Genomic DNA, 57,671 nt, shown 5'->3' with positions numbered 1-57,671 from the left:
CGGGAAGGAGTCCTAGCCCCCGTGCCGCCCCTTGGTTCCCTGAGTGCCCGTGATGTGCTGGACATCGGTCTGGTCACGTTTCTGGTGTATCAGGCCTACATGTTGGTGGTGGGCACGCGTGCCGTGAACGTGGTGCGCGGCATTCTGGTGTTCGCGGGCGTGTGGGTGGCGGCGCAACTGCTGGGCCTCACCACCCTCAGCTACCTGCTGGGGCGGGCGGGCACGGTGGGCTTGTTTGCCCTGATCGTGCTGTTTCAGCCGGAATTGCGCGGCGCACTGGAGCGGGTGGGGCGGCCACGTGGCCGGGAAGCCAGTGGCGGGGCGGCCCTGCAAGACCTCGCACGGGCGCTGGAACGCCTCGCAGAGCGCAAAACCGGGGCTTTGATCGCCATAGAACGCCGCACGCCGCTGGGTGAATACGCCGATACGGGCGTGCGGCTAGACGCGGTGGTCAGTGTGCCTTTTCTGGAAGCTCTATTTGCCCGCAACGCCCCCCTGCACGACGGCGGTGTGATCGTGCAGGGGTCGCGGGTGGTGGCGGCGGGCTGCCTGTTTCCGCTTCAGGCCGGAGACGGCACTTATCGGCGTTACGGTACGCGCCACCGGGCCGCCATCGGGCTGTCGGAACTGACCGACGCGGTGGTACTCATTGCCAGCGAGGAGCGCGGCAGCATGAGAATTGCGCTGGGGGGCCGACTGGGGCCAGACCTGAACGGCACCGAACTCCGCGAGCAATTGCGGGCGCTGGTGTACGACCAGCCCGATTCGCCGCCCAAGAACCGCAAGGGAGACACGCCGCCCGAACCGGAAGACATCTTGCCCCCGGAGCGGGCGTGAGCGGCAGCAGCGGGCATGACGGCGGCCTAGGGAGCGCGGCCCAGCGCTGGCTTAGGCCGCGCTACGTGTGGGGCCGGGTCGTTCACAACCTGTTGCCCAAAGTGCTGTCGTTGGTGGTGGCCCTGACGCTGTGGTTCGTGGCGACTGGGGATCGCCGCGCCAACGTGGAGCAGGGCTTCGATGTGCCCGTGACCGTGCGCGATACCACCGGGGGCCGCACCCGCCGTGCCACCAGTGACCTGAATCCCGGCACCGTGCGCGTGACGCTCTCTGGCCGCCCGGAGCGCCTGCGGGAATTGAGCGGCGAAACGATTGAAGCCGTAGTCGACGTGACGGGCGTGCCGGAAGGCAGTTTCAATCGCCCGGTTGCGGTGCAGGTGCCGGGTGGAACCACGCTGCGGCGGCAAGCGCCAGAGCGGGTGCAGGGCTTCGTGGATGCCCAATTGACCCGGACTTTGGCCGTGACGCTCAGCGTGGCTTCTCCGTCCGATACCAGCCTGCTGCGCTATGACGTGGCCCCCGCACAGGCCACCGTGAGCGGTGCGGGGCGCGTGGTCGCCACCGTGCGCCGCCTGATCACCAGCCCCGCGCCCCTGCTGCCCGGAGAAGCCAGCGAGGTGAACCTGATCGCTCTAGACGAACAGGGCGACCCGGTAGAGGGCGTGCAGACCAGCCCCGCCAGCGTGACCGTGCGCCGGATAGACACCGGGGAACTCCCCGTGAAAAGCCTGCGCGTAGTGCTGAACGATCCCCCGGCGGGCCTGCGCGTCACGGCGGTCAGCGTGCAGCCCAGCACCGTGCGCGTGGTGGCCGCCCCCGAACTGCTGGGCCGACTGCGCGAGGCGGCGGGAACCGTGACCTACCGCGTGGGCACCTACACCGCGCCCGTGACCCTGCGGATTCCGGCGGGCGCACAAGCCCTCGATGAAGTCAATGTGCGCCTGACGGTAGAGCGGGTGGCGGCAACTCCGGCAGCGGCAACTCCCGCAGCCCGTCCGCCTGCGAGTGGGACGGGTTCTGCGCCGTGAGTAGGCGGGTGTGAGGGGCTTGGTCTAAGGGTCAAGGGTCAAAACACAGCTCCCAGCCATTGCTTTTAGCCCTCCCCCCTTGCGGGACTGGAACAGCTTGAAGAGAGGGGCGCTGCACTAGCAGCGGGGTGGCCCGCAGAGCTGCGGAGCAGAGGAGGCAGTTCCGCACCGAACCCGCCCCAGCACCTTAGACCACCCGCCCCCAGACCGTCCATCTGACAGCCCTTCCAGCCAACAATCCCGCCCCAGATGGAATCGATTCCACATTTTACGTCAGCTTAGGTGCAAAGGCGTGACGTATACTCTGTTCTATGGTGTGGAGCCTTGTCCACATGCGCGCATGATTGCCGCACTGCCCCAACCGCGTCACCCCCTCGCCGATCTGGTTGGGTGGGAAGACCGCGTTCGCCTGATGGTGCGCCCCAAGCGTTACCAGCACGTCCTGCGCGTTGCAGAACTCGCCTGCCAGATCGCCTGTGCCAACGGCCTCGATGAATCGCGGGCCTACGCTGCGGGCATCCTGCACGACATAGCCCGTGACCTTCCCGACGCCGAACTCTTGCGCCTCGCGCCACCCGAACACCCTATAGACGCCGCGCACCCGCTGGCCCTGCATGGCCGCGCCGCCCGCACCTTGCTGGAACGCTGGGGCTACCGTGATCCGGTGGTGCTGGAGGCTGTCGAAGACCACACCACCGGGCCACGCGGCGGGAATCCGGTGTCGGCCTGCGTGTACGTGGCCGATGTCTCGGAACCCGGACGCGGCGTGAACGAGGACATCCGCGAATTGGCCCTGCACGATCTCGACGCCGCCCTGCACCGGGCCATCGCCTCCAAAGTCACCTACCTTCAGGGGCGGGGCATTCAGGTTCATCCGCGAACCTTGCAGGCCTATTACGCGCTGCCGCTGGTGCGGGTGGATCACGGCCATTCTGCCTGTGGCCATGCGGGTTCAGACGCCTCCGTTGCCGCTTCCCCGGCCCCCCGACTTTCCCTGCGCCGCAGCCGCCCCGCCTGATGAATACATCGTTGTGAATGCACACCAACGCTGTGTCTTATCGCTAACAGCTCCCCTCATGCCCGCTGGCTATGCTGTGGGGTGTGAGCCTGTTGCCGCCTGATTTTCCGTCTGATGGTTCTGCCAACCCCCGCCCACTGGCGCGTCTGCGGGCGTTGCAAGCTTTCGGGCTGTCTTTGGCGGCGTTGGCCCTGGGCGGTGTGGCCGTCCTCAGTTCTCCGGGGGCGTCTACTCCGGCCAGCGCACTGGTAGCGGGCAGCGCCCCGAATTTTACGTTGCTGGTGGCGGGCCGCGACATCGTGTACTGCTATTACCGCCAGCCCTGCAAGGATCAGGAGCAGCGCACGGGCATTATTCAGCCGCCCAACACCGACACTCTGATGCTGGTGAAGGTGGACGCCGGACGGGTCAGTGTGCTGAGCATTCCCCGCGACACCAACGTGGGCGAGTACGACTACCGGGGTTCGCCCGCTGCCCAGAAGGTGAACAGCCGCTACTGGTCAGGGGGGCCGGAAGGCCTGACCCGCGCCGTGGAGGAAATTACGGGCGAGCGCGTAGACGCCCACGTGATCGTGAGAACCGACTATGTGGCCCGCGTGATAGACGCGCTGGGCGGCCTAGACGTGACCGTGCCGAAGGGCGGCATAGAGTGGATAGATCAGGCGGCGGGCGTAAACCTGAAGCTGGATGCCGGAAACCACCATCTTGACGGAGAAACGGCGGTGCTGTTCCTGCGCGTCCGCAAAGGCTTTGGCGACGACTGGGGCCGCATAGACCACCAGAAGCAGGCGCTGACGCAACTGGCCTCGCGCCTGAAATCGGCCAAAGGGTTGGCGGCCCTGCCCACCATTCTGGGCGGCATCGGCAACGGCGTGGAAACCAACGCCGATCCCAACTTGCTGCCTACCCTGCTGCCGTATCTGCCCCAACTCAAGCTGACCTTCGCCACCCTACCCACCGACGAGATTCGCGGCTCTTTTAACTTGGCCGTGAACCGCGAAAGATTGGCCGAAGTGTGGGGCAACACTGCGCCGAGTTTGGCGACTGCAAGCACTGTGCGCCCAGTCAGCATCCGAATAGAGGACGCCAGCGGAGCCGCCCTTGGCCCCCGCTTGGCCCGTGCTTTGGCGGCGCTGGGCTACACCGAAATCACCACCGAAGCCGTGCCAGCCAGCCCCGAGGCCAGTCAGGTCTTTACGGGCAGCGACGTGCGGGCCGCCAGCGAATTGGCCGATACCTTGGGCCTTCCCCGCTTGCAAGGTGAGCGTTTCCCCGTAGAGGCTGGAGAAATCGGTATTCTGCTGGGAACGGACGCCCGCGAGACCCTCGCGGCACTGAATGCGTACCCGGATGGCACCGCTCCGGACGGCCCCGCCCAGACCACCCCCGATGCCACGACTGATCTGGAGGGAATGGATCAGAGCGGCGCAGGTCAGCCCGGAGTAAATTAGACCCAAGTCCATTAGCTCGGCCCGTGCCCCTTACGGCGGCACACAGCATCACGGAGAACCCCATGAATCCAGCATCACAGCACTCTGCACAGACCGTCCAGAACCAACTCCGCGCCATCGTGGACGCCGCCCGCGAACGCCGCGCCGAGGATGTCGTCGTCCTTGACCTGACCGACGTGTCTTCCACCCTCGAATACTTCATCATCTGCACCGCCAGCGCGGGCCTGCAACTGAACGCCATTCAGGAAAACGTGCGGCAGAAGGCGCAGGAATCCGGCCTGCCCCGCCCCAGCGTCGAAGGCCCCAGCGAGCGCTGGTTGCTGCTGGCCTTTGGCGGCGGCATCGTGGTTCACATCATGACCAAAGACGCCCGCGACTACTACGACCTAGAGGGCCTGTGGAGCGACGCCCGCAAGCTGGAATTTCTAGAGGCACCCCGAGACCCCGAAGCCAACATGACGGCCACCACGCAGGCCGAATCTGCTCAGGCCGAGTAACTCCTGATCTGAGCTTCATTCAATACTTCTGGCCCGTGCGCCTGCATTGTTCCCTGTTGGGGCGGTGCGGGTGCATGGGCTTTTTTGCCGTTGGCGCGGTCTAGGGTTTAAGAACAGGCAGCCGTGCGGATGGCTTCCGCGCCCCCGCGTGAACAGTTGATTTCGTCTGTTCGTTTGCTGCCCCGCCTTCCCCCATCCTCACAAGGTGTAGGGGAGTCTGTCGCTCTGCTTCAAAACTCACCTTCAGCACTCTACGCACGCTGTATTTATTAGCGTTTGCGGCCAAAGACTGAGGACACCGAGGGCGTCGGCGTGGGCGTGGCGGTTGTCTGGTATTCGCGCACGGCGGCGTGCAGCCATTCTGGGGTGCGGTTATCGAAGCTGGAGGCGGCCATCCATTCGGCGCTGTACAGTTCTGCGGGCTGAGGATTCAGGATACCGGAGCAGTATTCGGTGCCAAAAATCAGGTACAGGCGGGCGTCGGCTTGCCCATGTTCGGTGCCCCGTGCGGCGTGGCTGCCCACCAAGCGCAGGCCCGAAACCGAAATGCCCACCTGAGCCAGCAGTGCGCGGCGCAGGCCCATTTCGGCCACGCCGCTGCCCGCTTCGGCGTCAAGCACCAGGCCCGGCAGACCGTAATTTCCGCCCGGCAAAATGGGACGGCGCGGGCGCACCAGCAGGTACTGATTGCGCTGATGCACAAGGGCGAACACGCCCACCTGATAGGCGATAGGCCGGGCGCTTTCTGGGGGGGACGTGGTCACGACTTCTCCTGAAATGAGGGTGGGCAAACGGCACTGGGCCGCCAGACGAGCAACCCGCAGTTTAACGGCTCAGCTCCGGGGCACACTACACCCACCCCATTTTCGGTAAAGGGGGGCCACCACTCTATGTGCGTTCAAGTGTTCGGCCAGTTGCCAGAAGGCCGGGTCATGGGCCGGGTTCGTCCACGCGGGCGACTGCACCAGCAGCACGCCGCTCACCTCTGCCGGGTCGGGTAGGCCGTCTGTAGAGTGGGTCATGCGGCGCAGGGCGAGGCGGGGCAGCAGTGCAGGGGGCAGCGTTTCAGAAGACAGCAGGCCAGCAATTTCGGCGTGGGTGCGTTCCAGATCGAAGCCCTCGGCCACCGCCAAGGCCGTGTGCCACGCCGGATATAGGCAGGTATAGTTCCGAATCAGGCCCCCGCCAAGGCCAAGGCCCGCCCAGTTGCCGGGCCGCACCCGCGTACCGTCTCCGCTGCGGCTGGCAAGATCATGGTGAGAATCGATGTTCAGCACGTCTGGCACACTGCCAGTTCGAGCGGCGTGTTCTTCCAGCCAGCCCCAAGCATCGGCGTGAGACAACGTGACCCACGCTGGGCAGCCCGCGTAACGTTCCAGCGCCTCCCAGCCGGGATACAGCGGGAAATCGGCGTCCAACGGCGTCCAGTCTTGGGCCTCCGGATTGCGCCTCAGAGTGCGGGCCTGCCATGCCTCCTCCCGGTCTGCGGGCAAGTCGCGGGTACCCCAGATCGGCGCGTCGAACACCAAGTCGGCGCACCCGCTGTAGGCGTCCCAGTCGATGCTCAGCAGCATGGGTTGTGGTGGGCCTTGTCTAAGGGTCTAGGGTCTAAGGGTCTAGGAAAGAATTTCAACTCTGACCATCCGCCCCGAACTCCAGCACCCAACTGACGCTGGCGGGGTCGCGCACGAAGCCGAAACGGTCATTGATGGCGAGCATCGGCGCATTGTCACTGGCGTTGTCGGTACGGAGGAACACTTGGCCGTCTGTTTGGGCAGCCAAAGCCTGTGCCGCTGGGGTCTGTGTCGCTAGAGCCTGTGTCGCTAGGGTCTGTGCCACCCGCAGAATGTGCAGTTTCAGCAGCGTGGCGACGCCCTGCCCGCGCCAGTCCCGCGTCACGCCCGTCAGCCCAGTCAGCAGGTCAGGGCTACTCTCCGAGCGAAACAGGGTGGATTGGCCGATCCACTCGCCGCCGGGGGCCTGTGCGATCAGGTAGGCCCCCGGCAGGAGGCAGGAATCATTCAGCACAGCTTCGTCGAAGACTTCAAAGGTCAGCGGCGTGGCGGGTTCCGAACGCGGGACATCCTGCCGCACATCGGACATCAGGGCGTGCAGGCGGCGGGGCAGGTCGGGCGTGCCCGCTTCCCGCAACTCCGCGAGGCTACGAACGCGCACGCCCAGAGCCATCAACCGCGTCTCAGTGGCCAAAAACGGCCCTTCGTCAAATGGTGCTGCATCAAAGCTCTTGTCGGTCAGGTTCAGGGCGCTGGTGAAGTACCGCTTACCGGGCGTGAAGCCGCGCCGGGTCAGAAAATGAGGGGCGAGCGGGTGATCTTCGCGGGCCAGCGTGCGAACAGAAAGAGCATTCCAGCCGCGCAATGTTTCCTCTAGCTCCTGCCACAGCGCCGCGCCCACACCCTGCCCCTGCCAGTCGGGGCGCACCGCCAGTTCCAGCCCGAACCGCTGCGGGTGGTACATCCCCGGATTCTGAGACAACAGGCCCAAGCCCACTACCGCGCCGCCTTCAGCTTCGGCCACCAGCGCCGTATGTCGGTAGCCCCAAGTGGTCTGCTGCTCCGTCTGGTGCCGCAGTTCCGGGCCGCTGAAGGGGTCGTGCGGGTGGGCCAGCGTCCAGACCTCGGCGGCGGCGTCCCAGTCGGTATCCTGAATAGGTCGAACAGGCCAGCGGCTCATTCTTTGCCCTCACTCTGCGGCGCGAACCACTGCATCTCTATCCACGCGGGCTCCTTCACGAAGCCCAGCCGCTCGTTGATGTTCAGCATGGGGCGGTTAGTGCTGGCGTTGCCCGTCCAGATTTTTGCCGCGCCCCGCGCCCGCGCCTGCTCTATGGACTTCAGCTTCAGCGCCAACGCCAGCCCCAATCGGCGGTGGTTGCGGGCCGTTCCAGTCAGGCCAGTGGTCAGGCGGCTCTCGTCGGCGGGCTCCAACCAGAGTTCGGTCAGGGCCGCGATTTCTCCGGTGGGTTCGTGTACCGCCAACAGCACGGCTTCCGGCCAGAATTGCGGGTTGGTTTCCCGTTTGCGAAACTCGGATTCCACCACCGGGCTGGCTTCTCCGGTGCGCGGCACATCGGCGCGGGCCTGCACGAATCCGGCAAAATAGGCGGCCCACGCTGCGTCTGCGCCAAGTTCGGTACTCAGATCGGCCAGAGACACGGCGCGGTAGCCGGGGGCCAGTTGGGCAGCGTCGGCAAACGGCGCGGGATCGAAGGTTTGCACGTCCAGCACGTTATCGAAAAAGCGCATGGCTTCGGCAAAGCCCCAGTGCGCGAGGAAGGTGAGGCCGCGTGGCCGGTCTTCTTGCGTGCCCGCCAGAATCTCGCGTGCGCCGCGTTCCTGTAGGTGCGCCCACACCGCTTCGGCCAGCGCCCGCCCCACGCCTTGCCCCTCGGCTTCGGGCAGCACCGACAACTCGGCGTGGTAGCGGTGGGGATCGAACATGCCCGGCCACTGCACCGCCGACGCTGCACCCACCACACGCCCGCCCTCGTCTTCGGCCACGATGCGCCAAAAATGCGGCTTGACAGGATGCGCCTGTAACTCCTGATCATCGTGCTGAAGGGAGTCGGCACTGACCGTCTGCTTGGGCCACACGGCCTGCTGGAGTGCGGCCAGCGCCGGATAATCGGCGTCTGCAAAGTCCCGAATCTTCACGTTCTGGGCAGTGAGAAGGCTCATTGCCCCCCCTCTGCTTGCTCTGCCTCTGCCAAGTGCAGTTCGTAGCGCAGATGCGTCGGCCCGCGCACAAAGCCGAGCGCCTGATTCATGCCCAACATGGCAGCGTTCGGCGCGTCGTTGAAGGTGCGGATTTCGCCGCCGCCGCGTGCGTTCAGAGCTTGCATGGCCGCCACTTTCAGGGCCTTCGCCACGCCTTTACCCCGGTCTTCGCGCCGCACGCCCGTCATGCCGATCACGTAGAACCCAGACGGATTTTGCATCAGGGTGGAGTAGCCCACGTAACTTCCGGTCAGGGGATCGTTCAGGTCGGGGCGCACCGCCACAAACGACAGATCGGCGCTGAAGGTGGGGTCTTCCAGTTCCTGCGCCACCCATGCCTCAAAGGGCCGTTTGGTCAGCGCCGTGCCCATCGGCACATCCTGAAACAGCAGCCAGTCCAGTTCCCACAATTTGCGGTTGCGCTCTGGGTCGGCGGCCAGCGACGCCACCGAATGCAGCTCTATGCCGTGCGCGGCCACGCCGTCCATCAGTGGGCCAAAGCGCGATAAGTCAGTCTCGGCGGTTTGAATGCGGCTCTCGTACCGCTGCCACGTCTCCTGCCAACCGTGCGCGGCAAGGAGCGCCCGGCCCGCCTCGTGGTGCGGCCCGTCCGACAGCATGGTGCGAATTTCCCGCGCCTCACGCGCCTGCACTCGCCCGAGGAGTTCCCGGTACATCGCCCCGCCCACGCCCTGCCCGCGTGCCTCCGGGTGAACAGTCAGGTTGCCCCAGTAGCGCCATTCCTCGAAGGCAAAATCATCGTGCCCGACGCGCCCCACGCCCACCACGCGCCCGCCTTGCTCGGCCACCACGTCGGTGCGGAACAGGTTCGGGTCTTCGGCCTCGTCCCACGTTTGCAGCAGTTCGGGCGTCACGGGCCATTCTGGGCTGGCAGCGGTCAGCACCCACGCGGCGTCCACGTAGTCGTCAGGACTGCGGAACTCGCGCAGGCGGAAGGCGGGCGGAGCGGAATCATCAGGCACAGCAACGGTGGAATCGTTCATGGCCCTATGCTGACGGATCGGGGGCGCGGAGCGCATCGGCCAAGAAACGTAGGGGGCGGTGCGCCGGGGGTGGGGGGTGGAGCGTGGTTTGGCCTTTCTCACTTTCTACGATCCACGATCCAGACTCTATGCTGACCCGCATGACCCACGCTCCCGAAGCTACATCCCCCCGCCTGAAACTCCTGCTGATCTTGCCGCACCCCGACGATGAGGTGTACGGCGCGTCCGGCACGCTGATGACCTTGCTGGCTGAGGGCCACAACTGCGGCCTCGTGACCCTGACGCATGGGGAAGCCGGGCGGATGCTGGGACTGTGCAACACGCCAGAAGAACTCGCAGAACTGCGGGACGCGGAATTGCGGGCCTGTCTGGCCGTCATCGGGCTGACCACCACGCCCGGCAGCTCCTTCGAGCAGCACAATTTTCCCGACAAGTACCTGCAAGACCAGCCCATGGAGCCGATCATCGAGACGGCGCGTGAGGCCATGACGCGGCACCGCCCCGAAATCGTGCTGACTTTTCCGCCCAACGGCAGCAACGGCCACCCCGATCATGTGACCACCCACCGCGCCGTAAAAGCCGCGTGGGACGCCCTGCCGGAAGGAGAGCGCCCGCGACTGTGGTACTACGCCAGCGACACCGCCCCCGAAAACGAGGCCCTGCGTCCGGAGTGGCTGCCCGCCAACCTGCGCCGCGACGTGACGCCCTTCATTACGCGCAAGCTGCAAGCCATCGCCTGCCACCGCACACAGGCGCTGAGTACGGTGGATTTTATTCGCAAGTTTCCAGAGCGGATCGTGGAGGAAACGTTTTACGAAGTTGGAGTGTAAAGATTGAGTGTGGAACGTGGAGTGTGGGAACGACCAAACCACGTCCTACGATCCGCCGTCAGTCTTCCCACTCCGACACCGGCACAAACTCCACGCCTTCGCCCGTCGTGGCCGTCACGTTGTACCGCTTGTCGAACGTGACCAACAGTTCGCCCCGGTCAAAGTGCTTGGGCGACACGACAGCCTTGCGGAACAGGTAGGTGCCGTCGTCATTGATTCCAATGTGGGCACTTTTGGTGAAGCGGAATTCCACGATCTCGCCGTGCCGCTTGGTGCGTACCCGCACGCGGTAGGTGTGGGCGTCGTCCTGCTTCACATTGGGGTTCTTGCCGCCTGATTTTTTGCCGAACAGTCCGAACATGGGGGGTCTCCTGAGGGGTGGTGGGTCAGTCTAAGGGTCAAAGGGTCAAGGGTCTAAGGACAGCCTAAAAGACACCTAATGGGAGCTTTTTACTCCTCACCCTTGGCTTGCAAAGCTCCGCAGGAGAGGGGGGAGGCTGGGAGGAGGTGAGTGCGCAACGCGATTACTCCTCCCCCTCACACCTCCCGCAGCAGCCCTGTCAGGAGCGCCACGTGTAGGGGCCAGCGGTCTAGGCGCACATGCTCGTGGGCAGCGTGTGCGCCGTCGCCGGGTGCGCCGAGGCCGTCCAGCGTGGGCGAGAGCGGCGCGGTGAAATTGCCGTCGCTGCCGCCGCCTACCACTTCCTCCGTCAGTTGGAAGCCGAGGCCAGTGGCCAGAGCCTGCGCCCGTGCATACAGCGCCATTGTCTGCGGCCCGCGCTCGAAGGGGGGACGGTTCAGGCCGCCCGTCAGTTCCAGGCGAACGCGGGGATCGCCAGCCGTCAGGGCGTGCATGCCAGCCGTCACGCGCTCGCCTTCTGCCACGCTGCCCGCCCGCACGTCTACTTCCAACACGCAGCGAGCCGGAATCACGTTCACGGCGCTGCCGCCCCGGATCAGGCCTACACTGACGTTCGTTCCCGCGTCCGGGCGGGCCAGCGCGTGAATAGCCGGAATCAGGCGGGCGGCCTCAGCGACGGCGCTGGCCCCTTCCTCGGGTTTGTTTCCGGCGTGACTGGCAACGCCGTGCAGCGTGAGGACAAACGAGCCGACGCCTTTGCGCCCGGTCTTGAGGGCGTGCGAATCGGCTACGGGGGGTTCCACCACCAACACGGCGCGGGCCTGACGGGCGGCGGCCTCGATGTGGGCGCGGCTGCTGTGCGACCCGGTTTCTTCATCCGGCGTGATGAGGAGTTGCACGCCGCCCGCAGGCCAACCGCCCGAGGTGTGCAGGGCACGCAGGGCGTGAATGGCCGACACGATTCCGGCTTTCATGTCGTAGGTGCCGGGGCCGTACAAGCGGTCACCTTCGACCCGGAACGGCATGGTTTCTAGCGTCCCGTGCGGCCAAACTGTATCGGCGTGGGTCAGGATCAGGGCGGGCCGATCTTGCAAGCCGAACAAAAATGAGCGCGTGCCACCGGACAGATGCTCCACTTCTGCGCCCAGTGCGCGTGCCCAGCCTTCGACCACGTCCATCACGCGGGCTATGGCCTGTGCATTGCCGGACGGCGATTCTATTTCTACCAACTGATGCAAATCGGGCAGCAGGTGGGCCAGATCGGGTAAGGAGGCGGAAGCGGTCATGCGGTCATGCTAGCGCCACCGGGCAGGGAACACGCCGCCCACCTCGTATAAGGACAGGCGGCGCGTGAGCGGAAACGTCAGGTCAGCAGTTGCACTTGCTGGGGGTTGGCCCGCACGACGGCGCGGCCCCGCATGTACAGGTCGTTCAGGGCCTGAGCACCAAAAATCCGGGCGAGGCGCGTGCTGGTCAGTTCGATGGTGCGCCCGCCGATCTTCAGACGAACGATGTCGATGGTTCCGGGAACCCAAGTGCAGGAGAGTTCTTGCATAGTCAACCTCCAAGGTGGCGCGGCTGCGCCAAGAGTGAGACGGTGGGGGTTGGGGCGGGACAGGGACACTACGCCGCACAAAATGGGGCGCACTGGGGGCAATGACCTTGCCGGGCCTGCAGTCCATTACAGCTCGGCAGGCGGAAGAATTCCGGTAAGACCAGCATAAGATTTCCAATTGCGAGAAAGGAAAGAACTAATCGGTTCAGTCTTGAGGGAGCCATCATAAATCTCCAGCCCACTGACCTTACCCGACATTTGTGCGCGTTGTGGACGAATTCAATTCTGAGCCGAAGCTGACGAAAGATGTGAAAGCTCAGCAGAAGAGGCAAGTGTTCTAGGCAAATTGCATTGAAGGTTGCAAAGATGGGTCAAGAGGTTTGACTTTAAAGGACATCAGCAAGTTCCCGCTTTTCTGGCCCGCCCGAATGTGCTTGACTGCGGGCGTGATTTCGCCCAATTCAAGCACTGACGCTGTTGCGGCGTCGCCCGATTCGCTGCTGGCCCTGCACTTTCCTTCCGACCCGCAGGTGTCGCCCGGCGGCAAGCAGGTGGCCTTCGTGCTGACCCGCAGCGAGGAAGAAGACCCACGCCAGCCTGACCCGGCCCACGCCAAACCACGCCTGCGCTCGCAGATTTGGCATTCGGACGGCGGGCAAGCAACACTCTTGACCCGTGGAGAGGGCAACGACGCCTCGCCCCGTTGGTCGCCGGACGGCAAGACGTTGGCCTTTACGCGGGCAGCAAGCGGGGCAAAAGCGCAACTGTATCTGCTCCCCTTATCGGGCGGCGAGGCCCAGCGAGTCACGGACTTGGGGCAAGGTGTACAGGATGTGCAGTGGAGTCCAGACGGGCGATACCTGACCTTCCTGAGTCTGGGCAACGATGAGGACAAGCGCGACGAGCGTGGAGAGGGCCGGATAATTACCAAACCCCGCTACCGGTTCAATGGCCGCGACTGGCTGCCCGAAACGCCCCCCTGCCTGTGGCGCTACGACGTGGCCGCAGCGGAATTGACCGAGTGGCACGCGCCCGCCGTGGAAATCGGCGCTTATGCGTGGTGGCCCCATTCGGGCGGCGTGGTGTTCGCCTCCAGCAACAGTGAAACGGCGGCCAGCCAGTGGCAGCAAGAACTGTTTACGCTGACGCTGGCAGGCGAAGTGGCGCAGTTCGGGCGCTGGAATTCCTCGATTTCCGCACTGGCCCCGCACGGCGACGGACAGCGTGTGGCCGTGACCGGGCGGCCTGAGGGCAAGGGCAGCCCCGAAGACGATCATCTGTTCGTGCTGCACGCGGACGGCACTTGGGCGCGGCTGGATGCGGGGTGGGACTGCCCGGTTGCGCCACTCGTGGGTGGAGACTGCCACGTGGGAGCTTTCCCCGCCCGCCCCGTCTGGCACGGCGAATCCCTGCTGGTGCTGAGTACGGTGGGGGGCAGTTGCGGCCTGTTCCGGGCAGGGCCGGACGGCACGGTCACGGCGCAAGACCATCAATCCGAGGGCGTGATTTCAGCGTTTACCAGTGCAGGAGGCGGCCTCGCCCTGATTCGGGAAAGTGCCACCCGGTTTCCGGAAGTGGAATTGAACGGTGTGGCCGTGACTGACCTACACGCCCGCCTGCCGTTTGCCGCCCGCACGCCCGAACGGGTCACGTTTTCCACCGACGCCGGAGAGGGCGAAGGCTGGGTGCTGTTGCCCGGTGGAGAAGCCCGCGTGCCTGCCCTGCTCAGCATTCACGGCGGGCCGCATACCGCTTACGGTCACGCCTTCATGCACGAATTTCAGGTGTTGGCGGCGCGTGGTTACGGTGTGGCCTACAGCAATCCTCGCGGCAGTGTGGGCTACGGGCAGGCGTGGTCTAGTGGCAATTACGGACGCTGGGGCAGCGTGGATCAGGACGATCTGCTGGGCTTTTTCGATACGGCGCTGGCCGCCCACCCGCGCCTAGACGGCCAGAATGCAGCGGTCATGGGCGGCAGTTACGGCGGCTACATGACCAACTGGATCACGGGCCACACCCACCGCTTCCGGGCCGCCATCACAGACCGCAGCATCTGCAATCTGGTGTCGTTCAGCGGCACATCGGACATCGGCCTGCGCTTCTGGCACGATGAATTGGGCCTAGAGGCCCACCGCAGCGCCGACGCCGAACAACTCTGGGCCATGAGTCCCCTGAAATTTGCCGAACACGTGCAGACGCCCACCCTGATCGTGCATAGCGTGCTGGATCACCGCTGCCCCGTGGAGCAGGCCGAGCAGTGGTACGCCGCGCTGACACAACTGGGCGTGCCCGTGCGCTTCGTGCGGTTTCCCGGCGAAAACCACGAACTCAGCCGCTCCGGGCGTCCAGACCGCCGGATTCAGCGCCTAGAGGAGTATCTGGGCTGGTTGGATCGGTATTTAGGGGTGGGCGAAACAGAGAAGGGCGTCTGAAGGCGGGGTTGGTCTCAGGGTAAAGGGTCTTAAGAGCAGATGACAGCGCAGGCCTAGAGCATTTGCCCTTGCCCTTCCTTAGACCCTCGACCTTTAGACCCTTAGACACAGCACCCGGAGACGCCGCCCCGCAACTCCGCCCCAACTCCAACACACAGCCCCCGATACCATAGCAACGAGGGCCGGAACTCAATCCCGGCCCTCTCGCTTGGTACAGCTCAGAAGAGTTTAGTCTTCGTCGCGGCGTTTGTTGTTGTCCCAGCCCCGGTCAGGGCGGGCGCGGGGACGATCCGTGCTGGCATCAGCGCCGCCGTCGCGGGGGCGAAATTCGCTGGGCGCGGAAGGGCCACGCTCTTCACGGGGACGGAAGTTGCTGCCTTGGTAGCCGCCACCGCCGCCTTGTCCACCCCGGTCATCACGGGGACGGAAGCCGCCGCCTTGTCCACCACGGTCATCGCGGGGACGGAAGCCGCCACTGCCGCCACGGTCTCCACCGCCCTGATAGCCGCCGCCGCCTTGTCCGCCACGGTCATCGCGGGGACGGAAGCCGCCGCTGCCGCCCCGGTCTCCACCGCCCTGATAGCCACCGCCGCCTTGCCCACCACGGTCATCGCGGGGACGGAAGCCGCCGCTGCCGCCACGGTCTCCGCCGCCCTGATAGCCGCCCTGTCCACCGGGCCGGAATCCACCACGGTCTCCGCCGCCCTGATAGCCGCCCTGTCCACCGGGCCGGAATCCACCACGGTCTCCGCCGCCCTGATAGCCGCCACGATCTTCACGGGGACGGTCTTCGCGGGGACGCTCCTCACGGGGCTTGTCTTCGCGGGGCTTGAAGCCGGTGGTCTGGGCACCCTGCGCTTCACGCATTTCGCGCACTTCACGGCGCAGGCCACGCAGTTCTTTGCCCTGCGCTTCCAGCAGTTCCTTCAACTCGCCCAGCAAGGCCAGCAAATCATCGGCGTCAATATACTCGTCTTCGCCCTCTTCGTCTTCCTCGCCTTCACCCTCGGCACTCAGGCCGCGCTCGGCTTCTTCTTCCTGTGCGTCCAGCACGGGGTCTTCGTCGGGTTCGCCTTCCAACTGGGGCAGAATGTCGCGCAGTTCTGCGGGGGTTTCCTCTGCCTTAGGCTGCGCGGTCATGGCCTGCGCTTCGGTATTGTGCTCGGTGTTGTTTTCTGCGTGCTGCTGTGCCGGATTCTGCCCGTCTTGGGGGGCGTCCATGCGCTGGTCATTGCTGTCGGTCATGCGAATACTCCTTTTTCCTGCGCTATTTCCTGCGCTGTTCGTGCGCGAAAAAGCGTGGATCGTACCCCGCAGTCTAACACCAGTTGGGCCGTCCTTTGCCGTTGTGTTGAATGAGTGTAGCCGGAGGCTAAAGGCCTCAGCGCCGGAACACGGCCCGCAAGAGGGGCCGCAGCAGCGCGAACAGTAGGAGTCCCATCCCCACACCGCACAGCAAGGCCAGCAATGGGTTCAGGCTCAGGCCCATCCACAGCGCCACAAACGCGAATACGCCGCCAAACGACCCGATCAGCGTCGCCAGCCTCCGGGCGTTGTCATCCGGTTTCCAAGACTCTAGATCCATGCCCCAATCCTGTCATATCGGCTACAGATCAATGCCCCGGTGGGCGGCAGGCACAGGCCAATCCACACCATATGGGACTTCCGTCAGGGTTGAATTGTTGATCAGTCTTATACTCAGGTTCATGAAACGCGCCGTGCTGACCTCTCTCGCCCTGCTTGCCGCTGCGTCGGCGTCAGCCCAGACCACATCTCAGGCCACAGCCGCGCCCCGCACCGTCAACATCGGCCTCGGCTATATTCCCAACGTGCAGTTCACGCCGTTCTATGTGGCCGATACGCTGGGGTACTTCAAGGCAGAAGGCCTGAATGTGAAGTATCAGCACGGCTTTGTTTCGGAATTGATGCCGCTGCTGCTGCAAGGCAAGCTCGACTTTATCGTAGGAGACCCCGAAGACGCCGTGTTTGCCCGCAATCAGGGCGCACAGGTCAAGTACATCATGGCGATGTACCAAAAGATTCCAGTCACCGTATTTAGCACCAAGCCGCTGAACTCTGTGGCCGACCTGAAAGGCAAGACGCTCGGCATTCCCGGCCCGTTCGGGAGTACTTACAACGCCGTGCAAGCCCTGATAGACAGCGCGGGCCTGAAAGAAGGCAGTGACGTGAAGCTGGCCAGCATCGGCTTTACGCAGCTTGACGCGGTGCGGGCCGGGCGCGTGGACGCCGCCGCCGGGTACATCAACAACGAAGTGGTGCAGTTGCGCTCTGCCGGAACCCGCGTGTACACCCTCGACGTGACCGCCGCCTACCCGATGGTGGGCGTGGGGCTGATCACTGCCGACAAAAACCTGAAAACCGATTTGGCCCGCAAGGTGGTTCGGGCCAGTCAGCGCGGCCTGAAATTCACGGTCACCGACCCCGCCCGCGCCTTCCGGTTGGCCCAGCCCACCTTTGGCGCAGGCGGCGGCACGCTGGACATTTTGCGGGCCAGCACCCCCCTGATGACGGGCGCTTACACCCGCACCAACGGCATCGGGGCCAGCGACCCCAGCGCATGGAACAAGGCGGTGGCCGCCCTCATCAAGCAGGGCAACCTGCCTGCCGGGGCCAAAGCCACTGACTTTTACACGAATACGCTGGTGAGCAAGACCATTCGGTAAACGGGGGAATGAAGAAAAGAGAGGGTGGCCTCGGCGTGATGCTGGGGCCACCCTCTCTTTTCGACTACAACAAGATTTACTGGCCTTGCACCACGTCGTTGGGTGTGTTCCCGCTCATAGTGCCGCCCGTCTTGCTGTACACCCCGACTTTGGTATTGAACACGCCTCCGCCGTCGCGGGCCGAGTTTCCGGTGACGCTGCCGCTGGTCATGGTCAGTTTGCCATCGTTCCAGAAGCCGCCGCCCACGTTGCCATCGGCCTTGTTGCCGCTCATGGTGGCCCCGGACAAGACAAAGGTGGACGTGGGCGAGGTCTGATACGCACCGTTGGTTTCGACACCGCCGCCATACCAAGCCGTGTTGTTGCTGATGCTGCCGCCGCTGGCCGTCATGCTGCTCCCTGAATACATACGCACGCCGCCACCGCCGCCCCCCAAGTCTTGCCCGGTGGCGCGGTTGGTCACGGTGTTGCCGCTGATGCTGCCGCCCGTCATGTTCAGGGTGCCGTTCAGCGTGACCCCGCCGCCCGTTTTGACCGCCGAATTACCGCGAATCTCGCCGCCCGACAGGTTCAGGGTGCCACCGATCTGCACCCGGACACCGCCGCCGCCGTCCGTCGTTCCTGTGACTTTGTTCCCGCTGATGACGCCGCCGCTGACATTCATCAGGCTGCTGACCGATACACCGCCGCCTGCATTTTCGGCAGTGTTGCCCGCAATCTCGCCCGCTTCAAGACTGAAGATGGCCGAGGTATTCACGTTCAGGCCGCCGCCCGCCCCCTTGACAACCTCATTGGCATTGATTTTGCCGCCCGTCATGGTCAGTTTGGCGTCTTTGCCTGAAACCGTGAATCCGCCACCCGATTCGGCCCGGTTGCCGCTGATTTCGCTGCCGGACAAGGTGGCAGCCGCACTCTTGACCAGCACGCCGCCCCCCACCCAGTCCGAAGTGTTGCCGCTGATCTTGCCACCGCTGAACGTGGCCTTTCCACCATCAAGGAGGCCCACGCCGCCGCCCGAGAGGGTCACCCGGTTGCCGCTGATTTCGCCGCCCTGCATGTTCAGCGTGCCCGAAACGCTGAGGCCGCCGCCGTTGCCGCCGCGCAGGTTCACTCGGTCTGCCGGGCCAGTGCCCTGATTGCCTACGATTTTCCCGCTGATCAGCGTAAATGTACCGCCTGTGTCCACCACGCCGCCCGCGCCCAAGTAGCCTGCCGTATTGCCCTCAATACTGCCGCCTTCCATTCGGACGCTGCCGCTCGACCACAGCCCACCGCCCCACACGCTGGCTGTATTGGCGATAATTTTGCCGCCCGTAATGACCAGCGTGCCGTAACTTTCGATGCCCGCGCCGCTGTAGGCCGTGTTGTTGCCCACCTCGCCGCCCTCGATGCGAACCGTAGACCCCGTGTCGGCCAGCACGCCGCCGCCGTAGCCGTTCTGATTGTTGATCCGCACGGCCTCGTTGCCGCTGATACTGCCCGATTTCAGGGTGAGGCTCGCGCCCTGACCGACGTATACGCCCGCGCCCTGTTCGGCCTTACCCCCGGTGATGACTGTGCCGTCCAGAATGAGCGTGCCCTGGTTCAGAATCACGCCGCCCACTTTCGGTGGGATTGTGGCGAGAGGTTGGGTGGCGAGGGGCGTAGCGTCCACTAGCGGCAAACCGTCCCCGCCCCGCAGCGTCCCGCCCTTCAGGGTCACGGTTGCGCCGCTCGCCACGTCCAGCGCCCGGCCCTTGCCCCCAGCATCAATGGTCACGCCGTCGGCCAGCAGCGTAATGTTTTTGTCGATGACCAGCGTGCTGCCGAGGGTCAGGGTTCCCGGCACCACCAGTCGCAGCGTGTCGCCCGGCGCGGCGGCGGCCAATACTTCGCGCAGGCTGCCTGCCCCACTGTCGTTCAGTGTCATGACGGGTGTTCCGATTTCTTGCAGCACCCCGCAGGAGGCCAGCAGCAACGACACAGAGACGGCGGCAACGGCGGTTCGGACGGCTTTCTTGTGCTTCATACACTCCCCCCAATTCCCCCAGTGTGGCGGGCGGAGGGGCCTTCACCCGCCCGAACCGGAGGTAGCTTCAGAGTGCAAAACAGGCAGTGACCGCAGCGTGACCGGCGCATTACCGCAGATGCACGCCACAGCCGCACGCCAAATAGGGTCAAATCTGCATTCGTGCCTAGGCGTGATGGCTTACCTTGCCGGGTGGTCTTGGCCGAGGCACCCCGCACCTGCTACGGTGGGGTTACACCGAAAGGAGGTGCTGCAAACATGACCGACAACATCTTTGATTCCCTGATCCAATCCACAGGAACCCTCGCCCCCGCCCACTGGAGTGATTTTGCAGCACCAACTTTTGAGAACCCGGCACGCCCAAGCCCGACCCCTTAACACCCGGCAGGCCCACCCATGAGTCAGCGCGGCGGCCAAGACTGGCTGGATACCGAGCTGAACGACCTTGATACCGGGCCGGAACGCAAAGAGAAGCACAAAGTTAAGAAACCACTGGGCCGCCGCAAACTGGCGACGCTCAAAAAGGACTCGGAGGGCGAGGCCGACGAGATCATCAAACGGCTGACCGACTTGGGTCACATCACCGAGATCGTGGCCGAATTGAAGAGCGGCAAAGAGGCCACCGCGTATGTGGCACGCGGCCCACGCGGCAGCATTCTGGTGAAGCTGTACCGGGAACTGGAAGCACGCAGCTTCAAAAATGACGCCATTTACCGTGAAGGCCAGACCATTCTGGACGAACGGGCCAGAAAAGCCATGCAGAGCCGCAGCCTGAAGGGGCTGGCGATGTTGCAGATGGGCTGGGTAACGGCGGAATACGCCCACCTCTGGAAGCTGTGGAATGCGGGCCTGAGCGTGCCGGAACCCCTCGTGGGGCCGTCGCCCTTCGATTACGAAAAGACCACTCCCGCCGTGCTGATGCGCCTGATCGGCACCGAAGACGCCCCCGCCCCCCGCCTCAGCGACGCGGTACTGACGCCCACGCAAGCCCGCAGCGCTTGGGAACAGAGCCTGAACGGCATGGCGCATCTGCTCCGGCTGGGGTACGTCCACGGCGATTACAGCACCTACAACCTGCTGTGGCAACTGGATTCGCAGCACGCCGATTCGGAGTTGCAGGCCGAAGAAGACGAGAACGACATGCAGCACACCGACATGACGAACACCAAGATTCAAAACGAGGAGGAAGGAACCGTGGTCATCATCGACTTTCCGCAGCTTACGACCCGGCAAAATCCCAACTTTGCCCAACTGCTGCGCCGCGACGCCGACAGCCTGAGCATGAGCTTCCGACGGCACGGCATTCAGACGAGCGGAGAAGCGACCCTGAAAGAAGTGCAGAAGCGGGCGCTGGGGCCTGCGCCGACGCCGCGTCTGGTGCTGCCCTAACTCAGCTGGCACGCGCAGGCTTGGCCCACACGAACGGACTTTAGGAGCGGCGAAGCAGGCTGGGGTCTTACTCGGAACCTCAGCCTCCGTGCATGAGTCTCAGTGCTTCCCGATCAGTGCTTGCCGAAGTGGCCCAACTGCGGCACGTTCGGCTTCCATTCCGGGCGCTCCAGCACTTCGCCGTACAGGTCGTATTCGTCGCTGTCCTCGATGCGGGCCTTCACGATGTCGCCAATCTTGAGTTGCCCGGCCAATTCGCCTGCAAACAGATACACCTGACCGTCGATGCCGGGGGCGTCGCCCTTGGTGCGGCCAATCAGGCGGGTGCCGGGGGCGTCGTCTTCGTCATCATTAAATTCGTCGATGATCACGTCCATCACGCGGCCCACTTTCTCGGCCAGTTTTTCGGCACTGATGCGCTGCGCGACTTCCATAAAACGGGCGAGGCGGGCTTCCTTCACGGCCTGCGGCACCGCGCCTTCCAGTTTGTTGGCGTCGGCTTCGTCCACATCGCTGTAGGGGAAGGCTCCCACGCGGTCTAAACGGGCGTCTTCCAAAAAGGTCAACAACTCCTGAAACTCGGTTTCGGTTTCGCCGGGAAAGCCCACGATGAAGGTAGACCGGATGACCAGTTCCGGGCAGATGGCACGCCAACGCCGGATGGTCTCCAGTTGCTTGCCCGCACCCGGACGCCGCATAGAACGCAGAATCTTGGGCGAAGCGTGTTGCAGGGGAATATCGAGGTAAGGCAAGATTTTGCCCTGCGCCATCAGTTCCACGATCCGGTCTACGTGGGGGTAGGGGTACACGTAATGCATCCGCACCCACGCGCCCATTTCGCCCAGTTTCACGGCCAGGTCGGTCAGGTGGGCACGCACTTGCTCGCCCTGAAATTCGCTCTCGCGGTGGCGCACGTCTACGCCATAAGCCGAGGTGTCCTGCGAAATCACCATCAGTTCTTTGGTACCGCCCGCCACCAAGCGGAAGGCCTCGTACAGCACCGCGCCCGCATCCCGGCTGACTTGCAGGCCGCGCAATTTGGGAATGATGCAAAACGAGCAAGTGTGATTACAGCCCTCGGCAATTTTCACGTAGGCGTAATGCCGGGGCGTCAGGCGCACGCTGGGGGCGAACACGTCGCCGTGACGGGTGTCCTCGCGGGAGGGCACGGCCACATCGGGGCGCATGCCGGGGGCGGCCACGGGCAGCAGCCCCGTGAAAGCGTCGGTTTCTATGGGCAGCAGCCGCCGCACATGCTCCATCACGTCGTCCACGGCTTCCGAACCCGTAATGGCCGCCACTTTGGGATGGCGTTCCAGAATCTTTTCGGGGCGCTCGCCGAGGCATCCGGTCACGATCACGCGGCCCGTGGCTTCCAGCGCCTCACCGATGGCGCTCAAGCTTTCCTCTACGGCAGGCGTAATAAAGCCGCAGGTGTTCACGATCACGGCGTGCGCGTCCTCGTAGCTGGGGGCCACTTCATAGCCTTCGGCCCGCAGTTGGGTCAAGATTCGCTCGCTGTCCACGAGGGCTTTGGGGCAGCCGAGGCTGATGAATCCTACTTTTTTGGGGGCGATCAGCATACTGTCTGCGGGGCGCTGGGTTGTTGCCGTCATGTGTTCTCCTCGCGCCGTGCGTTGGCTCCTGCTGGGGCCGCCCGCCGCCTTGTGTTTGTTTGACCTGATGCTCTTGATGCCCGCCCGCTCACGCGCCACGCCCGTTCTTGTCCCGATTACTGGGGGCGCTGTGGCTGAAATGCAGCGGCTTCAACCCGGCATTATACAGGGCGCACGAGTAGGGGAGAAGGACACAGGTCACATGGACAGGTCACACGGGCGGGCTGAGGGACATGTCACCCAATCGGGCGAGTCAGTTGATAGACTGCGCCGCATATGAATGCGAAGGTCATCGTGGTCACGTCCGGGAAGGGGGGCGTGGGCAAAACCACCACCACCGCCAACATCGGTGCGGCGCTTGCCAAATTGGGCGAAAAAGTCGTGGTCATCGACGTGGACGTGGGTCTACGGAACCTCGATGTGGTCATGGGCTTAGAGTCCCGCGTGGTCTTTGACCTCATCGACGTGCTGGAAGGCAAATGCCGCATGAGTCAGGCCCTGATCCGTGACAAGCGTGTAGAGAACCTGTACTTGCTGCCCGCCTCCCAGACCCGCGACAAGGACGCCCTTGACCCCGAAGTGTTTAAAACGGTGGTGCGCGGCCTGATCGAAGACGAGAAGTTTGACCGTGTGCTGATCGACAGCCCCGCCGGAATCGAGTCGGGCTTCCGCACCGCTGCCGCCCCCGCCGAGGGTGCGCTGGTGGTCGTGAACCCCGAAGTCTCCAGCGTGCGCGACGCTGACCGGATTATTGGCCTCTTGGAATCGCAACAGGTCAACGAAATTCGCCTGCTGATTAACCGTCTGAGGCCCAAGATGGTCGCCAGCGGTAACATGCTCAGCGAGGCCGATATTCTGGACATTCTGGGCGTCAAGCCCATCGGGATCGTGCCGGAAGATGAGGGCATCATCGTGAGTACCAACGTCGGGGAGCCTGCGGTGCTGGGCAAAACCAAGGCGGGGCAGGCGTTTATGGACACCGCCCGCCGCATGAAAGGCGAAGACGTGCCGTATCCCAAGTTCGAAGAAGACCGGGGCTTCTGGTCGGTCTGGCGGCGTCTGTTCGGGGGGGCGTGAGATGTTTTCATGGATGAAGCGGGGCCGCACCAAAGAGACCCTCAAAGACCGCCTCGAGCTGGTGCTGGCCTATGACCGCGCCCAGATTCCGCCCGGCAAGGTCGACGCCCTGCGCCAAGACCTGCTGGAAGTCGTGAAGCGCTACTTTCCTACGGGCAGCAGCAGTATCGAAATAGAGCAGCGCGGCGACATGGTGGTGCTGATGGCGAACATTCCGATTGACGAGAATGCGCCGGGGCATACGTCGAACCGGGGGCGCTGACAGACTTTTTCACACCCCGCTCCTTAGCCTCACATACAGTCCACCCGCCTTGCCCTAGCCTGTAGGGGTGACGGCTAAGACTGTGGTGGGGCATTTGTGTTTTAAGGGTTCGGCGTGAAGTACGACTTACGTTTTCCGGTGATCATTCTGGCGCTGCTGGCGGTGGGCCTGCTGACAGTGAGTACAGCGGCGTTGGCTCCCCGCGTGGCCCCCGGCGTGTTCAACAAACAACTGATCGGCGTGGCGCTGGCTGCCGTGCCCATCGCGCTGCTGTGGTGGGCGGGGCGTGACCGCATTTACCGCATCGCGCCGTATCTGTACGGCCTCGCGCTGCTGATGCAGGCCAGCACCTTCGTGATCGGCAAAGAAGTGAACGGCCAGAAAAACTGGATCGAGCTGGGGCCGCTGCAATTTCAGCCGCTGGAAATCCTGAAATTTGCCATGATCCTGATGCTGCCAGTGGTGCTGCGGAGCGGGTATCAGGGCATTAAAACCTATGCTTTTGCGCTGGCGGTGTTCCTGCCTGCCATCGGCCTCGTGGTCATTCAGGATTTTGGCGGTGCGTTGGTGCTGGCCGTCATGTTCGGCGTGATCATGCTGGCCGCTCGTATTCCGTGGTGGCACGCGGTTTTGGCAGTCTTGGCGCTGGGCGTGGCCTTCCCCACTGTGCTGTACCCCAAGCTGGAGCCGTATCAGCAAAAGCGCCTCACCATTTTCCTAGACCCCTACCAAGACCCACGCGGGGCCGGGTATCAGGTCATTCAAAGTACGATTGCTGTCGGCTCGGGCGGCTTGCAGGGCAAAGGGTACAAGGAAGGCTCGCAGTCTCACAACGGCTTCTTGCCCGAAGCGCACACCGATTTCGCCTTCAGCACGTGGGCCGAAGAGCAGGGCTTGGTGGGCGGCCTCGCCGTGTTGGTGCTGTACGGCATGCTGTTTTGGGGGCTGGCAGGCATGGCCGCGGAAGCGCCCCGGCTCCAAGACCAGATTCTCTTTGCAGGCATCTTGGGCCAGATCGGATTTCAGGTCATAGAAAATGTGGGTGCGGCCCTCAGTGTGCTGCCGCTGACCGGAATCACGCTGCCGCTGATCAGCTACGGCCTCAGCAGTCTGGTCAGCACGCTGAGTACGCTGGGGCTGGCGTATGTCATCTACCGAGACCGGCACGGCGGCATGATTTAGAGCCAGAGAAGATCAAGAAACTGGGCGGGAAGCGCAAACTCAGCTTCCCGTCCAGTCCTTTTTCGGTTCAGAGCTTTTGGCTCCTAGCCAGAACCTCTTACTTGAACGTCCCCGCCCGCACGATCACCAGATTGGCCGGATTTATGTACTTCACCAGCGCGGCGGTAGCCTGCTCGGGCGTTACGGCGCTGATTTTGGCTTCCAGTTCGGCGCTGAAGGCGTAGGTGCGGCCCAAATCCAGTTGGTTGGCGAGGCTTCCGGCCAGCGTCCTGTCGGCGCTGCGGGCCACGCGGGCTTCTTGTAGCAGGGCGGTTTTGGCGGTGGCGATTTCGGTGGCCGTAAAGCCGTCTTTGCGGGCGCGGTCAAGCTCCTCGCGCATGGCCGTTTCCACTTTGGCCGTCACTTCCGGATTGAAGATCGCGTAGGCCGTAAAGCTGGCCTTTTCATCCCGCGAGGAGACGCTGGTGCTGCCGCCCGCGCCGTAGCTGAGGCCGTCTTGTTGGCGCAGGCGGTTGAACAGGCGCGAATCGGTGCCGCTGCCGTACACGCGCATGGCAACCAAGAGGGCGGCGTAATCGGGCTGGTCGTCGCGCAGGGGGAAGTTCAGGCGGGCCAGATAAATCGCGTTGGCCTTGTCGGGTACGTTCAGCACGAGATTTTGGGCGGCGGGCGTGACCAGAGGCGTGATCACGCGGGCATACGGGACGCCACTCGTCCAGCCGTTCAGAATGTCGGGCACGGCGGCGCGAATGGTTTGCGGGTCGAAGTCGCCCACCGCCGACACTTGAATGCGGGCGGCTCCCCACACGCGGCGGTAGTAGTCCTGCACCCCCTCCAACGTCACCGCTTTCAGGTCGGCCAGTTGTTCGTCCAGCGTGGGCGCGTAGCCAAGGTCGCCGGGTTTGGCTCCGGCAGGCATAAAGGCCCGCGCCAACGCCAAACTCGCCACGCTTTGTGGGTCGCCGCGCCCGGATTCCAGTCCGTCTACAGCGCCTTTTTTCAGTTCTTCAAAGTCGGCCTGCGGAAACACGGGTTCGCGCAGCACCTTCTTTACCAGTGCCAAAGCGCCCGGCAAGTTGGCCCGGTCTGTGCTGACGCTCACGCTGACTCCGGTAGCGTCGCCGCTCACGTTCAGTTGCGTTTTGGTGGCTTCCAGTTGGTCGCTGAGTTGCTGGCGCGTGAGGCCCGTGCTGCCGCGAGTCAGCAGCGGCGCGATAAAGTCGGCGGCTCCCCGGTCAGCCTTTACGGTGTCGGGGTTGCCGAAATCCACGCTCAGCACGAATTCCACCCGTTCGCCGCGTGTCTTTTTGGGCAGCAGAGCCACTTCTGCTTGCACCGCCCCTACCGCGATTTTCTCGCGGGTCACGCGGGCTTCGATGGCGGCGGGTTCAGGCGCAATGGTTTCTCCGGCGGCAATCGCGGCGCGGCCTTGATAGCCCTTCAGCAGTTCGGCGGCGCTGGGGGCGGCGGTAATCGTCACGTTATCGGGCGCTGCGGTGGGCACAAACACGCCGAGGGTGCGGTTGGTGGGCTTCAGATAGGTGGCGGCCACGCGCTGCACGTCGGCGGGCGTGACTTTGCCGAGGTCGTCGCGCAATTTGAACAGCAAGCGCCAGTCTCCGGCGGCAATGTATTCACTGAGGGTCACGCCCACCGATTCGGGCTTGGTCAACAGTTGCTCGAAGCCCGACGCCACACGGGTTCTCACGCGGGTCACGTCTTCTTCGGTAAAGGGCGTCTTGGCGGCACTTTCCAGCGTGGTCAGCAGGGTCGCCTGAGCTTTAGCCATATCGTCTTCTTTGCCCAGCACCACGCCGTACATCAGCAGGCCGGGGTCGCTGGCGCTGTTGGTCAGGCTGCCGATGGCGGTGGCCTGCTTGGACTGCACCAACGCGGCGTACAGGCGTCCGGCGGGTTCGTTCGCCAGAATTTCGTCCAGTACCAGCAGCGCGGGCATGTCGGGATGGCGCACGCTGGGCATGTGGTAGGAGGCCAGCGCGATCTGCTCGTCGCCCACACGCCGCACGGTCAGGCTGCGTTCGCCGTCTTGCGGGGTTTCTTCGGTGTACAGCGCGGGCAGGCTGCGAAATGGGCGGCGAATCTGCCCGAAGGTCTGCACCATCAGGTTCAGCGTGGCCTGTGCGTCGAAGTTGCCTGCCAGCGTCACCACCGCATTGTCGGGCTGGTAATACTTGCGGTAAAAAGCTTGCAACGCCCCAATCGGCACATTTTCTACATCGCTGCGGTTGCCGATAGCGGTATTGCCGTAGTTGTGCCAGTCGTAGGCCACCGAGCGCACCCGCTTGTACAGCAGCCCAAACGCGCTGTTTTCGCCCGACTCGAACTCGTTGCGAACCACAGGCATCTCTGTTTTCAGGTCTTCGGCGGCAATCTTGGAGTTCACCATCCGGTCTGCTTCCATCCGGATGGCCCATTCCAGATTGTCTCCGGTGTTGGTCATGGTTTCAAAGTAGTTGGTGCGGTCTTCGCTGGTGGTGCCGTTAAAGTCGGCCCCGCGCTTGCCTAGCCCCTCCAAAATGTTGCCGCTGGTGGGGGTTCCCTTAAACACCATGTGTTCTAGCAGGTGCGCCATTCCAGTTTCGCCGTAGCTTTCGTGGCGGCTGCCCACCAGATACGTCACGTTCAGCGTAAAGGTCTGCTGAGAGTTGTCGGGAAACAGCAGCACGCGCAGGCCGTTGCGGAGGCGGTATTCACGGATGCCCTCTACTTCGGAAACAAAGGAGACACCCGCCGGGAGTTGCAGCGCGGCCACAGCAGCGGGGGCGGGTGTGGGGGCAGCGGTTTGACCAGAAGACACAGCACCGAAGCTGAGGGCAAGGGTCAGAGCGAGGGTGGCGGGCAGGGTAGGAACGCGCATAGAGCCTCCGGAGAATGGGGGGAAAGTTGAGTTCGGGTACAGGTTCCAACATACAGAACTGCGGCTACACTAGCGCCTCCAAACGTGAAAAATGACTGAGCGTTTAGGTGCCGTGCATCCGGTTCGGATAGAAAAAAGACCGCTGGGGAAGCGGCCTTCTTAGGGTTGAGTTGGATTGAGCGGTGAGGAGGGCCAACCGTTTAGGCCTATTGCAACTCTGCCCCCGCCGCCGCGTCTATAAACCACACCGCGTCCCTGACGCCTGCGATGGGGTGGCCGCCTTCGCCTCGCTGCACCTGACGCAACACACCCGCCTTGCCTGCACCCGTGACCAGAATCCAGCATTCGCGGGCGGCATTAATTTCGGCAAAAGTGAAGGTCAGGCGGCCCGTGTCCAGACGAGGCACGAAATTGGCGGCCACGCGCCCGCCCGCATTCAGCGCGGCAGTGCCGGGGAACAGGCTGGCGGTGTGTCCGTCGTCGCCCATGCCCAGCAGCACGGCGTCCAGTTGGGCAGGCAGCAGCGCGGCATAAGCCTTAGCCGCCGTTTCCAGCGGTTCCACCTCGCCCGCCATGCGGTGAACCTGCGCGGGGGGCACGGGCACATGATTCAGCAGTTCATCCTGCGCCAAACGGTAGTTGCTGTCCGGGCTGTCTGGCCCCACGCTGCGCTCATCGCTGAAATAGATATGTACGGATTGCCAAGGCATTTCCGGCATGTCGCGCAGCACTTTGTACATCAGCTTGGGCGTGCTGCCACCCGATAAGGCCACATGGAACGCGCCCCGATCCCGCACCGCCGCCCGTGCAGTTTGGGCAAAGGCTTCGGCAGCGGCGGCAGCAGTCAGTTCGGGCGTGGGGAAGGTTCGGATATTCATGGTTGCACCGCCAAAAGCAGAAGAGTAAGGGCGTGTTTTACGTTGATAGTGAATTGGGTACGTCGCTCACAACAGGGCAATCGCTGCGCTCACTCACCCCCTCCCCAGCCCTCCCCCCTCAAGGGAGAGGGAGCGAAAACCTAGATTCTCTAGTGCGTATTCCACTCACTGTTTCCTACAAACTCGCTTTCGCCAGCTTCCACGCCCGCTCGAAGCTTTCGCCGCGTTCGGGGCGGGCCATCACGCGGGCCAGTCCTTCGGCGAGGCTCATCTGCGGCACGTTCACTTCGGTCACGCGGCTCATGTCGTCCCAGTGGCACTCCACGCGGGTCAGGTCGCCGTCCTCGGCGTTCAGGCCAAAGCGCACGCCGTCGCCGCTCAGTTCTACGCCGCACAAGTCACCGTTTTCGCGGTGGCAGCGCGAGCGTTTCAGTTCTATGTCGTTCATGTTTTTCCAGCCCAGCGTGTCGGCGATAAATCCGGCGAACAGGCGGGCTGGAAGGTCTTTGCTGCCCGAATAGCGCACGGTCAGGCGGTCTATACGCGGCAGTTGGCGGGCCGCATCCGTGGAATCGAAGACCTGTGCCAGCGCCTCACGCCAGCCCGCGCTGCGGCTCCAGCCCAGATCAGCCAGCGCGTAGTGCCGGGCAGGCGGAATATCCAGCGTCAGGCTGTCGGCAATGACCTGATCGGCAATATCGGTCAGTTCGGCCAGCAGCGGGCCAGTGGGCCGGGAGTCTGCGCCCCACCAGATATGGTTCACGGTGGCAGGCCGCAGCAACGGCAAAATCGCGCCCTGAAGCTGCTCGGCGCTGGCATTCAGAATCAGGCGCTCCACGTACAGGCCGCCCGGTTGCGGCACCAGCGTCGCGTGTACTACCACGTCTTCGGTGCCGTCCATCACGCCGATAATCTGGCGTCCGGCGTAGCGGCCTTCCAGTCCGGCCAACGCTTCCTCGACGCGCCCCAAGTGCTTTTTCACCGTCAGGGCCACGATATTTCCTGTGTAGGCCCGCGTTTCCACCTGAGTTTGCCCCCACAGTTCATCCAGCGCCAACTGGGCGTGACGCACGGTGGTATCGGCAGGGCCAATGGCTTTCAGGTCGGTGGCGTAGGTCATGGCGTGCCTCCAGTGGAGGGGCATGACGGTTGGGCGGCGGAGAGTCTAAGGGTCGAAGAGTCGAAGGGTCTAAGAACAGCTAACCCCCTACATCCCAAATCTTCTGACCTTAGACCTTTAAACCCTAGACCCTTAGACCAAGCCCCCAGAATCTCCGTTCCCATCCCAGCCCCAATCACAGCCGCCGCCAACGCCGATCCGGGCCGATCAACGTATCGGCGGCGTCCGGCCCCCACGTGCCACTGGTGTAATTGGGGAATTCGGGCGCGTGATCCGGCTGTCCGGGCTTGGTGTCCCACATTTCCAAAATGCCCGACACGATCTGCCACGCATGATCCACCTCGTCTTCACGCGGAAAGAGGGTGGCGTCGCCCAGCAGCGCGTCCAGAATCAGGCGGCTGTAGGGGCTTTCCAGTTGTGCACCGAAGGCGTCGTAGCGGAAGTCCATGACTACTTCGCGCAGCACCATCTCCTGCCCTGGCATCTTGGAAGAAAACTTGAGGCTCACGCCTTCGTCGGGCTGAATGCGGAAGGCCAGCACGTTGCGCTCTAGGCCACCCGGAAAGATGCCCAGCGGCGGGCGCTTGAACACCACGGCAATTTCGGTGACTTTTTTGGGCAAGCGTTTGCCCGTGCGGAGGAAGAAGGGCACGCCCTGCCAGCGCCAGTTGTCCACTTCTAGTTTTACGGCGACATACGTCGGCGTGGCGCTGCCAGGGCGCACGTTGGGTTCCTCGCGGTAACCGGTCACTTTTTCGCCGTACATGGTGCCGGGGCCGTACTGCCCGCGCACCGCCACCTCTTTCACGCGGCTTTTGGGAATGGGCTTGACGGCCCGGAGCACTTTGGTTTTCTCGTCCCGAATGGCGTCGGCATCGAAGGCGGCGGGCGCTTCCATGGCGGTCAAGGCAAACAGCTGCATCAGGTGGTTTTGCAGCATGTCGCGCACCACGCCCGCTTCCTCGTAGTATCCGGCGCGGCCTTCCAAGCCCAAGTCCTCGGAGGCCGTGATCTGCACATGATCCACGTAGCCCCGGTTCCAGATCGGCTCGAAAATGGCGTTGCCGAAGCGGATCGCCATCAGGTTTTGCACCGTTTCTTTGCCCAGATAATGGTCGATGCGGTACACCTGAGACTCGTCCCAGACTTTGTGAATGGCGTCGTTCAGGGCGCGGGCGCTGCCCAAGTCGTGGCCGAACGGCTTCTCGATGACGATGCGCCGCCACCCCTCCGATTCGTCGGCCAGCCCCAAGCGCCCCAGACCGTTGCTGATCGGCTCGAACAAACTGGGAGGCGTGGACAGATAAAACAGCGCGTTCTTGCGTCCGCCGTGCGCTTCTTCGGCGCGGTCAAGCTCTTTGCCCACGAGGTCGTACACGTCGTCGCCCGCGAAGTCTCCGAACTCGTAGTACAAGAGTTCGCGGAACTTCTCCAAGTTGCCGGGCTGAATCGCGTCGGTTTCCTTGCTGCTTTTCAGCGCTTCTATCGCAAAGTCCTTGAACGCTTCGTCGGTCATGTCCTGACGGCCCACGCCCACGATATTGAAGGCGCTGCCCAGCAGGCCGTCTTGCCACAGCCCGAACACGGCGGGCAAGAGTTTGCGCTTGGCGAGGTCGCCTGTGACGCCAAAAATCACCAGCGTGGCAGGTTCGGGGGCGCGGCTGCGGCGCATCATGGCCCGGAAGGGGTTCTGGCCTTCTGCGCCGATGTCGCTGGGCGTGCGGGCGCGGGTCTTGCGGGGCTTCTTGTCGGCTGGCGCGGCTTTTTTGGCCGCAGAAGGTTTGGAAGTAGAAGTCTTGGTCGCTGGAGGGGTTGCCTTCTCTGCCTTCGCTGCGGCTTTGGCTTTCGGCGCAGGCTGTTCTGGTTGCTCTGCCGCTTTCGTTTTTCGGGTCACGCCTCGTCCTTCACGCGCTGCTGGCCTGCCTCGCCCAGTTCCTGCGCTTCACGCACGCTGCCGTCGTCGGGCAGGGTGGGTTTGTTCGAGATGTTCTGCGGGGCAGCGGCGCTGGGGTGTTCCCCGGCCTTCACGCTGGGCACCACGCTTTCCTGTTTGCCCACTTCCAGCTTTTTCACGGCGTGCCCACCAAAGGCGCGGCGCATGGCCGACAGCATCTGGCCCGCGTAGCTCACTTCCTGTTGGCTGCGGAAGCGCATCTGGGTACTGAGGGTGATGACTGGCGTGGGAATGCCCAGTTCGATGGAATCGATGATCGTCCAGCGGCCCTCGCCACTGTCGGCCACGTAATCGGAGAGGTCATGGAAGGAAGCGTCGCTTTGCAGGGCTTCGGCGGTCAGGTCAAGCAGCCAACTGCGAACCACGCTGCCGTGCCGCCACAGTTCGGCAATCTGGGCCAAGTCCAGCCCGAATTCCTCTTTGGCCCCCAGCATCTCGAAGCCCTCGGCATAGGCCTGCATCATGCCGTACTCGATGCCGTTGTGAACCATTTTCACGTAATGCCCTGACCCGGACGGCCCCATGCGGCCCCAGCCCCGATCCGGCGCAGGCGCGAGGACTTCGAAGATGGGCCGCAGGCGCTCGATGGCCTCCACGGTGCCGCCCATCATCATGGCGTAGCCTTCTTTCAGGCCCCAGATTCCGCCCGACGTGCCCACATCCACGAACTCGATGCCTTTGGGGGCCAGTTCCTCGGCGCGGCGCTTAGAATCCTTAAAGTTGGAGTTGCCGCCGTCGATGATGATGTCGCCGGGAGCCAGTCGGCCCGCCAGATCGTCGATGACCGCCTGCGTGATCTGGCCTGCCGGAACCATCATCCACACGGCCCGCGATCCCGGCTCGCCCAGCGCGGCAATCAGTTCGTCCATGCTGCGTGCACCCTGAGCGCCGTGCGCCTCGATGTTGGCGACGTTCGCCTCGGTGCGGTCATAGCCCACCACCTGTTGACCACCTTGCGTGAGGCGCAGCACCATGTTGCCGCCCATTTTTCCCAGACCGATCATGCCTATTTTCATGCGACCTCCCGGCACACAGCGGCTTCCAGCCCGCGTGCCATCACTGTCAGGCAATATACGCGGGCTTCAGGACGGGGGGCCTTGCCGGATAGAGAGTCGCTTAATCAAGTGAGTTGGCCTCAAGAGGCGGGTAGGTTTTATTTCTTGCGCTTGCGGGCGGCTTTCTGCGCCTCTTTCAGCGCTTTACGTTCCTCTTCTTGTTTCTTTTGCATGTCGCGGCCCACGTCTTCCATCAGTTGTGCGCCCTGCGCGTCCACGGTGCGCTGCAACGCCAGTAGGGTAGACACGACCATGTTGTTCAGCATGCGTTCTACAGGCGTCTTGATCCACTTGTAGCGCACCCGCCCGTTCAGGGTCAGGGTGACTTCGGTGCCGCCGGGCGTGGCTTTAAATGTCCAGCCCTGCGTCAGTTTTTCCAGCGGCCCCACGTTCCGCACGCTTTCCCAGCCGCCCCGCTGCGGGGCCTGCAACTGGCCGTATTTGGCGGTAAATCCCAGCCCCAACAAGCGCCGCGAGAACTTGAAGCGCACCAGCACGTTGTTGGTCAGGCGGGCGTCGGGTTCCGAATACTCCGCTTTGGTGAGGTTCGGATCCCATTTGACGCGCCGCTTGGGCTCCAGCGCGAGGCGGTACAGCACGTCCGGGCGCGCCCTGACCACGATATTTTGTTTGATACTGATGGTTTCCGACATGACTGGCCCCACTGTAGCGCGGGGAGGCGAGAAAGCGGGGTCGTCGGTTAGGGGAGTCTGCTGTGCTGGCAGAGAGTCGGCGCTGGAGTCTGGGCTCTGGGCCATGACCTCCCCACTCCCTTTCACGACATCAGGTTAAACAGTTTCTCTCCGTGTTCGAAGCGTGGATTCTCCGGCTCCCACGCCTTTCCCACTCACTCCTGACCACTGACCACTCCCCCCTCATCAGGCCTGCGGCACTTCCGCCTCTACTACCGTGCCGTGTCCGGGCGCACTCAGCACGCGGTAGCTGCCGCCTCTGGCTTCTACGCGCTCGCGCATCTGCATCAGGCCCAGCCCGCCCGCACTGCTGACCCGCCCACTGATCTGCTCCGGGTCAAAGCCTGCGCCGTCGTCCTGCACGCGCAGCGTCACGTGGGCGGCCCCGTGCAGGCTGACTTTCACCTCGTGGGCGCGGGCGTGCTTGGCGATATTGTTCAGGCTTTCCTGCAAAATTCGGAACACGACAGCTTCGTCGCTGGGCGACAGCGTAATGTCTCCGGTGACGCTCAGCACGCTCCGCACGCGGTTTTGCTGCCCAAAGTCCTCTACGTAGCGCCTCACGGTTTCCAGCAGGCCGTAGCGTTCCAGATCAATCGGGCGCAAGGCAAAAATAGAGCGCCGGACTTCCCGAATCTGTTCGCGCAGCAGGGCGCTGGCGGCTTTCACTTCGGCTTCGGCCTGTTCAGGCTGGCTCCGCACTTGGCGGGCCACCACATCCAGCTTCAGGGCGGCAAAGGCGAGCGACTGCGCCACGCCGTCATGAATCTCGCGGGCAATCCGGGCGCGTTCGTCGCTGATGGCGAGTTCTTCGGAGTACAGGTAGGCGCGGGCGTTGCGAACGGCCAGCGTGGCCTGCCCCGCCATGAGGGCCAGCAGCGGAATCCGGGCGTCGTCGAAGGCGTCGGCGCGGGCGTCTCCCAGCACCAGCACACCTACCAGATCTTCGTCGTCTCGCATTGGGAAACCTAGGGCACTGGCAGCCCCAGCAAACACCTCAGCGGCTTCCTCGGGGGTGGCGACCAGCGGCGTTCCGGCCTGTGCCACGCGCAACGCAAAAGCGGGGGCTGGCGTGCCCGCGCCCGATTCTCCGGTCTTGTCCTGCGCGTATTCCAGCCGCAAGAGGCCGTCCTGATCGGTCAGGTAGGCGGCCCGCGCATCGACCCGCAGGCGTCCGGCCATATTGCGCGTGACCCGCGACAGCAGGCGGCGCATGTTGCGTTCGGCACGAATAGACTGATCCACCGAATACAGCGTCATCAGGTCTAGCGTGCGCTGGCGGGCGGCTTCCACGCCGTTGGCAACCTCGGCGGCCAGCGCCTGAGCCAAAGCTTCCATGTCTGGGGTGGGCGGCGTCTCGAAATGCAGCGCCATCGCCCCGCCGCCCGGAATGCCCACTTTCAGGGCGTACAGGTCGGCGCTGGGCGAGGCCAGCAGGGTGTCGCCGCGTGCCGTGCCGCTCAGGCCGCCGGGCACAGTCAGGGTGGCGTGCGTGGCCCCCGTGACCCGCACCGCGCCGCGTGCCGCGACCTCCACCACTGCGCCCATGTCGGGGGCGTCGGTCAGGTCACGCATCAGCTCCTGCACGGCCCGGAGCCGCCCGTGAGACGCACTGAGTTGGCCGTACAAGTCGCGCAGTTCCCGCTCGGCCCGCTCCCGCGCCCGCGTGCCTTCCGCAATCCATTCCACACTGAAAAAAGTGACGGCTGGCCCCAGCAGACCGTAAAACAGCAGGTGCGCCCACGTCTGACCCGCTGTATTGGGAAGGCGGGCAATCAGCACTTCCACCACCACCACCACCAGCACGATCAGCGGCGGCAGGGTATTGCGAACCAAGCGCACCCGGTCAGACAGCCGAACCTCGCCCGGCATGTGGGCAGGCGGCGCGGCGGGCATAGGCGCGGGCGTCGGCGCTGACATAGGTGAAGGGCGGACGTCGGTCATGCCTACAGCATAGGCAACGGGGGGCCGGGGAAGGGTAATGGATGCGGGGGTGGGGTCAGCTTTCCGGTTAGCACTCAAGCAAAATAATGTTGTCTAGTTGGGGGGAATGATGTGAAATATGCCACTCGTAGAATGACTCGCTGTTGATTTAGATCGGCATCCGACGTACTTGCCTCTCAATTTGGAGTTTTTATGCCCACAGCATCTCTTTCTCTGGACACCTTGACCACCCGCGAGCAGGCTCTTGTTTCAGAATTGGCCCGTGGAGCCTGCAACAAACGCATCGCCTCTGCACTGGGCATTACTGAAGGAACCGTCAAAGTTCATTTGTCCAACATCTTTCGCAAGCTGCGCGTGAAGAGTCGAGCTGAAGTTATGTTGGAGGTACTGGGGCCACTCGGTATAACGGAGGATGAACTACAGCAGATAGTCAGGCTGGCGAGACTATAGAGAAAGATATATAACTAAAGATATATATCCAAAGACATATAACTAAAGATATATTCCAGAATGGTCATAAATACCGCATTATAAACGCATGAAAAGCACTCGATTTTTCATGTTGGCCTTGATCCTCAGTGGCGTCGCTGCTGCTCAGTCTCAAGATTCGGCTCCCCGTCTCGCACTCGCCCTCCCCCCTGTCTCGGTAGAGCTGTCTAAAGCACTGGCACAGGTTGCACAAGGGTATGTTGTCCCTCCCCAGCCTCCCGGAAGTTTGATTGGTGTTCGTCCGCCTTCTCAGCCTCCCAGCGGCAATGACATGACCTCATACTGGTGGGAAGACAAGAACGCTAAGCCGTGTATCTGCCTGCCTGTGTTACCCAATTTGTCTCACTGACCATCTGCAAGCAAGCCTTGGTGACTGAGCTGGCCCGTGGAGCGTGCAGCAAACACATCACCTCGCTCTTGGGCGGCACCGAAGGAACCGTCAAAGTTTACTTATCTGACATCTTTCGCAAACTGGGTGTGAAGAGCTGCGCCGAAGCTATTGCACAACTGATGCCGCCTGACACGACAGAAAGCGAAACACTGACCGCTCAGCAAACCAGTGCGTCTATAACTAAAGATATATGACTTTGGATATATGTACAGTTTTGGGATTCTGGCGGAGAATAAGGGCGTGCAAGGCAATCGGGCTTTGCATACAGGATTAGATATAACGTTTCAGCCATAAGTAGTAAGTAGGTAGCGGGAGTACAAGTGGGTATCGATCAGATTCACTGTTCGCGCCCAAAGAGGTTTTTTCGTCGCCGCGGGCATTAGAGCATGACCATCTCTACCCTCGCTAGTTACTTAGAAAGGAGTAAATTATGTTGAAAGAAATGACGATGGTTGAAGTGGGAGAGGTTTTCGGCGGAGATGCATTTCCCCCTCAAATATGTGCTGGAGTTCCCTCGGCACCCATTCAAGTGCCCCGTACGAACATTTTGGTAAATCCTCAACAGGTATGCAATGTTGTTACTGGAACTGTGAACTATGTTTCCAATGCAGTTTCTAACATAGAAGTTCCGCAGGCTCACGATGCGAAAACACTGTGGATGTTTCAAGAGAAGAACATCAGTCCTTATAGGTGATCTTACAAAAGGGGGGACTCAATCCCCCCTTGTTTACATATATGAACAACGAGTATGTGAGGGTGGTCGTTCGGAGATTCTCTTGAGCAATTTTAAGCCATATTGTTTTATGATATTATCAAAGCTCAAATTATGGAATTCAGTCGCAAATTTGAAAACATATCACAAGTATTCAGCTCAAGCCCTTGTCTCATCAATTTTGCTCGGAATCTTATTAGCAGCATTTTAGAGAAGCTTATATGTAGGAGAGGTTTTCGGCGGAGGCGCATTGCCCCCTAATATATGTGCTGGAGTTCCCTCGGCAACCATTGCAGTGTCCCGTACGCAATGCACTCCAAGCTTTTCGGTAAGTCCTCAACAGATATGTAGTGTTGTTACTGGAACTGTGGACTTTGTTTTCAATGCAACTTCTTCTGTTTCCCAGACTTACACGAGTAAGTATTCAAGCAATAGAGCTGATAGCACAGGCACGACTTGTGATTCTAATCATTAGGTAAATGGAGCGAATCAAAATGCATCTACAAACGATGGCTTAAATGCAAGAATGGGTAGTCTAGTTCTCTATGATACAGGCAGTATATATTTCAGATAGCATGTATATGGAAGCAATTAATCCAATCACATCGTAGTATTTTTCAAGTCTACATTTCAGAGCAATCTATAAACAGGAGGCATTAGTACGCTGATGCATCTTTGCATTGCGGGAGGATTGTGTGTGTCAAACCTTTATAAATTAGCCACCGATCTCAAGATTTCGGCAAAATTATTTATTGTGTTCGCCATATCGCTTATGTATTTTTTTATTAATTTGCCTTTAGTAGCCCATATTAATAAAACCAATGTAGTCACACAAGATAAATATCCTAACTATAATTTAATAGAACTACTTCCCTACGCTTTTATTACCATTATTATAGCACCTTTGGTGGAAGAATTTGTATTCAGAAATATTCCAATATACATATTGAATAGGTTTACAAAGAAAGAATCTGTAAGTTTAATGATATGCCTGATTCAATCTTTTATTTTTGCACTTGCCCATAAAAAATACGCTGACCAAAATCTGTACACATTCTTTTTCCTTGGTGTTTTATGTTGGTACATCGCCGTACTACTTGGGCGACAATATAATATTATTTTTCACGCCCTGTACAATATGTTATGGCTTCTTTTGATAGTGTTTGTTCTAAAATTTGGTTTTACATAGTAATTAGCTAGCGTGGGTAGAGATGGTCATACTCCGATGTCCGCGGTGACGAAAAAACCTCTTTGGGCGCGAACAGCGAATCTGATCGATACCCACTTGTACTGCCGCCACCTACTTAGCCAACTTTTGCCTTTTCGCCCCGCTTGGGGTAATGATTGCACCATCACCCGGCAGCTATTTGTCACTATGGTAGAAAATACGGAGGATATGTGGTTATCAATGTTACAGTCAAGTATCATTCCTATTCCATCTTCGGCTTTTGGCTTGGCTTCTTGGGTATTTGGTTTAAGGTTGATTTAAGCATACATTTTCTTTTGTTAAAAGGTAAGGAAATATTAGAAAATAGAAGAGTTGAGCTTGCAGAAAAACGCATCATAGATGGTGATGATAAAGAAATAAAGTTTCACATTATACCGCCTGAAGGTGTCGATCTGCTTACCCTAGATTTTCTTTTCCTTAATATTTTTCCATGGGATCATGTGAGGAATTTGGAAGTATCAATTAACGATAAACAATATAAATATAAATATTCTCTTAGAAATAAGCGCATCACACTTGAATTGTAATTGTTTGTTCTGACAAATATAACAGGAAATCATATAGAATCTCTTCAAGATAGAGCGAGAAAGTTGAAATAGGTAGACAAAATGCGTTTTAGTACCAATAAAATCAGCAGGCTCTTTAGGAGTTCAGCTCTCTAGGGTCAATGGCTTTTTGTGCATTTTTGGAAGGTGATTAGTAATCTTGATTAAACAAGTTGATTCTACCGACTGCGGCCCCGCATGTCTTGCCACAGTCCTCGCGTATTGGTCACGCCACGAGCGGCTGTATCGCTTGCGTGACTTGGCAGTCACAATCCAAAGCGGCACCAGCATGTATGGGCTATTGCGCAAGCTGAGCGTGAAGAGCTGCGCCGAAGTTATTGCGCGGGTGCTGGGGCCGTCTGACACAGCAGTAAGCGAAACACTGACCGCTCAGCAACCCAGTCCGTCTATAACTAAAGATATATGACTTTAGACATATGTACAGTTTTGGGATTGTGGCGGAGAATAAGGGTGTGCAAGGCAATTGGGCTTTGCATTCTGGCTTCGAAGTGAAGTGAAGTTGTTAAATCTATTTAGGTTTTAGATAACTGCAAGCCGACTCAAGGCGGCTATTATCCACTACAGGAGAATTCATGTTGAATAAAATCTCAAGAGAAGATCAGTTGATTATCTGCGGCGGTGCTACAAAAGACTGCTTTGATATGGTGGGTAATTTCCTAACCATGATAGGCACCGCTGGTGGAGCGTTTGTTGCTGGAGCAATAGCTGTTGTTGACCCTGAGCCTTTGACGAAAACTATGGCAGGCTTTGGTTCAGTGGCAGCAGCGGGTGGAACTATCAACTCTGCCGTTGCGCTTGGAGAGAATCTGCAAGAATGTCGCAGTGGTAATCCACCCAAGCAGGTTGTTTATTCAAACTCTACGACAACTAACACATATGGCGGAGGAAGAATTAGTAGCCAAGCTTCCGCAACATATAATTATTGATCGCTTAAAGGCATACCAAATGGCAACAGAGCTATTCACCCTCTGTTGCCATTTGATCAAGCCAATTCAATGAAATAATAAGGTATATAATGAGCAAAAGAATCGGCGTAATGATCTTCGTCTCTTTGATATTTCTGTCCAATTTATTTATAAATCTTCAGAATAGCAAAGACCATTGGGGGTTTAACATACTCGCTGTTACTACTTCGGTAGCAGCTCTGTTTTACGGAGTAAGAGTTCTGAAAATAATTCTAAATGATAGAAAAATTATCAATGTATCGAAGAAGGACAGTTAACAAGAAACATTTTTGGAAGCAAGATGAAGTATACTATTGATACCGGTTTAAATCGGAGTTGCCGCCATAAGCCGTTGTGGCAGGCTGATATACCGCACCCGCTGCCAACCCGAACGGAGCCGCTCTTTGAGTTCTTTGGTCGTCTTGGCACAGAAATTGCCTAGCACGTTGCGCTTGACGTACGCCCAGACCTTCTCAATGGGATTCAATTCTGGCGAGTAGGGCGGCAAATAGACTAGGGTCAGGCGTTCTACGGTCTCTACGAAAGCCGATACGGCTTTCGCTCGGTGAATGGCGGCATTGTCCAGCACGAGGATCACCTCGCCTGGGACCTGCTTCAAGACATGCGCTAAGAAGGCCAGTACGTTGGGCGTCTTGATGGCTCCTACCTGCGTGTGCTGTAGGAATTGGCCCCTAGAGGTGATTGCACCAATGGTTGACAGCTTCTGCCAACTGGCCGGAAGACGCACGATGGGTGTCTTTCCCTTGGGAGCCCACGTTCGGCGCACCACACCCTTCAGACTGAAACCCACCTCATCGAGATACACCAGGGTCGCGCCGAGCGCGACCTTTTTTTTCGACCTCCAGGCGCGTGGTCTGCACCCAGGTTCGCAGTGTTGTCTCGTTCTGCTCGAGGGCCCCTTTGCTGGGTCGTTGCGGTGAAAACCCCAACCCGTGGAGCAGCTTCCGAACATGATCCGGGTGGTACCACACATCCAACCGACGACCGATGACCTCACGCACGCGAGGCGTCGTCCACGTGTCATCGGGAAACCCAAACGCGCGAGCACCCTCCTGCAGGAGGGTGCCGATCTGTTGCCGCTGTTCCGGCGTCAAGCGGCCCGGCCGACCGGGCGTGACGGTGGCTTCCAAACCACCCTGACGCTTGAGACGCTCTTTCCAGGTGTAGATGGTGTGGATGGAGACACCAAATTGATTCGCAATCTGCTGATTGGTTTGACCACCGGCTTGGATCACCGGCAGGGCGGCGAGTCGTCGTTCTTCGAGCTGGGCGCGGGTGTACTTGGAGGGTTGCCAAGGAACCATACTTCATCCAGCATAGCAACCCGCATTTACGCCGTCATCAATAAACAAGTTGATTCCACCGACTGCGGCCCCGCGTGCCTTGCCACAGTCCTCGCGTATTGGTCACGCCATGAGCCGCTTTACCGTCTGCGCGAATTGGCAGGCACCACCCAAAGCGGCACCAGCATGTATGGGCTATTGCGTGCGGCCCAAGCCCTCAATCTAGAAGCAGCCGCTTATCAAGCCGATCTAGACGGCCTCAATGAACTTAGCTTGCCCGTTATTTTGCACTGGGAACACAATCATTATGTGGTGCTGCTTAAGCTGACGCCCAAGTGGGCCACCATTGCCGATCCTGCTGTGGGGATTCGGCGGCTTTCCCTTTCTGAAGTTTCCCAAAAATGGACAGGAAACGTGCTTTGGCTGAAGCCTTTGCTTGGTTTTGAGAAAGGTAATTTTGTAGGCAAACGGGGGATCGCGGGGCTGATGTCTCACCTCGTGCATTTCAGGGGCGCAACGCCAGTTTTGGTAGAAGTCCTGATTGGAACCGTGATGCTCAGCGTCTTTTCACTCATTACGCCGCTGCTGTCGCAAGTGCTGTTTGACCGGGTGCTGACTTTTGGTGAAGTGCAATTGCTGCCCTATATGCTTTGGGCCATTTTAGGTTTTGCGGTGCTGCAAACTCTAATCGGTACGTTCCGGTCTTACCTTTCCAGTCATTTGGGAATGGCCCTGAATTACAAGATGCAAATGGGCTACCTGCATCACTTGCTCAACTTGCCCCTCAGAATCCACGAAACGCGGTTGGTAGGCGATCTGCTCCAGCGGAACGGAGATTTAAGCAATGTGCGCGGTGTGCTAACCAGTCTGATGATTAGCGTACCAGTGGCCGTTCTGACCCTGATTTTCAGCTTGGGCTTGCTGGCCTTTTATAATATTCAGCTTGCACTTGTGGCCTCGCTCAGCTTGATTCTAGACATTATCTACGTTTTTGCCATTGCTCCTCGCCTGCGCGACAACAGCCGCAAGGTGCTAAAAAAGAGCGGAGAACTCAACAGTTTCCTGATTGGTAACTTGGAAGGCATCAGTGCGATCAAGGCATTCAGCGCCGAAAAGTGGGCCACTGCCAAAGGCCGCAACCAGATCAGCGGGCTGATGGATCAGTCTTGGCAGGGGTTTTTGCTCAGCAACAACAGTTCGGTGGTCTTTGGGTTGTTGGGAAGTTTGGGTTCCCTGTTCACGCTTTGGTACGGAGCCACCCAAGTCCTTGACGGACAACTCTCAGTGGGGCAGTTGGTGGCGACTTACGGGCTGACCAATAATGCGGTTGGCGCGTTGTCTACCCTCATAGGTACGGTTCAAGCTGTGCAGCAAGGCACCGTCTCTTCAGACCGGTTGGCCGAAATTCTAGAACTGCCCACAGAAGACGGCACGGGCCGAATAAAAGAATTGCCGCCCTTAACAACTGAACTGGTGATCGAACAGCTCGAATTTGGCTACCTTCCAGATCGGCCTATCCTCGGTGGCATTGACCTTGTTCTCAAAAAGGGCAGCTACACGGTGTTGCTGGGTTCCAACGGCTCCGGCAAAACTACGCTTTGTAACGTACTGACTTCGCTGCTGGAACCGACGGCGGGAAAGATCGTGTGGGACGGTCTGCCCTTCTCTGATTTTACGCCAGAGGCCATTCGGTCACGGGTGGCCTATCAGCGCCAAGAAGTGCCTATGTTCTATGCCTCTTTGTTGGAAAACCTAACCCTAGGAAGGCAAATTGCAGAAGAGCGGGTGCGCCATGTCTTGGGGGCGCTGCAAATGGAAACCATCGTTCGCCGCTTGCCGGAAGGACTCCAAACCACCTTGGGCGGAGACAGCCCACACCGCCTTTCCAGTGGTGAACGGCAGATGCTGGGGCTGGCCCGCCTGCTGCTCTCAGATGCAGACGTTCTGATTTTGGATGAACCGACGGCCACCCTCGATCTGAACCGGGAAGCGCGGGTAGTGCAAATTCTAAGCAGTCTGAAGGGACAGAAAACGCTGTTGGTGATTACGCATAGGCCCGCGCTAATGTCACCCGCAGATCAGATTGTCGAACTCGTTGACGGCGTGATTCAGCCGTTCGTCAATCCACTGCCCATAAACAGCACTCCTGCCGATCAGGAAGTGGTGTCGTGTTAGAGACTCATCAGTGGGAACACCCTCTCAGTCGCCTGCCCCGCATCATGCTTTGGTTTTTGGCCCTAGGACTGGTGGCGGCACTCGGTTGGGCATCGGTGGCGACAGTCCAAGTGTACGCACAGGTACGCGGCACACTGACCCCCAAAACGCGCCCGGTAGAGGTCAATATACCAAGCGCCGGGCGGATCGTTGCAGGCAAAATTCAGCTTTGGCAACGGGTCAAGAAAGGGCAAGTGCTTTTTACGCTCGATGCCTTGGCGCGTGACCCGCAAGACGCCGCCTTGCAACTGTCCATTCAGCAAAGCGCCGCAAGTCAGGCGCAGCAAGAAATAACGTCGGCTCAGATCGATCTGGATAATAAACGCCGTGCAGAAACCAGCGCCCGAATCATCTTCAACTTGGGCGGTCTGCCCCGCGTCGATTTAGAAGCAGCGGTAGATGCTGTGAATACGGCTGAAGCTCAGTTGCAGCGAGCAAAATCACAACTCTCATCTGTACAGGCGCGGCTCGCTCTTCTGACGCGGAATCAGAAGGTTGATGTGCTTAGCCCGATTGATGGTCAAGTTATGCAACTGAGTGATCTACATGTGGGCCAAACCCTCAGTGCAGGACAACTCGCGCTTGGCATTTTGCCAGAAGGCGTTCCCTTGGTCTTCCGTGGCAACGCTGCAGAACAAGACCGCCCGAAACTCCGGGCAGGCTCACAAGTTCATATTGCTTGGAATGGCTACCCTCGGCAAAAGTATGGCGTGACCAAGGCTATTCTTCAGGGCGTAGCTCCTACCAGCGAAATAGACAAAGGCGGAAGCGTAAGCTATCAGGTAGAAATCAAGTTGCCCCAGCAGGGCCGGGCGCTGGCCCTCAAAGACCGTCCATTGGTGGTAGGAATGGTGGGGGAAGCCCAAGTGCTTTCGGGCAAAAGGACAGTGCTTCAACTCTTCTGGGATTGGATCAGAGGGGCTGATCCTTGGAGCTGAAGCAACATCAGTCGGGATGATCGGCACTTTCTTGAGCTGCTAGTCAGCTTTCCGGCGTGCCTGCGCTCTCTCCTTGTCTTGCCTCTCCTTCTGCTCCCCGCCGTCCCGCATCGCCTACTTTCCAATGCACCTGCCGCAAAAACCCCCGGAACAATCGGCTCTCGGCGCTGTTCATCAGGGCGCGGTCTAACATGGCCCGCCACAGCCGCAGCGTATGGCGGGCACGCACGGCGTCGGTGTAGCCGATCAGGTGCATGGTCTCCTGCAGGTGGCCGTACATGGCTTCCATTTCTTCACGGGTGGCGGTTTTGCGCTCCAGGTCGGGCACATCGTCCAGCCCTTGCAGGAACTCGTAGCACACCAGCAGCACGGCCTGCGCCAAGTTCAGACTGGCGTAATCGCCGGTAGGAATCCTGACCGTGACTTGGCATTGTTCCAAATCGCTGTTGATCAGGCCAGTTTCCTCGGGGCCAAACACCAGCGCGGGGGCGGCGGCGGCCCGCACCAAAGGCCGCAACTGCGCCGGATGACGTGGCGGCGGCAGGTCTCCGCGCTGCCGGGCGGTGGTGCCCACACTGATGTCGCGGTCTGCCAACGCCTCGCGCAAGGTGGGATACACACGGGCCGAACGCAGCAGGGTCTCGGCATGCACAGCCATCGCCACCGCCTGAGCGTCCAGATGGTTGCAGCGCGGGGCCACGAGGCGCAGGTCGCTGGCCCCCATATTCAGCATCGCCCGCGCCGCCGAACCGATGTTGCCGGGCGTTTTGGGCGACACCAGCACCACCGCCAGATTCAGATGACTGCCTTCCGTTCTGCTTCCATTGCTGCTTTCGTCGCCGCTCACGCCGGGAATGCTAGAGCATTCGGAGTGGGGGAGGGGTGGGACGGGCTTTGCGTGGGGGTGGTCTAAGGGTCTAAAGGTCGAGGGTCTAAGGAAAGGCAAGGGCAATCGCTACGCTCACTCACCCCCTCTACTGCGTAGCTCTGCGAGTCCCAACCTCCCCCCTCAAGGGTGAGGAGCTAAAAACCACGACACCGCCACCCTAAATCGCCCCCGCCCCATCCGTGTGAGGCCGTCGTGCGTGCAACGCGCGGGCCAATTCCATGCTCAAGCCGACTGGCAACTCCGCTTCAGGTGAACGATTCAGCCGAGTTTGAATGCGACAAGATCAATCCTCCTCAGCGGACTCGCAGAGCTGCGAAGCAGAGCGACCACTCCCCTGCACCCTTTGGGGGCGGGGGCGGGGGGGTGGGGGAATCCAACGTGGGACAAGCCCCAACAAGCCATTCCAAAAACTCAGCCGGATAAGGGAGCCGAATAAATAGGCGTTTCATCCACCACATGCAGCCCCAGCTTCAAGTCGTGCGCCAGTTCCGCCGCCGTGTCGCCCCAAGAATCGAGGCTGACCTGCGTGATGCCCGCCGCCCGCAACCGACTGTTCACGGCGTCCAGCAGGGCGGCCCGCAACCCACTGGCTCGCCAATCGGAATGCACGCCCGGCGAATCCATGCGCCCCAATCCGTCTTCTATGCTGGCGCGGCACAGGCCGATGCCCCGGCCCTGATCGTCCAACGCAATACAACTGAGGTGTGAGTCGAAACCCGCCGCGCCGTCTATAGCAAACTCGGGCAGCACGGCGTGGTGGCCCACCCGGTCTTCAAACGTCGTCAGCGCGTCCAGGCGCACGGCTAAATCCTGCACGGCGGCCAACGGGTGTAGGGTCACTCCAGCGGGCGGGTCAAGGTGACGCAGGGGCATGCGCCCCGTCAGGCGGCGGTACGCGCCCACTTCGCGCCAGCCCGCACCCATCAGAGCTTCGTAGGGCCACAGGTGCGGCTCGGCAAAGGCGTACACGCGGCCCAAGTCGGCCTGTGCAGCTTGGGCCAGTGCCAGCGCCGCCGCGTATTGGGTTGGCCCCGGAAACGCGCCGCCCACCAGTTCTGCACCCCAATGGGGGCTGGGGCGTGCGCCGATTGCGCCCAGCAAAACTTCCTCGTCGTTCAGGGCCACCCACGCGGCCACACTCGCCCCGGCCATCCATGCCACCGCCTCTTCGGGGGCTTCGTACAGGCCCGCCAGCAGCGGCGGCAGGTCTTCGGGCAACAGAGAGAGGAGGCTTAGCTGGGCGCTCACCCTTCACCCAAGCGGCGGTACAGCGCCAGATACTGCGCGGCGGGGCCGTCCCAACTGAAGTCCAGCGACATGGCCCGCTCGACGCGGCTTTCCCAATCGGCGCGGTCATCGAAGGCTTGGCGGGCTTCATGGCAGGCGGCGGCCAACGCTTCGGGCGTGGCGTCGGCAAAGCGGAAGCCCACGTCCTGCGGCACGGTGTCTACCAGCCCGCCCGTTTCGCGCACCACCGGCAGCGTGCCGTAGCGCATAGAAATCATCTGAGACAGGCCGCACGGCTCGAAGCGGCTGGGCATGGCAAAAGCGTCGGCCCCGGCGTAAATCCGGTGGGCCAAGGCCTCGTTCAGCCCTTGTGCGAAGGCCACGCGCGGATGCTGGCTCCAGCCCGTCAGCGCCGCCGTCAGCAACGGGTCGCCGCCGCCCAGCACCACGATATTCCAGTGCGGCACGAGGTCGCCCATCGCCTCGATCAGCAGATCAATTCCCTTCTGGTCGGCCAAGCGACTCACCGTTGCCAGAATCGGGGCGTCGTCCAGCCCAAATTCGGCCCGCAACACCGCCCGCGCCGCCTCTTTGCCCGCGAGGTCGCCAAACGCCGGAATATCCGGGTCGGTGCGGGGGTTCCAGCGCTCCTGATCCAGCCCGTTGATGATTCCGCTCAGGCGGCCTTCGCGGTTCAGGCGAATGAGGAGGCCTTCCAAGCCCTCTCCGTACTGCGGCGTCGTGATTTCCAGTGCGTAGGTGGGACTCACGGTGGTCACGTGGTCGGCAAAAATCAGCCCGGCCTTCATATGGTTCAGGTCGCCGTGAAACTCTAGTCCATCGGCCCCGAACGCCCAGCCCGGCAACCCCGTCCAGCGCGAGGCTTCGGCCATGTTCCATTTGCCCTGATAGGCCAGATTGTGAATGCTGAACACGGTGCGGATTCCGGCCAGGTGTGCGTGGGCCAGCGCCAAGCCCGCCTGCCAGTCGTGGCCGTGCAACACGTCCGGCACGGCGTTCAGCAGCTTCAGCACAGGCATCACCGCCCGCCCAAACAGCGAGTAGCGCCACACGTCGTCGGGGTGGTACAGGCCCGGACGGTGAAACTCGCGCAGGCCGATGAACAGGTAGCGCACGCCGTCCTGCCGCAGTTCCCCCACCGTCACGTCACCCGCATCGGCCCCCAGCTCGGGCAAGCGCCCACGCCACAGCTCTGTCGGCGTTCCGCTGAGGCTGGCGTACCACGGCGAAATCACCGACACCTCATCGTCAGCCCCCGTGTTGCCCAACCCCGTGAGAAGTCGGGCCTGCTCTGCCGGGAGTGCGCCCAGCACATCGCCCAGCCCGCCCGAACGCGAAAAAGGAAAGACTTCTGACCCCACATGCATGACCCGCATAGGCCGCACTCTACCCCGCCTGACGGTCTGTATTCACACAGTACGCTGCTGAGCGCTGCCGTCAGTTTGACAAGGCCCGCCCCCGTTGCTACACTTCCTCTCGCTCGTCAGAATGATTCCTTGTGGATTGTTCAACCCAGTAGTGCTTAACTCTGTGGCAGTCCGGGCTCTTAGCTCAACGGTCAGAGCAGTCGGCTCATAACCGATTGGTTGCCGGTTCAAATCCGGCAGGGCCCACCAAGATTTCTGGGGCGCAGCAGTACGGTTTCGGGCGGTTAGCTCAGTGGTAGAGCATTCGCTTCACACGCGAGAGGTCGTAGGTTCAAGTCCTATACCGCCCACCAATAGAAAAAAGTCCCACCTTTACGGGTGGGATTTTTCCTGTTCGGCGCGGCTCAGTTAACCTTAACGGGCAGTTCCAGCACCACATCTGCCGGACGGATCACATGGTTCGTCGCCTCATTGCCGTCACTCTGAAACAGCTCGAAGGCTGCCCGGATGAGGTAGCGGCCTTGTGGCGCGGCCTGACCTTCAGGCGTCCGTACATTCCAGGTGCCAGATGCCAGAGTCAGAGTTGCGCCGGGCTTGAGGTCGATCAGGTGACCCACTAGGCCGCATAGGTCAACGGCTGGGCTGGGCCGCACCACTTCGCCTGTCTCTAGCCGCACCACTTCAAAACTAAAATCGCAAGCCCCGTGTGAAAATTGCAGGCGCTCGCGGCCCGTATTGGTAAGGTCGAGGCGAATCTGGACGGCTTTGTCCTTTAACTCGACGTTCAATACGGCGCGGTGGGGGTGTGGCAAGGTGTCTGCGGGCGGCAACGTTTGGGGCGGCCGCGAGGTAAAGACGACTATGCCAGCTGGAAGCCGCCGCGCAACGAAAGCCTGCGCGTCAGCTTCTAGCACGGGCAACGCCAACCGCACATCCACACGGTTGAGCTTCTGGTCAATTCCCAACCCTGTCCATCCCCGGACGCCTTGAACAACTTCCTTGGCCTGCAACAGCTGCGCGGCATTAAATTGCCCACGTACAAATCTAACCTGTTGCGGGCTGAATCCGTTGCGGCGCAATTGCTCGCCCTGTTGTGCAAACAGGGTTTCTACAGCGGTCTGCCGGGCCGCCTCATCGTCCAGAGTGGTCACGATATAGAGCAACTTGTCTTGGGTGTAGTAGCCACCAAAAGCGGGCGCGAGGCGGGCGATGGCGGCGTTCTGCTCGTCAAAGTTTTGAGAGGAGCTGCCCTGAGAGGAGCCGGACTGCTGCAACGGCGTTGACGGCAAAGGGGGCGAACCTTGCCCACCCGCTGAAGCGAGGCAAAAGCTGGCGCACAAGATCAGGCCACGAAACAGGGTCATGGCGCTCAGTATGTGGGGTTTGGCCTGATTCCCTGTGAGAACGTTGACCCTCTGTCTCTACGCCGTACTCCGCCGCGCCCGCTTCTCGGCTTCTATCGCCCGCTGGAGTTCCCCGATCTGGCGCAGCAGATTCAGTTGTTCGGCGGCTTCGGCTTCGGCCACTTGGCGCTTCAGCAAGTCCACTTCGGCCCGCATAGAATCGATGCTCATGCTGACCTGAATATCGTCCACGGCAGCGGCGGCGTACCCGTTCACTTTTTGTTCGTACATCTGGTTGGTGTCGCGGGAAATGGCTCCAGTGTCGCGGCCCTCGAACATCAGGCGGATCAGCAGTTGCTCTTCGGGCTGACCCCGGAAGATTTCCAAAATGGAATCGGCATTCGCGCCGCCCACGCCCTGCCCCAGCGCGGCCAGCATCACCTTGCGGACTGATTCGTTGCGCCAAGGGGTGCTGCCGTCCAACTTAGACAGCAAACTGGGATCGACCAGCAGTTGCCGCAGCAGCGACAGTTCCCGGTCTTCTTCGCCCCGGTGGGCACTCATTCCGGCCATGTGGGTATCGGTCAGGCTGCGGCGCTTGGCCTTAGAGCCGATCCATTCCAGCAGGGCTTCGGGCTTGATGCCCAGCGTGTGGCAGGCAATCGTCCGCATCTGCTCCGCGCCCTCATCCAGCGGGTCAAGGTTTTGCATGCGCGGCAGCAGTTCCATCAGAATGCTGCGTTTGCCTGCGGTGGTGCCTACATCGTGCTTGTCCAGCGCGGCCTGTACCCGGTAATGCACTTCGTCGAGGCCGCCCAACAGCGCTTGCCGGATGCCCGCTTCGTCTCCGGCCAGCAGCGCGTCGGCGGGGTCTTTGCCGCTGGGCACACTGGTGGCCCGCACCCGGAATTTGGCCCCCAAGACCTGATCCAGCCCCGACAGTGTGGCCTTGAGTCCGGCCTGATCTTGGTCGAACATCAGCGTCAGCTTTTGCGCCCCCAGCCGCTCCAACAGCATGGCGTGTTCGGCGGTCAGGGCCGTGCCAAGGCTGGCGACTGCCCCCGTAAAACCGTGCTGGTGCAGGCTGATCACGTCCATATAGCCTTCCACCACGATCAATTCCCCGCCGCCCGCCGTACCTGTTCCAGAAATCAGGCTTCTGGCCTTGTCCAGCCCGTACAGCAGTTCGCCCTTTTTGAAGGCTTCGGTGTCGGGTGTGTTCAGATATTTGGGTTTGCTGTTGTCCAGCACGCGCCCACCAAAACCCACCAGCCGTCCCAAATGGTCTCGGATGGGGAACATGACGCGGCCCCGGAAGCGGTCATAAATTCGGCCCGATTCCGGGTTTTCGGTGGTCAGGCCCGCTTCCAGCAGCAGGCGATCTGTGATGCCCCGGCTTTTGGCCCGCTTCACTAGGCCGTCCCAGCCTTCGGGCGCGTAACCGAGTTCAAAGGCGGCAATGGTGGCATCGGTCAGGCCGCGTGCCTTCAAATACTCCAGCGCAGGCCCCGGCAAATGCTCCTGAAAATAGCTGAGAGCGAAGGCGTTCACGTCGTACAGGTCGCGGCTGGACTTCTCGCCGTACTTGGCTTCGACCTGCACGCCCGCTTTTTCGGCCAGTTTCCGCAGAGAATCGCCAAAGCTGAGGTTTTCGGTCTGCTGCACGAAGCTGAAGATGTCGCCGCCCGCCTTGCAGCCGAAGCAGTAGTAATACCCCTGCTCGGTGTCTACCTGAAACGACGGGCTTTTTTCCTTGTGAAACGGACACAGCCCCTTCATGCGCCCCTTGCCCGCAGGCGTGAGGCTCACATATTCCCCGATGACCTCCGCGATATTTAGCCGCGAACGGACGTCTTCTTTGGTTCCCATGTGTTTGCCTCACCCCCCGGCGCTGTGGTTGTTCGATCTGCGTGAACTCAACAGAGCTAGAAGCGCAGTGTACGCTGCCACCCGCCTTCTTGCCAAATCGCGTCAGATTCAGAAAAAGAGTGTGTAGGACGTTGTTTTTGGCCATACTGTTGCTGACTGCCGGACAGAATGCGTGGGCGTCGGCCTTCCGGCTTGGGGGGCCAAAAGCTCTGCGGCCCTGAATCTTCCCCTCACCCCGGCGCGGCTAAGGCGGTGCAGGCTGAGGCATGACACCCCAGACGTACAAAGTCAGCCAGAGCGACACGCAGCACGGCGAACACGGCGAGCATCACCTGATTCGCGGCCAGACCGGGCAGATGCGGCTGTGGCACCGCGAAGAACCCGATCCTGCCAAGCCCGAAAGCGTGAACGACTATGAAACGCTGGGCTACGTGATTGAGGGCCGCGCCGAACTGATCGTGAATGGGCAGACGATTTCATTGGCTCCGGGGGATTCGTACTGCGTGCCGAGTGGGGCCAGCCATACCTACCGGATTGCGGAGACGTTGACGGCGGTAGAGGTGATTACTCCGGGGAAATGAGGGGGTTTGGGGTTTGTCCCACGTTGGACTCCCCCACCCCCCAGCCCCCGCCCCCAAAGGGTGCAGGGGAGTTAGCGTTGCACTAGGCAAGATTGATCTTGTCGCGTTTTAAGTCGACTGAATCGTTCTTCTGAAGCGGAATTGCCACTCGTCTTGAATCTGGAATTGGCCCGCGCGTTGCACGCACGACGGCCTCACATGGATGGGGCGGGAACGATGCGAGTCTGCTCATGCTTTCCCCTTGCGGGGACTCGCAGAACTGCGAAGCAGCGGGAGAGGGAAGTGAGCGTCAGCGATTGCTCTGCTCACTCTCTCCGATCCACACTCCACCAACCGCCCCGCAAAACCCGCCTTCCCACACTTTGACCCTCTGTCCTTCCCCCGTACACTGCCCCAAATGCCCCTTGGTGACGCTCCCAACTACTCCACGCCTCGCACGCTGGGCCTCGCGCTGGTCAGCATTCTGGGGTCTTTGGGGCACTTTGCGTTGGGGGCGGTGGACTACAGCAATGTAGACCGGTATCTGGGGCTGTGGGGCATGTTGCTGGCGGGCCTACTGCTGGTGTTCGGCGTGCTGAGCCTGATCCGGTATGCCGAGGCCCACGACGCCATGACCGACCCCAGCCCACGCACGCCCATGTATTCCACGCCGCACGAACGCCTGACCTTCATCATCGGGATGGGCCTGAACGGTCTGTGTGCTGCAACGGCGCTGGCTTGGGCGGGGGCGGGGCAGTTGGTGCCTTGGCATCTGGCTGCCGCCGCCGTGAACCTGTGGGCGGTGTGGCTGGCGTGGCAGGCGAGGCCGAAAAAGGGAGATGAATTGGCTCCTTAGCTTTCAGGATTGAGCGCCGGGTGCTTGGCCCCTGCCCCGTGCCGGGTCAACTGAAGCGCCGTCCAGATGTCCAGCGCCGTGATCCCCACAACGGCCACTAGAGCAGCTGCGGCATTGGCCCGCTTCTCGTTTTGCGGCCCCAGTGCGAGGGCCAGCGTGGCGATATCCATCGCGTCGCCTGCCACCCGTGCCCAGAGCCATTGCGGCGTGGTCGTCTGTGTCAGAATCGCCCCGCCTGCGGTCAGTTCCCGCACGCCGTACAGGCGCAGCAGGGTCGTGTGCCGCTCTAGCCCCAGCGTGCGGCCCAATGCAGCCGGGGCCACTGCTTCTAGGGTGCCGAGGCCGATGCTGAACCAGCCCAGAAAGTTGGCGGCGCGGTTGGCGGTGTTCAGGGTGCGTGGATGCATGCTACAGGCTCTCGCCCCGGCATGAGCCGCAGCCCAGAACCAGATTGGCGTCAGCTCCTGCCGAGTTAGGCAAGCGGTGAGGAAGGGTTAAGCGGAGCGTGGGTCGGCACAGGAAAGCGGGGCCACTCTGTGATGAACGGCCCCGCCTTCCCAACTGCTTTTACTCGCTCAGTTGCAATTCGGCGTACTCGCTGATCGGCGGGCAGCTACACACGAAGTTCCGGTCTCCGTACACGTTGTCCACGCGGTTCACGGCGGGCCAGTACTTCCAAGCACGCTGCGCTCCGGTGGGGAAGGCGGCCACTTCACGGCTATAGGCGCGGTTCCAGTCGTCCGACATCAGGTCGCCCTGCGTGTGCGGCGCGTGGCTCAGCGGGCTGTCCTCGGCGCTCAGCAGGCCGTCTTCCACTTCCTGAATCTCGCGGCGAATGCCCAGCATGGCCGCCACGAAGCGGTCGAGTTCGGCCTTGGGCTCGCTCTCGGTGGGTTCGATCATCAGGGTGCCGGGTACGGGAAAGCTCATGGTGGGCGCGTGAAAACCGTAATCCATCAGGCGTTTGGCGATGTCTTCTTCCGAAATACCGCTGGCCGCTTTGAGCGGGCGAATATCCAGAATGCACTCGTGCGCCACGCGCCCGCCCAGGCCGTCATGATCCGGCCCGGTGTACAGCACAGGGTACGCGCCGCGCAGTTGGTGGGCGATGTAATTGGCGTTCAGGATGGCAATTTCAGTAGACCGCTTCAGGCCCGCCGCACCCAGCAGGCGGATGTACAGGTACGAAATCGGCAGGATGCTGGCGCTGCCATACGGCGCGGCGCTCACGGCTCCGGTCTGGCTGTCCGAGGTGGCCCGCACGCTGTGGTTGGGCAAATACGGTGCGAGGTGGGCCTTGACGCCGATTGGCCCCATCCCCGGCCCGCCGCCCCCGTGCGGAATGGCGAAGGTTTTGTGCAGGTTCAGGTGGCTCACGTCTGCACCGATAAAACCGGGGCTGGTCAGGCCCACCTGCGCGTTCATGTTCGCCCCGTCCAAGTACACCTGCCCGCCGTGCGCGTGGATCAGGTCGCACACTTCACGCACGTTTTCCTCAAACACACCGTGCGTACTGGGGTAGGTGATCATCAACGCGCCCAGATTGTCGCTGTGCTGCTCGGCCTTCGCCTTCAAGTCTTCAAAATCAATGTTACCGATGTCGTCGGTTTTGACGACCACCACGCTCATGCCCATCATGGCCGCCGAAGCGGGGTTGGTGCCGTGTGCGCTGGCGGGAATCAGGCACACCGTGCGGTGGCTGTCGCCCCGTGCCGCATGGTATTTGCGAATGGTCAGCAGGCCCGCGTACTCGCCCTGCGCCCCGCTGTTGGGCTGCAAACTCACGGCGTCGTAGCCGGTCACGTCGGCCAGCCACGCTTCCAGTTCCGCCAGCAAGTGCGCGTAGCCTTCGGTCTGGTCGGCAGGGGCAAACGGGTGAATCTGCCCGAATTCGGGCCACGTCACTGGAATCATCTCGGTGGTCGCGTTCAGCTTCATGGTGCAGCTTCCCAGCGGAATCATGCCGTGCGTCAGGCTGTAATCCTTGTTTTCCAGTTGCTTCAGGTAACGCAACATGCCGTGTTCGGAGTGGTGCGCGGAGAAAGTTGGGTGCGTGAGGTAAGGCGTGCTGCGTTGGAGAGGGGTGGGGATGCCGTCTACTGCGTCTGCTTCCAGTGCGGCGAGGTCTGCCACCTGCCCGGTGATGACGGAGGTGATGTCGGCCAGATCAGCCAGCGTCACGGTTTCGTCCAGCGTCACGCCCACCTTGCCCGCGCTGAAGCGGAAGTTGATGCCCTTGGCTTCAGCCTGTGCCCTGATTTCAGTCTCAACACCCTCAAAACTCAGCGTGTCAAAGAAGCTGGTCTGAGGGTTCATGCCTGCATCGGCCAACGCCTTCGCCAGTATCCCCGTCATCAGATGCACGCGCTCGGCAATGGTTTTGATGCCTTCCGGCCCGTGCCACACGGCGTAAGCGGCGGCCATATTCGCCAGCAAGGCCTGAGCGGTGCAGATGTTGCTCGTCGCCTTCTCGCGCCGGATGTGCTGCTCGCGGGTCTGCATTGCCATGCGGAGGGCGGTTTTGCCCTTGCTGTCCTTAGAAACCCCGATGACGCGCCCCGGCATGCTGCGCTGATAGGCGCTCCGGCAAGCAAGGAAGGCCGCGTGTGGGCCGCCAAAGCCCATCGGCACGCCGAACCGCTGAGAGTTGCCGATCACGATGTCGGCTCCCTGCTCGCCCGGAGGCGTGACCAGTGCACAGGCCAGCAGATCGGTTGCCACGATCAGGGCCGCGCCGCCCCCATGTACCCGATCAGCAATGGGGGAGAGGTCATGCAAGTCGCCATACGTGCCGGGGGTCTGCACCAGCGCGGCAAACGTGCCTTCTGGAAGTTCTGCGTTGGCCGCGCCCGTCTGCACCTCGTAACCGAAGAACTCGGCCCGCGTGCGGATCACGTCCAGCGTTTGCGGGTGAACGTCGTCGGCCACGTAGAAGACGTTGCCTTTGGCCTTAGCCGTTCGCTTGGCGAGGGTCATCGCTTCGGCGGCGGCGGTGGCTTCGTCCAGCAGCGAGGCGTTCGCCACTTCCATGCCCGTCAAGTCCATCACCATCTGCTGAAAGTTCAGCAGCATTTCCAGCCGCCCCTGAGAAATCTCGGCCTGATACGGCGTGTAGGCGGTGTACCAGCCGGGGTTTTCCAGCAGGTTCCGCAGCACCACGGGCGGCGTGTGCGTGCCGCTGTAACCCATGCCGATATAACTGCGGAAGACCTTGTTTTTGGCCGCCACCGCCTTCAAGTCGGCAATGGCCTGCGCTTCGGTCACTGGCCCGCCCACCTGCATTTCGGTGGGCCGCACAATCGCCGCCGGAACCACCGTGCTGATGAAGGTTTCGAGGCTGCTGTAGCCAAGTTCTTGCAGCATGACAGCCTGCTCGCCTTCGCTGGGGCCGATATGACGGCGGGTGAAATCGTCGGTTTGCAGTAAGTCGGTTAGTCGGCGCATGGGGTAGCTCCTGTTGGGTCTAGGGGTCTAACGGTCTAGGGTCTAAGGTGCAGATATTCGGCGTGGCAGGGCGGGTGGGTACAGGCCAAGACTTGGGGCCAGATTCGCCGCCCCACTGGTCTTTCAAGCCGTTCTTAGACCCTTAGACCCTCGACCCTTAGACCGCGCCTCAGTTGTTCGCGGCGGCGTAGTCCTCGGCGCTCAACAACTCGGCGCTTTCCTCGGTCACGTCGATCTTGAACAGCCAGCCGTCTTCGTAAGGGCTGCTGTTGACGAGTTCGGGGCCGCCGCTGAGGGCGTCGTTCACGGCAGTGATGGTGCCGGTGGCGGGCGCGTAGATGTCCGACGCCGTTTTCACGCTCTCCACCACGGCCACCGTTTCGCCTGCGGTCACGATGCGGCCCACTTCGGGCAGTTCCACGTACACCACGTCGCCCAACTGATCCTGAGCAAAGTCGGAGATGCCCACCGTGCCGTCTTCAGACAGCCACTCGTGCGACGGCGCGTATTTCAGTTCGTTGGGGGTTTGCATGGTTTATTCTCCCTAATTCTGTGTGGTGCTGTGTGGGATCGGCTATGGCGGCGAGTCGAAAATTTAGGACGGCCTTCAGGAACGTTTGTAAAACGGCAGTTCCATGCGCCGCGCCGGGTGCAGTTTGCCGCGCACTTCGACTTCGTAAGCGTCGGCGTTGCCTGCCTCGGCATTCACCAGCGCCATCCCAATCGGGTGGCCCAGCGTGGGGCTAGAACTGCCGCTGGTGACGTGGCCCACCACCGCGCCGCCGAGGTGCACCGGGTAGCCCTCGCGCACCGGAACCTTATCCAGCGCCAGCCCGATCAGCTTGTGCTTGGGCGCGGTCTGGATGTGGGCTGCGCCGAGGTGCGCCGTGTTTTTGACCACCCACGTATAGGTGCTGCTGAGCGGGTGAATATGGTCTGCGAATTCATGGCCGTAGAGGGGAAAGCCCGCCTCCAGCCGCAAGGTGTCGCGTGCGCCGAGGCCCGCAGGCGTCAGGCCGATGGCGAGCAGCTTGTCCCAGATGGTTTCGGCCTCACTGGCGTCGGTGAAGACCTCGAAGCCGTCCTCGCCCGTGTAGCCGGTGCGGGCCAGCCACACGTCGAAGCCGAACAGTTTGGCCGCAAAGTAGGCGTTCTTTTTGGCGGCGCTCAGGTCAACGCTGCTGTGCGGTTGCAGCATCGCCTCGGCTTGCGGCCCCTGCACCGCCAACAGCCCCCAGCGGTCTGATTCATCCGTCAGGGTGACTTCAAAGCCCCCTGCGTGCGCCTGCAAATGCGCCCAATCCTTCTCTATGTTCGACGCATTGACCACCAGAAAGAATTCTTCAGCGGCCACGCGGTACACGTAAATATCGTCTACGAGGCCGCCCGAATCGTTGGGCAACCAGTTGTAGGCGGCGCGTCCGGGTTTCAGCTTGGTCACGTCGTTGGTGGTCACGCGGTTCAGGAAGGTGGCCGCATCTGGCCCAGTCACGCGGAACTCGCCCATGTGAGACACGTCGAACACGCCCGCCCTGGTTCTCACAGCGTCGTGTTCGGCCTTCACACTGCTGTACTGCACGGGCATCTCCCAGCCGCCAAACGGCACCATTCTGGCCCCAGCACGCAGGTGGGCAGCGTGCAGCGGCGTGCGCTTCAGCGTCGGTTCGGGGGTCAGGGTCACGTGTCAACTGTAGCGAACGGGAGGCGTGGGCGTCCGGGTGGTCAGGACAGAGGGGGGAAGTATCGGCCCGGTCAGCCCTCTCACAAATCCTCTGTATTGTGGTCTTGATCTCAAACGGGATTTAGGATATAACATAATC

51 protein-coding genes and 2 tRNA genes are annotated in these 57,671 nt (G+C 61.4%); 24 read left to right on the top strand and 29 right to left on the bottom strand.

Going from position 1 to position 57,671, the window contains the following annotated elements:
* Positions 1-21: 21 nt before the first annotated feature.
* The 5 genes from cdaA (at position 22) to rsfS (ending at position 4,831) form a co-directional block, all read left to right on the top strand.
* Positions 22-837 carry a diadenylate cyclase CdaA gene (gene cdaA / locus SU48_RS13085; protein WP_064016051.1) on the top strand — a complete coding sequence of 272 codons (816 nt, stop codon included), beginning with the start codon at positions 22-24 and terminating at the stop codon, positions 835-837.
* The gene (locus SU48_RS13080; RefSeq protein ID WP_064015629.1) at positions 834-1,865 is read left to right on the top strand and encodes a CdaR family protein; all 1,032 of its coding nucleotides are present in this window, start codon (positions 834-836) and stop codon (positions 1,863-1,865) included. The genes cdaA and SU48_RS13080 overlap by 4 nt, the downstream gene beginning before the upstream one ends.
* Before the next feature lie 340 nt (positions 1,866-2,205).
* Complete coding sequence (gene yqeK, locus SU48_RS13075; RefSeq protein WP_064015628.1) at positions 2,206-2,883, top strand: bis(5'-nucleosyl)-tetraphosphatase (symmetrical) YqeK; 678 nt, start codon at positions 2,206-2,208, stop codon at positions 2,881-2,883.
* A gap of 83 nt (positions 2,884-2,966) precedes the next feature.
* Positions 2,967-4,334, top strand: a complete 1,368-nt coding sequence (locus SU48_RS13070; protein WP_231881630.1) for an LCP family protein — start codon at positions 2,967-2,969, stop codon at positions 4,332-4,334.
* Positions 4,335-4,396: 62 nt separating this feature from the next.
* Complete coding sequence (gene rsfS, locus SU48_RS13065) at positions 4,397-4,831, top strand: ribosome silencing factor (RefSeq protein WP_064015627.1); 435 nt, start codon at positions 4,397-4,399, stop codon at positions 4,829-4,831.
* Between the two features lie 269 nt (positions 4,832-5,100).
* Here the strand turns inward: rsfS and SU48_RS13060 are convergent, their stop codons facing one another.
* The 5 genes from SU48_RS13060 to SU48_RS13040 all read right to left on the bottom strand — a co-directional run bounded on the left by SU48_RS13060 (position 5,101) and on the right by SU48_RS13040 (position 9,572).
* Entirely contained in the window at positions 5,101-5,595 is a 495-nt protein-coding gene (locus tag SU48_RS13060) for an NUDIX hydrolase (protein WP_157451172.1), read from the bottom strand.
* Positions 5,596-5,664: 69 nt separating this feature from the next.
* A complete protein-coding gene (locus SU48_RS13055; RefSeq protein WP_064015625.1) occupies positions 5,665-6,405 on the bottom strand; it encodes a hypothetical protein in 741 nt (246 codons plus the stop codon).
* A 55-nt stretch (positions 6,406-6,460) separates the two neighbouring features.
* The gene (locus SU48_RS13050) at positions 6,461-7,525 is read right to left on the bottom strand and encodes a GNAT family N-acetyltransferase (protein WP_064015624.1); all 1,065 of its coding nucleotides are present in this window, start codon (positions 7,523-7,525) and stop codon (positions 6,461-6,463) included.
* Positions 7,522-8,529: a GNAT family N-acetyltransferase gene (locus SU48_RS13045; protein ID WP_064015623.1), complete on the bottom strand. Its 1,008-nt coding sequence runs from the start codon at positions 8,527-8,529 to the stop codon at positions 7,522-7,524. Before SU48_RS13045 ends, SU48_RS13050 begins: the two co-directional genes overlap by 4 nt.
* Positions 8,526-9,572: a GNAT family N-acetyltransferase gene (locus SU48_RS13040; RefSeq protein WP_064015622.1), complete on the bottom strand. Its 1,047-nt coding sequence runs from the start codon at positions 9,570-9,572 to the stop codon at positions 8,526-8,528. Before SU48_RS13040 ends, SU48_RS13045 begins: the two co-directional genes overlap by 4 nt.
* Positions 9,573-9,712: 140 nt before the next feature.
* Between SU48_RS13040 and SU48_RS13035 the strand changes: the two genes are divergently transcribed.
* The gene (locus SU48_RS13035; RefSeq protein ID WP_157451171.1) at positions 9,713-10,402 is read left to right on the top strand and encodes a PIG-L deacetylase family protein; all 690 of its coding nucleotides are present in this window, start codon (positions 9,713-9,715) and stop codon (positions 10,400-10,402) included.
* Positions 10,403-10,460: 58 nt separating this feature from the next.
* On the opposite strand, the gene SU48_RS13030 is transcribed toward SU48_RS13035, so the two are convergent.
* The 3 genes from SU48_RS13030 to SU48_RS13020 form a co-directional block, all read right to left on the bottom strand.
* A complete protein-coding gene (locus tag SU48_RS13030; RefSeq protein WP_064015620.1) occupies positions 10,461-10,763 on the bottom strand; it encodes a hypothetical protein in 303 nt (100 codons plus the stop codon).
* 176 nt (positions 10,764-10,939) lie between these two features.
* Positions 10,940-12,049, bottom strand: coding sequence for a M20 family metallopeptidase (locus SU48_RS13025; protein WP_064015619.1), 1,110 nt, complete (start codon positions 12,047-12,049; stop codon positions 10,940-10,942).
* Between the two features lie 77 nt (positions 12,050-12,126).
* The gene (locus SU48_RS13020; protein ID WP_064015618.1) at positions 12,127-12,318 is read right to left on the bottom strand and encodes a hypothetical protein; all 192 of its coding nucleotides are present in this window, start codon (positions 12,316-12,318) and stop codon (positions 12,127-12,129) included.
* Positions 12,319-12,746: 428 nt separating this feature from the next.
* Here SU48_RS13020 and SU48_RS13015 point away from each other — a divergent pair, with 428 nt between their 5' ends.
* Entirely contained in the window at positions 12,747-14,750 is a 2,004-nt protein-coding gene (locus SU48_RS13015) for a S9 family peptidase (RefSeq protein ID WP_064015617.1), read from the top strand.
* Between the two features lie 228 nt (positions 14,751-14,978).
* Here the strand turns inward: SU48_RS13015 and SU48_RS13010 are convergent, their stop codons facing one another.
* Together SU48_RS13010 and SU48_RS13005 are read right to left on the bottom strand one after the other, a co-directional pair.
* A complete protein-coding gene (locus SU48_RS13010; protein ID WP_064015616.1) occupies positions 14,979-15,995 on the bottom strand; it encodes a hypothetical protein in 1,017 nt (338 codons plus the stop codon).
* A 136-nt stretch (positions 15,996-16,131) separates the two neighbouring features.
* Positions 16,132-16,335 carry a hypothetical protein gene (locus tag SU48_RS13005; protein WP_064015615.1) on the bottom strand — a complete coding sequence of 68 codons (204 nt, stop codon included), beginning with the start codon at positions 16,333-16,335 and terminating at the stop codon, positions 16,132-16,134.
* Between the two features lie 121 nt (positions 16,336-16,456).
* Between SU48_RS13005 and SU48_RS13000 the strand changes: the two genes are divergently transcribed.
* On the top strand, positions 16,457-17,434 hold the full coding sequence (locus tag SU48_RS13000; RefSeq protein WP_064015614.1) for an ABC transporter substrate-binding protein: 978 nt from the start codon (positions 16,457-16,459) through the stop codon (positions 17,432-17,434).
* Positions 17,435-17,510: 76 nt separating this feature from the next.
* Here the strand turns inward: SU48_RS13000 and SU48_RS12995 are convergent, their stop codons facing one another.
* On the bottom strand, positions 17,511-19,442 hold the full coding sequence (locus SU48_RS12995) for a right-handed parallel beta-helix repeat-containing protein (protein WP_064015613.1): 1,932 nt from the start codon (positions 19,440-19,442) through the stop codon (positions 17,511-17,513).
* A gap of 396 nt (positions 19,443-19,838) precedes the next feature.
* Between SU48_RS12995 and SU48_RS12990 the strand changes: the two genes are divergently transcribed.
* Complete coding sequence (locus SU48_RS12990; protein ID WP_064015612.1) at positions 19,839-20,831, top strand: RIO1 family regulatory kinase/ATPase domain-containing protein; 993 nt, start codon at positions 19,839-19,841, stop codon at positions 20,829-20,831.
* Between the two features lie 113 nt (positions 20,832-20,944).
* Here SU48_RS12990 and rimO read toward each other — a convergent pair whose 3' ends face one another.
* Positions 20,945-22,447 (bottom strand): 30S ribosomal protein S12 methylthiotransferase RimO, encoded by a 1,503-nt coding sequence (gene rimO / locus SU48_RS12985; RefSeq protein ID WP_064015611.1) that lies wholly within the window; start codon positions 22,445-22,447, stop codon positions 20,945-20,947.
* 276 nt (positions 22,448-22,723) lie between these two features.
* Between rimO and minD the strand changes: the two genes are divergently transcribed.
* The 3 genes from minD to SU48_RS12965 all read left to right on the top strand — a co-directional run bounded on the left by minD (position 22,724) and on the right by SU48_RS12965 (position 24,968).
* Complete coding sequence (minD, locus tag SU48_RS12975) at positions 22,724-23,524, top strand: septum site-determining protein MinD (protein WP_064015609.1); 801 nt, start codon at positions 22,724-22,726, stop codon at positions 23,522-23,524.
* Position 23,525: 1 nt separating this feature from the next.
* Positions 23,526-23,786, top strand: coding sequence for a cell division topological specificity factor MinE (gene minE / locus SU48_RS12970; RefSeq protein ID WP_064015608.1), 261 nt, complete (start codon positions 23,526-23,528; stop codon positions 23,784-23,786).
* A 114-nt stretch (positions 23,787-23,900) separates the two neighbouring features.
* Positions 23,901-24,968 carry an FtsW/RodA/SpoVE family cell cycle protein gene (locus SU48_RS12965; RefSeq protein ID WP_064015607.1) on the top strand — a complete coding sequence of 356 codons (1,068 nt, stop codon included), beginning with the start codon at positions 23,901-23,903 and terminating at the stop codon, positions 24,966-24,968.
* Between the two features lie 97 nt (positions 24,969-25,065).
* On the opposite strand, the gene SU48_RS12960 is transcribed toward SU48_RS12965, so the two are convergent.
* From SU48_RS12960 to SU48_RS12930, 7 genes are all read right to left on the bottom strand, one after another.
* Positions 25,066-27,846 (bottom strand): M16 family metallopeptidase, encoded by a 2,781-nt coding sequence (locus tag SU48_RS12960; protein ID WP_064015606.1) that lies wholly within the window; start codon positions 27,844-27,846, stop codon positions 25,066-25,068.
* A 206-nt stretch (positions 27,847-28,052) separates the two neighbouring features.
* Positions 28,053-28,724 carry a 6-phosphogluconolactonase gene (gene pgl, locus SU48_RS12955; RefSeq protein ID WP_064015605.1) on the bottom strand — a complete coding sequence of 224 codons (672 nt, stop codon included), beginning with the start codon at positions 28,722-28,724 and terminating at the stop codon, positions 28,053-28,055.
* A gap of 175 nt (positions 28,725-28,899) precedes the next feature.
* Positions 28,900-29,844, bottom strand: coding sequence for a glucose-6-phosphate dehydrogenase assembly protein OpcA (locus tag SU48_RS12950; protein WP_064015604.1), 945 nt, complete (start codon positions 29,842-29,844; stop codon positions 28,900-28,902).
* Between the two features lie 175 nt (positions 29,845-30,019).
* The gene (gene zwf / locus SU48_RS12945) at positions 30,020-31,552 is read right to left on the bottom strand and encodes a glucose-6-phosphate dehydrogenase (protein ID WP_231881724.1); all 1,533 of its coding nucleotides are present in this window, start codon (positions 31,550-31,552) and stop codon (positions 30,020-30,022) included.
* A 182-nt stretch (positions 31,553-31,734) separates the two neighbouring features.
* A complete protein-coding gene (gene gnd, locus SU48_RS12940) occupies positions 31,735-32,814 on the bottom strand; it encodes a phosphogluconate dehydrogenase (NAD(+)-dependent, decarboxylating) (protein ID WP_064015602.1) in 1,080 nt (359 codons plus the stop codon).
* Positions 32,815-32,951: 137 nt separating this feature from the next.
* Complete coding sequence (locus tag SU48_RS12935; RefSeq protein WP_064015601.1) at positions 32,952-33,506, bottom strand: SRPBCC family protein; 555 nt, start codon at positions 33,504-33,506, stop codon at positions 32,952-32,954.
* Between the two features lie 225 nt (positions 33,507-33,731).
* The gene (locus tag SU48_RS12930; protein WP_064016050.1) at positions 33,732-35,441 is read right to left on the bottom strand and encodes a GAF domain-containing sensor histidine kinase; all 1,710 of its coding nucleotides are present in this window, start codon (positions 35,439-35,441) and stop codon (positions 33,732-33,734) included.
* A gap of 240 nt (positions 35,442-35,681) precedes the next feature.
* Between SU48_RS12930 and SU48_RS14490 the strand changes: the two genes are divergently transcribed.
* The 6 genes from SU48_RS14490 to SU48_RS14225 all read left to right on the top strand — a co-directional run bounded on the left by SU48_RS14490 (position 35,682) and on the right by SU48_RS14225 (position 39,801).
* Positions 35,682-35,939 carry a helix-turn-helix domain-containing protein gene (locus tag SU48_RS14490; protein ID WP_082869775.1) on the top strand — a complete coding sequence of 86 codons (258 nt, stop codon included), beginning with the start codon at positions 35,682-35,684 and terminating at the stop codon, positions 35,937-35,939.
* 348 nt (positions 35,940-36,287) lie between these two features.
* Positions 36,288-36,563, top strand: coding sequence for a LuxR C-terminal-related transcriptional regulator (locus tag SU48_RS12925; protein WP_064015600.1), 276 nt, complete (start codon positions 36,288-36,290; stop codon positions 36,561-36,563).
* Between the two features lie 1,185 nt (positions 36,564-37,748).
* Positions 37,749-38,270: a CPBP family intramembrane glutamic endopeptidase gene (locus SU48_RS14485; RefSeq protein WP_082869774.1), complete on the top strand. Its 522-nt coding sequence runs from the start codon at positions 37,749-37,751 to the stop codon at positions 38,268-38,270.
* Positions 38,271-38,479: 209 nt separating this feature from the next.
* Complete coding sequence (locus SU48_RS14230; protein ID WP_157451170.1) at positions 38,480-38,836, top strand: hypothetical protein; 357 nt, start codon at positions 38,480-38,482, stop codon at positions 38,834-38,836.
* Positions 38,837-39,014: 178 nt separating this feature from the next.
* Complete coding sequence (locus tag SU48_RS14480; RefSeq protein ID WP_197474652.1) at positions 39,015-39,281, top strand: cysteine peptidase family C39 domain-containing protein; 267 nt, start codon at positions 39,015-39,017, stop codon at positions 39,279-39,281.
* A gap of 166 nt (positions 39,282-39,447) precedes the next feature.
* A complete protein-coding gene (locus SU48_RS14225; protein ID WP_157451169.1) occupies positions 39,448-39,801 on the top strand; it encodes a hypothetical protein in 354 nt (117 codons plus the stop codon).
* A gap of 343 nt (positions 39,802-40,144) precedes the next feature.
* Here the strand turns inward: SU48_RS14225 and SU48_RS14330 are convergent.
* Positions 40,145-41,144, bottom strand: a protein-coding gene (locus SU48_RS14330) for an IS630 family transposase (protein ID WP_197474651.1) whose coding sequence is annotated in 2 segments (ribosomal slippage) — positions 40,145-40,672 and positions 40,674-41,144 — 999 coding nt in all. Because the reading frame shifts where the segments join, the coding sequence is not laid out codon by codon here.
* Between SU48_RS14330 and SU48_RS12910 the strand changes: the two genes are divergently transcribed.
* Both SU48_RS12910 and SU48_RS12905 read left to right on the top strand, forming a co-directional pair.
* Positions 41,130-43,298 (top strand): peptidase domain-containing ABC transporter, encoded by a 2,169-nt coding sequence (locus SU48_RS12910; RefSeq protein ID WP_197474650.1) that lies wholly within the window; start codon positions 41,130-41,132, stop codon positions 43,296-43,298. The two genes, SU48_RS14330 and SU48_RS12910, sit on opposite strands and share 15 nt — an antisense overlap.
* Positions 43,299-43,408: 110 nt before the next feature.
* Positions 43,409-44,275 carry an efflux RND transporter periplasmic adaptor subunit gene (locus SU48_RS12905; protein ID WP_197474649.1) on the top strand — a complete coding sequence of 289 codons (867 nt, stop codon included), beginning with the start codon at positions 43,409-43,411 and terminating at the stop codon, positions 44,273-44,275.
* A gap of 43 nt (positions 44,276-44,318) precedes the next feature.
* Here SU48_RS12905 and SU48_RS12900 read toward each other — a convergent pair whose 3' ends face one another.
* From SU48_RS12900 to SU48_RS12890, 3 genes are all read right to left on the bottom strand, one after another.
* Positions 44,319-45,074: an RNA methyltransferase gene (locus SU48_RS12900; RefSeq protein WP_064016048.1), complete on the bottom strand. Its 756-nt coding sequence runs from the start codon at positions 45,072-45,074 to the stop codon at positions 44,319-44,321.
* Between the two features lie 501 nt (positions 45,075-45,575).
* Entirely contained in the window at positions 45,576-46,412 is an 837-nt protein-coding gene (locus SU48_RS12895; protein ID WP_064015596.1) for a hypothetical protein, read from the bottom strand.
* Positions 46,409-47,788, bottom strand: a complete 1,380-nt coding sequence (locus SU48_RS12890) for a glycogen synthase (protein WP_064015595.1) — start codon at positions 47,786-47,788, stop codon at positions 46,409-46,411. The genes SU48_RS12895 and SU48_RS12890 overlap by 4 nt, the downstream gene beginning before the upstream one ends.
* A 164-nt stretch (positions 47,789-47,952) precedes the next feature.
* Here SU48_RS12890 and SU48_RS12885 point away from each other — a divergent pair.
* Together SU48_RS12885 and SU48_RS12880 are read left to right on the top strand one after the other, a co-directional pair.
* Positions 47,953-48,028, top strand: a tRNA-Ile gene (locus SU48_RS12885).
* Positions 48,029-48,057: 29 nt separating this feature from the next.
* Positions 48,058-48,132, top strand: a tRNA-Val gene (locus SU48_RS12880).
* A 51-nt stretch (positions 48,133-48,183) separates the two neighbouring features.
* On the opposite strand, the gene SU48_RS12875 is transcribed toward SU48_RS12880, so the two are convergent.
* Positions 48,184-49,143 (bottom strand): hypothetical protein, encoded by a 960-nt coding sequence (locus SU48_RS12875; RefSeq protein WP_064015594.1) that lies wholly within the window; start codon positions 49,141-49,143, stop codon positions 48,184-48,186.
* 57 nt (positions 49,144-49,200) lie between these two features.
* Complete coding sequence (gene dnaG, locus SU48_RS12870) at positions 49,201-50,991, bottom strand: DNA primase (RefSeq protein ID WP_064015593.1); 1,791 nt, start codon at positions 50,989-50,991, stop codon at positions 49,201-49,203.
* 266 nt (positions 50,992-51,257) lie between these two features.
* Here dnaG and SU48_RS12865 point away from each other — a divergent pair, with 266 nt between their 5' ends.
* A complete protein-coding gene (locus tag SU48_RS12865; protein ID WP_064015592.1) occupies positions 51,258-51,572 on the top strand; it encodes a cupin domain-containing protein in 315 nt (104 codons plus the stop codon).
* 397 nt (positions 51,573-51,969) lie between these two features.
* Positions 51,970-52,407, top strand: a complete 438-nt coding sequence (locus tag SU48_RS12860) for a hypothetical protein (RefSeq protein ID WP_064015591.1) — start codon at positions 51,970-51,972, stop codon at positions 52,405-52,407.
* Here the strand turns inward: SU48_RS12860 and SU48_RS12855 are convergent.
* The 4 genes from SU48_RS12855 to gcvT all read right to left on the bottom strand — a co-directional run bounded on the left by SU48_RS12855 (position 52,404) and on the right by gcvT (position 57,532).
* Complete coding sequence (locus SU48_RS12855) at positions 52,404-52,814, bottom strand: hypothetical protein (RefSeq protein ID WP_064015590.1); 411 nt, start codon at positions 52,812-52,814, stop codon at positions 52,404-52,406. The genes SU48_RS12860 and SU48_RS12855 overlap by 4 nt on opposite strands.
* A 160-nt stretch (positions 52,815-52,974) precedes the next feature.
* Positions 52,975-55,851 carry an aminomethyl-transferring glycine dehydrogenase gene (gcvP, locus tag SU48_RS12850; protein ID WP_064015589.1) on the bottom strand — a complete coding sequence of 959 codons (2,877 nt, stop codon included), beginning with the start codon at positions 55,849-55,851 and terminating at the stop codon, positions 52,975-52,977.
* A gap of 169 nt (positions 55,852-56,020) precedes the next feature.
* On the bottom strand, positions 56,021-56,383 hold the full coding sequence (gene gcvH, locus SU48_RS12845) for a glycine cleavage system protein GcvH (protein WP_064015588.1): 363 nt from the start codon (positions 56,381-56,383) through the stop codon (positions 56,021-56,023).
* A 75-nt stretch (positions 56,384-56,458) separates the two neighbouring features.
* The gene (gcvT, locus tag SU48_RS12840) at positions 56,459-57,532 is read right to left on the bottom strand and encodes a glycine cleavage system aminomethyltransferase GcvT (protein WP_064015587.1); all 1,074 of its coding nucleotides are present in this window, start codon (positions 57,530-57,532) and stop codon (positions 56,459-56,461) included.
* Between the last annotated feature and the right edge of the window lie 139 nt (positions 57,533-57,671).

It is taken from the genome of Deinococcus puniceus (genome assembly GCF_001644565.1).
In the GTDB taxonomy this organism is placed as follows: Bacteria; Deinococcota; Deinococci; order Deinococcales; family Deinococcaceae; genus Deinococcus; species Deinococcus puniceus.
Note: the sequence above shows the minus strand (reverse complement) of the source record. Positions and strands in the feature narration are given on the sequence as shown.

Coding starts and splice junctions, on each gene's coding strand:
- minE (WP_064015608.1), top strand. CDS start 23,526: ATGTTTTCATGGATGAAGCGGGGCCGCACCAAAGAGACCCTCAAAGAC.
- gcvP (WP_064015589.1), bottom strand. CDS start 55,851: ATGCGCCGACTAACCGACTTACTGCAAACCGACGATTTCACCCGCCGT.
- SU48_RS14225 (WP_157451169.1), top strand. CDS start 39,448: ATGTTGAATAAAATCTCAAGAGAAGATCAGTTGATTATCTGCGGCGGT.
- SU48_RS13030 (WP_064015620.1), bottom strand. CDS start 10,763: ATGTTCGGACTGTTCGGCAAAAAATCAGGCGGCAAGAACCCCAATGTG.
- SU48_RS13055 (WP_064015625.1), bottom strand. CDS start 6,405: ATGCTGCTGAGCATCGACTGGGACGCCTACAGCGGGTGCGCCGACTTG.
- SU48_RS13045 (WP_064015623.1), bottom strand. CDS start 8,529: ATGAGCCTTCTCACTGCCCAGAACGTGAAGATTCGGGACTTTGCAGAC.
- SU48_RS12960 (WP_064015606.1), bottom strand. CDS start 27,846: ATGCGCGTTCCTACCCTGCCCGCCACCCTCGCTCTGACCCTTGCCCTC.
- SU48_RS13025 (WP_064015619.1), bottom strand. CDS start 12,049: ATGACCGCTTCCGCCTCCTTACCCGATCTGGCCCACCTGCTGCCCGAT.
- SU48_RS13000 (WP_064015614.1), top strand. CDS start 16,457: ATGAAACGCGCCGTGCTGACCTCTCTCGCCCTGCTTGCCGCTGCGTCG.
- SU48_RS13040 (WP_064015622.1), bottom strand. CDS start 9,572: ATGAACGATTCCACCGTTGCTGTGCCTGATGATTCCGCTCCGCCCGCC.
- SU48_RS12950 (WP_064015604.1), bottom strand. CDS start 29,844: ATGACCTACGCCACCGACCTGAAAGCCATTGGCCCTGCCGATACCACC.
- minD (WP_064015609.1), top strand. CDS start 22,724: ATGAATGCGAAGGTCATCGTGGTCACGTCCGGGAAGGGGGGCGTGGGC.
- SU48_RS12865 (WP_064015592.1), top strand. CDS start 51,258: ATGACACCCCAGACGTACAAAGTCAGCCAGAGCGACACGCAGCACGGC.
- SU48_RS12995 (WP_064015613.1), bottom strand. CDS start 19,442: ATGAAGCACAAGAAAGCCGTCCGAACCGCCGTTGCCGCCGTCTCTGTG.
- SU48_RS13020 (WP_064015618.1), bottom strand. CDS start 12,318: ATGCAAGAACTCTCCTGCACTTGGGTTCCCGGAACCATCGACATCGTT.
- SU48_RS13035 (WP_157451171.1), top strand. CDS start 9,713: ATGACCCACGCTCCCGAAGCTACATCCCCCCGCCTGAAACTCCTGCTG.
- rsfS (WP_064015627.1), top strand. CDS start 4,397: ATGAATCCAGCATCACAGCACTCTGCACAGACCGTCCAGAACCAACTC.
- SU48_RS13005 (WP_064015615.1), bottom strand. CDS start 16,335: ATGGATCTAGAGTCTTGGAAACCGGATGACAACGCCCGGAGGCTGGCG.
- SU48_RS12990 (WP_064015612.1), top strand. CDS start 19,839: ATGAGTCAGCGCGGCGGCCAAGACTGGCTGGATACCGAGCTGAACGAC.
- SU48_RS14485 (WP_082869774.1), top strand. CDS start 37,749: ATGCATCTTTGCATTGCGGGAGGATTGTGTGTGTCAAACCTTTATAAA.
- SU48_RS12930 (WP_064016050.1), bottom strand. CDS start 35,441: ATGCCCGCCGCGCCGCCTGCCCACATGCCGGGCGAGGTTCGGCTGTCT.
- SU48_RS12855 (WP_064015590.1), bottom strand. CDS start 52,814: ATGCATCCACGCACCCTGAACACCGCCAACCGCGCCGCCAACTTTCTG.
- gnd (WP_064015602.1), bottom strand. CDS start 32,814: ATGAAAATAGGCATGATCGGTCTGGGAAAAATGGGCGGCAACATGGTG.
- SU48_RS13010 (WP_064015616.1), bottom strand. CDS start 15,995: ATGACCGACAGCAATGACCAGCGCATGGACGCCCCCCAAGACGGGCAG.
- SU48_RS14490 (WP_082869775.1), top strand. CDS start 35,682: ATGCCCACAGCATCTCTTTCTCTGGACACCTTGACCACCCGCGAGCAG.
- SU48_RS13050 (WP_064015624.1), bottom strand. CDS start 7,525: ATGAGCCGCTGGCCTGTTCGACCTATTCAGGATACCGACTGGGACGCC.
- SU48_RS13015 (WP_064015617.1), top strand. CDS start 12,747: ATGTGCTTGACTGCGGGCGTGATTTCGCCCAATTCAAGCACTGACGCT.
- dnaG (WP_064015593.1), bottom strand. CDS start 50,991: ATGGGAACCAAAGAAGACGTCCGTTCGCGGCTAAATATCGCGGAGGTC.
- pgl (WP_064015605.1), bottom strand. CDS start 28,724: ATGAATATCCGAACCTTCCCCACGCCCGAACTGACTGCTGCCGCCGCT.
- SU48_RS12860 (WP_064015591.1), top strand. CDS start 51,970: ATGCCCCTTGGTGACGCTCCCAACTACTCCACGCCTCGCACGCTGGGC.
- rimO (WP_064015611.1), bottom strand. CDS start 22,447: ATGACGGCAACAACCCAGCGCCCCGCAGACAGTATGCTGATCGCCCCC.
- yqeK (WP_064015628.1), top strand. CDS start 2,206: ATGATTGCCGCACTGCCCCAACCGCGTCACCCCCTCGCCGATCTGGTT.
- SU48_RS12890 (WP_064015595.1), bottom strand. CDS start 47,788: ATGCGGGTCATGCATGTGGGGTCAGAAGTCTTTCCTTTTTCGCGTTCG.
- gcvH (WP_064015588.1), bottom strand. CDS start 56,383: ATGCAAACCCCCAACGAACTGAAATACGCGCCGTCGCACGAGTGGCTG.
- SU48_RS12875 (WP_064015594.1), bottom strand. CDS start 49,143: ATGACCCTGTTTCGTGGCCTGATCTTGTGCGCCAGCTTTTGCCTCGCT.
- SU48_RS12935 (WP_064015601.1), bottom strand. CDS start 33,506: ATGTCGGAAACCATCAGTATCAAACAAAATATCGTGGTCAGGGCGCGC.